Genomic DNA, 57,671 nt, shown 5'->3' on the forward strand with positions numbered 1-57,671 from the left:
TTTGTATTAATGTATTTAACAGGCGTAAAGTTGTTTCTTTTAAAAGTATGGAAGCAATATCAAAAATTTGAATGTCATTCTGTATTGTTTGTTCCGCCTTTAGTCATTTTTAAACAAATGCCGTCTTTAATTGTGCATGCGATACCAGAGCGAACCGTCGTTATTTTCTTTTTCGGTTTTATCGTAGTTGGTATGTCTGGTGTTTTAATCAACACTTATATTGGTGCATAGTATAGCTAACAAGGCAATTATAAATGGGACGCCTAACGCTTGGCTGGCGCTCATTCTTCGCTAATTTTAGCCAAGCATTTATACGCCCCATATTGCAGTGTTAGCCGCCATTGCATTCTGCAGGTTTTAAATGAAAGTTGATTTAAGAAAGTCTCCGTTACAAATGTTTAGCCGCCAGTTAGTGAGGTTAAAGTACATACAGCATATTCAAAATGATTTGAACATCGAAACAACACGCAAGTTTGACAGCAAAATTAGATATCTAAACCAAACTTACGTGTTTCATTTGGTTGCGTATTGGCAAGATTTTGTTGAGTCTCTCGTGCGTCGAAAATTTACGGACATAAAGTCCTATAGCGGGCCTTATCCTTTAGACGATTTACTTGCTCAGAATGTTGAAAATAAACTGAAAAGGTTTAACACTCCCAATACAAAAAATATTGACCAATTACTTAAAGATACTTTCGGATTAACGAAAGTTACGACTTGTTGGGATACTGAAGATTTTTCACGTGTTCAAGCAAAGGAAAGGCTTGATGGAATCTTATTATCTCGGCATCAAATTGCGCATAGAGGACTTACTTCAAGAGAATTAAGCTATGAATCGAACTTTGAAGACATGGAGTTCATTTTTGAGTTAGCTACTCTTCTTCAAAAAGCAGTTGATGATCATGCAGTTTAATAGTGTCGACTAACAAATAGCTTGAAAGCGGATAAAATTGGAAACAATACAGACACCCAAAGTTATCTATTCACCATAGTTACGGCAGTTTCGACTTAGAATTACAAAAAAGTGTTCATCACTCATATCAAAAGTGTTTCTAAAATAAGCGAGTTATTAGCGTTTACGTATTTCTCGACGTCAAAATCAGCTTATCGCGCACGGCAAGGGGGAGGCTACGGCTAGCGCAGCTTGAGGCGTTATTGCTAAAGCCTTTATTTGGTCTAGCCAGCAAACGTTCACAATTTGCTAGGTTTGTGCGCCGTCGTTTTTTGAGTGTTTTAAAATAAGTGGTCAGCACTCGCTCTCGGCCATTCTTCAATAAATTTCTAAGTTACCCAGTTGCTTTTAAACAGCTTGTGCCAGCGTATCACAATGGCTTTATCAGATATGCGCTTAGCCTTTTTATCATCAACATGCAAAAACCAACTTGATAGATAAACAGGCTCTTGTGCTAAATAGCCTAAAGCTAAGTAAATTTTACGCAAATTATACGGCAACGGAATTTCGACAAGGATAGAATAAAGACATAGCGCAAGTTGGAGTCACTATGTTTTCCGAGAATGGATTTATTGCCAAGAACGAGTATCTCGTTAGTTTTCTGGTTTTGCTGTTAACCAGCGCCTTTGCTGTTGCCTTAGACTCGCTGTTGCATTCGGCGATCAGTGTACTGTTGGTATTACAGTTGGGCGTTGTTGTTGTTTCTCTCATCGCAAAACGTTGGATGGCACTGGGGGTGGCGATTGTTAGCAGTCTAGTGTTCAACTTTTTTATCACAGAGCCCAGATACACGCTTCATATGAATAACACCGAAGACGTGGTCAATTTAGTGGTATTTATCGCGGTGGCATTAGCTACCAGCTATTTATCGAGCTATATCAAAGAGCAAAAGCAGCAGCTTTTAGTTGCGAATGTGCGCTCCAATATCTTGTTGTCGGTTTCTCATGATCTACGCACACCGCTCGCTGCGGTGATAGGAGCGCTCGAAACGCTAGAAACTTATCGTGATAAGTTAGACCAAGACGAGCAAAATGAGCTGTTGGGGTCCGCACGATCAGAAAGCCACCGTTTGTTTCGCTATATCGAAAATATTTTGCAAGCCACAAAGTTACAGCATCAAGGGGATGAGCTTTCGCTGTTGAAGCAACCTACGTCTATTGATGTCTTGATTGATAACGTGATTTTGCGGCTAGGCGCGCCATGTGTCTCGAGAATGCCACAGAATATGAGTCCAATTCTCACGATACAAGCTGCACTCATTGAACAAGCCCTGTTTAACTTAATTGAAAATGCAGTCACTTTTAGTCCCGATGGAGAGCGGGTTGAGATTTCCTTTGGAGAAACGCAGCAAGCGTTGTTGATATTTATTCAGGATAATGGTCCCGGGATCCCCGTTGCTCGGCAAAAAGAAGTCTTTAGCGCCTTTAGCTCGTTTCGGCAAAGCGCCAGTAAAGACGGTGGCAGTGGCTTAGGGTTGAGTGTGGCGAGAGGTATTATTCGTGCGCACGGCGGTGATATTCGCATTTTGCCGACGACGCAAGGCTGCACAATGGAAGTTAGTTTGCCAAAAGAGGAGGCGCATTGATGACTCACACCATTTTATTGATTGACGATGAAGAAGAGATCCGTCGTTTTATCCGCTTAGCATTAAAAGCTGAAGGGCTGAATTATATGGAAGCCAGCACTGGAAAGGAAGCCATGTCGGTGTTAAAAGGTGAGCTGCCAGACTTAGTTATCTTAGATCTCGGGCTACCAGATTTTGATGGATATAGCATTTTGAAGAAGATCCGAGAAACCAGCAAGTTACCTGTATTGATCTTAACTGCGCGAGATCAAGAGGCTGAGAAGATTAAACTGCTGGAGGGCGGCGCAAACGACTACCTGACGAAGCCTTTTAGCATCAAAGAGCTAATAGTGCGCGTCAAAGTGCTATTACGAGATTTAGTACCGAACAAACGCTTGCTCGCCATTGACTACGGCAAGTTGATGATAGATCTACAAAAGCATCAAGTCATTATGGATAACGCACCATTAGCACTGTCGAAAAAGGAATTTTCACTACTTAGTATGCTTGCACAAAGAGCACAAGAATTAGTCAGTCAGCAAACCTTATTAAAGCAAATTTGGGGCGAAAGCCATGTGGAAGATAGTCACTATTTACGGATTGTGGTCAGCCAGTTACGTAAGAAACTCAGTGACGATGCTGCTACACCAAAAATCATAGAAACTGAGCCCGGGGTTGGTTATCGGTTTTTACTTTTACCGCTCAATAAGCATTTCTCATAACGGGGTATATAGAGGTTGTTATGGCACAATTTGTAGTTATTGGTTTAGGTCGATTTGGTTTTGCGGCTTGTTTGGAATTAAAGCGGCTTGGAAACAAAGTGATAGGGGTAGATAGTCGCGAACGTGTGGTGAACCAAGTTGTTGAGCATATTGATTATGCCACCTCTTTAGACGCGACCGATGAAACGGCATTACGCCAACTAGATATTACGAGAAGCAAAGCGGTATTGGTCGCCATAGGTGAAAACCTAGAATCGAGCATTTTATGTGTACTGTCGTTAAAGAACTTAGGCGTTGAGCAAATTTGGGTTAAGGCCAGCTCAGAAGCGCATCATACAATTTTATCTCGTTTAGGCGTAACACGCGTGATCCGCCCTGAAGAAGAAATGGGGATCAGGGTCGCACAAACACTGAATTACCCCATGGTCAATCAATATATGCAATTGGGGCATGGTTTTTATATGGTGGAAGTCATCGTGAATAAATTAAGCTGCGGGCAGTCTTTGGCGACGCTATTAAAGCGTGCAAAGGGCGAAATCAAGGCTGTGTTAGTACAGCGCGGCAAAGCGTGTTATAGCAATCCGGCAGAGTCATTTTTGATCAACGAAGATGATAAAGTGATCCTCAGCGGTCAGTTAAAAGCGTTAAATTCTATCGCGCTAAAACTGGGGGCGTAATGAAAACATGGAGTCCCCATTATTATCCCTATCCAAGTAGCCAGCCCAAAGCCCGCAAAAAGCCCTTGAGGTTAAGCCCCCCAGCAGTTCTGTTTATTGGGTTTTGTGGGCTGATAGCTTTAGGTACTATTTTGTTGTTGCTACCGATAGCACATACCCAAGACATCAAAGTGATGCAAGCGTTATTTACTGCAACTTCCGCGGTAACGGTGACAGGACTTGCCGTATTGAGTACGCCAAATGATTTTACGACCTTTGGCCATCTTGTTATTGCTAGTCTTATTCAAATCGGTGGACTTGGTTTTATGACCATTACGGTTGTGGTGCTGCGGGGGATGGGGCAGCAAATGGACATTAGTAAACAACTTATCGCAAAAGAAAGCTTTGGCATAGCTCGATTTGATCAGTTGGTTGATACAGCCAAATGCGTGTTAGTTTATGCACTGATCATCGAATCTATAGGGTTTACCATTTTGCTTGCCCATTGGTATCAAACGCTACCGCTTGGTGATGCGATAATGCAAAGCTTCTTCTACACTATTTCGGCTTTTAACAATGCGGGATTTGCATTGCATGAGGACAGCCTAACCAGTTTTCGTGGTGATTGGGTCGTTAATTTTGTGATATCGGGATTATTTGTGATTGGCGGACTTGGATTTGTGGTGTTGATGGATATAGTAAAAAGACGCCGTTGGAGCCGGTTTGGATCTGCCACTAAGTTAGTCTTGATAGCAACAGCGGTGTTAAATGTGCTGGCATTTAGCTTATTTTGGCTTTTTGAAGCAAATAACCCAGAGACCCTTGGAAATTTGCCGGTGTCTGAGCAAGTGATCACCGCCTGGATGCAAGCTGTGACGCCACGGACAGCGGGCTTTAACAGTATCGACTTTGCGCTGGTGAATGACGAAAGTACCGTGTTGACCATTTGGTTAATGATAATAGGAGGCGGCTCTATGAGTACGGCCAGTGGTCTTAAAATAACCACGGTTGTGGTGCTATTAATGGCAACTTACGCTTATCTAAGACGCAGAGATCAAGTCGCTATCGGACACAGACAGATCTCGCCTGAAACGGTATTTAAGGCGCTTAGTCTCACCGTGGTTTACTTTTTTACCGTGATGCTCGCAACCCTTATTTTAACGATCACCGAGAAGGCAAATTTAACGGATATCACGTTTGAAGCAGTGTCGGCATTAGGCACGGTTGGCTTGTCTCGAGGGATCACCGGCTCATTGTCTGAACCCGGTGAAGCGGTAATCATCTTTTTAATGCTGATTGGACGCTTGGGGCCGTTAACCTTTCTATACTTGATCGCTCGCCCGAAACGGGAGAATTTAAAGTATGCAAAAGCGGAAATTCAGGTAGGATAAGCAAAAAAATAACGGAAATCATGATGAAGTATCCCAATCCGTTGAAAGCGGGCAGTAAAATTGCGATCACGGCATTCTCAGCGGGCGTACCTGCTGCTATGCACGCGAGACTAGACAGCGCTTTGGATTATCTAACGCAACAAGGTTTTGAACTCGTGGTTGGTGAATGCCTGCGCGATAACCACAACTACGTTAGCGCGGATGTCAAAACCCGTGCTAATGAGCTTATGGGATACTTACTCGACGACACAATAGACGCGATTATGCCGCCATGGGGCGGTGCAATTGCAATGGATTTACTGACATTACTTAATTGGGAAAAGTTGGCGCATGCTCCGCCAAAATGGCTCATCGGTTTCTCTGATGTCAGCACTTTGCTGAGCGCAGTGACTTGCAAACTAGGCTGGGCAAGCGTGCATGCAACTAACCTTATGCAATTAAATGCCCATCAACAAGACCCTTTAACGGTTGGACTTTTTAACCATTTGAGGCGCGCGCCTAAGGACTCTTTTACGCAGTTTCCCTCGACACATTTTGAAGCTGAGCCACTCAATTTTGTTGATTTTCCCGATGCTGGATTTAACTTGTCCGCGAGCACTCAATGGCGTATTTTGGCCAATGGCAATCACCGGCAGCAGTTTGCTGGTCGATTATTAGGCGGCTGTTTGGATATTCACATGTTATTGGCTGGTACGGAATATTTTGATCTGGACGCTTTTTCACAGGCGCACCCTGATGAGTCGATTATCTTATATTTTGAAAATGGCGAAATGCCGCCAGCGGCGTACTATCGTGCACTGCAAAGTATTAAATTACGGGGCTGGTTTTCGAAAGTCGCTGGAGCTTTGATTGGTCGAAATCCAGAGCCGCTAGCAAAAGATAGCGACTGGACGCACCTAGATGCATTGAAAAAAGTCTTTACTGGTTGCGATTTCCCTGTGCTATACGATGTGGATATAGGCCATCAAGCGCCGAATTTAACGCTGATTAACGGCGCTTATGCCGAAGTGACTGTTGGCGATACCTTTTCAATTACACAGACATTAATATGAATCTAGAATATAAAGTCGGCTCGATAGATGACCTCCTTGCGATAGAAAACCAAATTCCTGAATTTGCCACGCCAAGAAAGGGTGAGGAAGTCGTAGACAAACTGCGAGATAAACAACATTTATTGCTGGTGGCGTACGCTCAAGGTATGCCTGTTGGATATAAGCTGGGCCACGAACTGCCAAATAACGAGTTTTATAGCTGGTTAGGCGCGGTCATCCCCGAATATCGTGGCAAAGGTATTGCCAAGCAGTTGTTGGTGATGCAAGAAACTTGGTGCAAAGCGCAAGGCTATAGCGCCATTAGAGTAAAGTCGAGAAACCTATTCAAAAACATGCTATTGATGTTAATAAGCCGCGATTACCAGATTGTAAAATGTGAACAAATCAACGGCTCATCGGATTGCAAAATTCACTTTTATAAGCAATTACAAAAAGCCTAACCTTTGATATTAGGCTTTATTGTTATCAGATGAGCTGGTGGCGCTTCGTCTCCATATTCCTGCTAATATTGAGCCGCTGACATTATGCCAAACAGAAAATAGGGTACCTGCTACGGCCGCTGTAGGAGTAAAGAACTTCATGGCAAGCGCAACAGCAAGCCCCGAGTTTTGCATGCCCACCTCAAAGGCCATGGTGCGACATACCTTCTCGTCAAAACCGAGCCGTTTCGGAATGAAATAGCCCAAAAGTAGCCCTGTAGTATTGTGCAGGATCACGGCAACCAGCATAACGAGCCCGATGCTTTCAAGTTTAGGTTGATTAAGAGCAACGATCACTGCAATGATAAAAACGATTGAAAGCATTGAAAGTAAAGGCAGTATCGGAGTTGTTTTGATAACAGAGTGCGCCAGTGGCTTGTCAAGCAATGTATTGAAAGTAACGCCCACAGCTACAGGAAATAGCACAATTTTTAGCAGGCTCGTCAACATATCAGAAAACTGAATATCAACCACCTGGCCAATCATCAATGTGGTAATTAGTGGCGTTAAGAACACGCCGAGTAAAGTACTAATCGCGGTCATAGAAATCGATAACGCGACATCTCCTTTGGCGAGATAACACAAAACGTTACTAGCCGTGCCGCCAGCAACCGTGCCCACTAAAATCATACCAATTAATAAGTCAGTTTCTACGCTCATTGTGGTTGCAATCAAGTAGGCAACACTCGGCATTACGGTAAATTGAAGCAGTACACTAACGCAAATGGCTTTTTTGTTGTCAAGCACGCGTAAAAAGTCTTTTGTAGTGAGGGTTAAACCCATTGTGAGCATGATCAACATTAATAACGGAATAATACCGCCTTTAAATGCGCTAAATAGAGTTGGAAAAAGATAGGCAACTATTGAGCAAATAACGGCCCAGATTGGAAAGAGCTGTACTATTTTACTCATTTTTCGCCTTTAGTTCCGAGTTTGCTGTACAGAAGGGCTGCAAAAATAATAGCACTACCAATACCAAGGCGAACGAGGTCAGCTTCTCGGTTCCAAATCAGCAAATTGACAATGATCCCAGCTGGGATCAGCACATTGTTCATTACCGCGAGTTCACCCACCGAGACGCGGGTCAGTCCTAAGTTCCAGACGTAATATCCTACGCCTGAAGCAATCAAGCCTAAATAAATGAGTATTCCCCATTGTAGATTAGTACTTGGGAGTTGCTGGGGATTACCGAATAATATAAATCCAATGGCGAGCACGAGGGACGCACCAATAAAGAAAAAGCCGAAGCTTTGGTGGTGTACCAGCTGGTAATGGTTACTTAAGCGTTTGTAACTTACTTGGCCTATCGCAAAGCAAAGGTTTGCGCCTTGCACTAGTAGCAAGCCAAAAAGGTAATCGCTAGTAAGCTCTGTAAATCTAATGGTGATTGCACCAATGATAGCTATGAGTGCAGACAGCAAAAAGGTGGCATTGAACGAGCGGTTTAGTAAGTCATTGAGTGCAGTAATATAGATGGGTGTCATCACAGTGAATAGCAACACTTCAGGTACGCTTAGGTATAAAAAAGAATGATAGTAAAAGCCATACATCAGACCAATCTGCACTGCACCGATTGCCATCAGCTTGATTATCAACTCTTTATTCACTGAGTTCAATTTCAAAAATGGAATAAACACAATTGCAGCAAGCAAGGTTCTAGATAAAGCGCTAAACCAAGCATCGACTTGGCCTGCCAAATAGACACCAATTAAAGAAAACGAGAACGCCCAAAGTAAAGTAACAGTCCAAAGTAATGGCATGGTTAATTAGTTGTAATTTTTAATCCCGCAATTGTATCACGAGTGTCGTAGAAAATTGACTGTTCGAAAAAAGCGATGATAACAATCTTTATAATGTGATTTTAATTTATGGTTATTCGCATAGAATGGCCTGTGTATTCACACTTACATCCCTTCATTGTTTTACCCATGATGTGTTTGGCCGCCGCTGCGGCCTTTTTTTTTAGTCTATTATTTCGATAATCTCTACAGCTGACTCTCAGCGTTTAAATCCCTTGCCATTAAGTCGAATGAACATGGCCTTCTGAACTTGTTGTGAATTTTATGTTTTTATTGGGTTAAAATAATTGAATTTTTTATTTTTATTGTGTAGTTTATTTTTTAACCAAGGTTTCTTGGTTGTTAACATAATAAATATAAGGAGAGCAAGATGAAACAAAAAATAACTAAGATACTTGCAGCTATTGCACTAGTTGGTACCTGCAGCGTTGGCGCAACAGAGTTGAATTGCGACCTACAAGTGAAAAGAGGTGGCAACGTCATCGGTAACGGACAAACCTGCTTTGGTATGGACTTCTCATTTGGCAACTCAACTACAGGTAAGTTCTACTTAACGAATATCAGCAAACCGATTAATAAAGTGATTTGGAATGGTGATGCTAGCTGTTCTGGTGGTGTTGAATGTGCACTTACTGTTTATGCGTATCAAACACATACAGCAACGGCGACTATTTTATACAAAGATGGCACATACGAAGAAACGAATGTATCACGTATCTCGTATGAAACTGGTCACTAACTGGTCACTAAAAGTTACTTAACTTATTCTTAATTAAAGGAAATAATAATGAAATCAACATTAATTGCTTCAGTATTGGTTGTACTAGGTGGTCTGTCTTTTAGTTCACAAGCGGCAGATTTAAAATGCTCTTTGAACGTGAAATCAGGCGGTAATGTGTGGGGTAATAATACTAGCTATTGTTCTGGAATTGATTTTTCTTTCGGTAATTCAACTTCTGGTAAGTTCTATATCGCAAATGCCACTAAAGCGATTAGTAAAGTAATTTGGAATGGTGATGCGAACTGCAGCGGTGGTACGACGTGTAACATGACCATTCGTGCTTATCGTCAGTACAATGCGACTGCAACTATTCTTTATACTGATGGTACATACGAGACGACAAACTCTGCTCATATTGACTATGAAACAGGGTTCTAAGTCTCGACTTTTATAATAAAACAGCGGGAAAGCCTTTTCCCGCTTTAGGTATTAACCTAACAAAGCCTCAGGGTTGAAGGAAGAAAACCGTTCAGACACATCTATAAGCGTTGGCATAAAGGGCATGACACCTTTGTGTTCACAAGTAAACGCACCACATTTCACAGCAAAGCTAAGTGCCTTTTTTACGGTTGGGAAGTTTTGCACTAGTGTATCTTTTGAGATCCCATGTTGGCTGAGTTGAAATAGAAACCCTGCCATTAAGCTATCCCCAGCTCCGGTTGTATCAACCGCATCAATAGTAGGAGAGGCGACGGAATAAAAGTCTTTAGCTGTTAATACACTGCAAGGGTTTGGCCCATCGCTTGAGATCACCACTTGTACGCCGACACTAAGTAACCAATCTAAATAGCTAGCCTCTCTCATGTTCTTTTCTTCAGCAAGATATCTCAGCTCATCTTTACTCACTTTTAATATGTCGACATAGGGGTAGCAAGCCTCTATACGTTCGGATAAGCAAGATAAGTCCTGCCATAGATTCAAGCGCAGGTTAACATCAAATGAAATTAATTGATTATGAGCCGCAGCAGACTTTAATAACGCCATGGTGGTACTTGTCACTTCTGCATCGGTAAGCGTGTTGGAGCAAAAATGAAATATCCCGTGATCTGGCCATTGCAAATGCTCAAAGTCTTTTGGGCGGATTGCGATATCAGCGGTATTGTCGCGGTAAAACGAAAAGCTTCGTTCTCCTTGAGCGTCTAAGTGGACGATGGCCAAGGCGGTTTGCGCTCCCTTTATGGATACACAATATTCGGTTCCAACAGCATATAGCGCCAAGGTTGATTTTAATTGCAGCGAAAAGGGATCTTCAGCAAAACCTCCCACAAACCGAGCACTGCCACCAAGTTTAGCAAAGCCCACCGCTACATTCGCTGGAGCGCCGCCAGCAATAGGTTTAAAGCTACCGTCGCCGGTAGGTAACAAATCGATAAGCATCTCGCCAAAACATGTTAATTGCATAACTACTACCCCTAATTAGAAACGGTATTTTAAAGTGACAGACGTAGTTCTGCCGTTAATACTGCGAGCGCGAATAATATTGTTAGTTGGAATTACACCTTCCTCGGCTTCTGTTAATCCAGTGGTATCAAAGAGATTGTTTACGTTTAACGCGATATTGAAGCGTTCAGTCAGATCATAACTTGCAAACGCGTTGACCTGAGTGTAACCGTCAAATTTTAACTCGTTGTTGTCTTGTGCGTACGCGTCAGTGGTGCCGATTAGGCTTAAACCGATAGCACCTTGATCGAAGTTATATTTACCCAATAAGGAATAAACAAAGTCAGCTTGCCGTCTTGGCGTGTTACCCTCGACTTCGGGAGTGAGTGCATCTTTTGCGATTTCAGCATCGGTCCAAGTTAAGCTACCTCGTAAGTCGAATGAGCCAATAAAATAGACACCTTCAAGTTCAATACCTTGTGCTTCGTATTGCCTGTCAAAGAACTTTTGGCTGGTTGCCTCAAAGTTTTGCTCTTCTGTTTCGGCGTAAAATAAAGTTGCAAATAGACGACCTTGTTCAAACTTTTGTTTGATACCAAATTCATATTGTGTCACTTCATCCACAGCGTCTTCATCAGCAACACTGCCATCAATATTCACTTTACCGAACAATAGTCTGTCTGCATTTGCACGACCGCCCTCACTAAATCTGCCGAATATGGCGCTGCTTGAGGTCATTTGGTAGTTTGCGCCGACAGAGTAACTTGTGTAGCTCCAATCGTAATTAACCACATTGGGGTTAGCGAGATCGATGGCTGCAACTTGCTCCTCTGGCTTCGAAATAGTGCCATCACGGTTGATATCTACACGAGATGTTACAGCACCTGCAAATGTACCTGTCGCTTTACCTGAATCATGACGCACACTCGCATCAACTGAAATATCGCCGAGCTTTGTTGAAAAGGCGATATATGGGGCACGAGTATCGTATTCAGTGTCGTAGTTGCGCTGGCAGCAATTTCCCCAATAGGGCGTACCGTAGGCATATAATCCGTTTTCAGAATATGCAGTGCCATCCGCAGCGGCCACGTTGACAAGCGCTGCGTTATCTCCTTTAACCTCGAGCAAGTATGAATTCCATAACCAAGACATATTGATATTTTGCGATGACATGAAGTAGCCGAAGGTGAGTGACGTGTCAGTACCAAATGACTTGGTGAGCTTTAGGTCATTCATTATGTTGTCGAAATCATTCATTTCCACTTCGAAGGTATGAACGCGCATTAGTAGTGCTTGATTGAACGCTTGATCTGCTTTTGGTCCGTTGGCAAAGGTGAGTGTTGCACCGGTATCGGCTATGCTCTCGGCAATTGCTTGGCTATTAGCGACCTCAGCAGGGAAAGGCGACATAAATGTGCCTGAGATACTCGACTTTCTGGACCTGTTTTCGATTTGCCAACCATTACCTAGTTTGAAATTTGCTTCAAAGCCGATACTATCAACAACAGGGTGCATTCCGTCTCGCATATCCCCTTGACGAATTTGATTGTTACCACCTAAGCCTTGCGTGGCGGTGAAATAAACAGAGTGAGGTGTATCTGACAGTACATCAAAGCCGCTGATGGAGTCGCCATTAGAATACATTGGCATAGGAAGGTAGCCTGCTGTTTTATCATCAAGGTGTTTTACATATAAACGAACGTAGCCACTTTCAAATTCCTTGGTGATATTGGCTTTGAGTTGGCCGCCTTTATTTGCGGTATAGCCGGTGTCACGTGGGCCTTCACCTTGACGCACAAAGCCACCAATATGAAATTTTATGTCGTCACTTAAATAACTCCCATACTCAAAATCAGTTCTAAACTCGTCATAATCTACACCAAACGTGGTGACAACACTGCCTGACTCATTTTCACCCGTTTTTGAAATCAAGTTGATAATGCCTCCGGGAGCGTCGCTGGCGGCAGTCGAAGCCGAGCCACCACGAATAGACTCGATTGACTCCACGGTATTATCAAGGCGCATAAAAATATCGGCGTTACCAAAAGCAATGTCACCAAACTGCAAAATAGGCAAGCCATCTTCTTGTAACTGCAAAAATTTAGCGCCACCGGATGCGACAGGAAGACCACGTACAGCGATATTTGCATTACCTTCACCACCGGTTGATTCAGACCTTACACCAGGAATTAGTTTGAATGCTTCAGCGGTAGTTCTGGGGGTTGCAACAGAGATTTGTTCCAGTCCTATGCTGCTAACAGAAACACTCGATGCCATAATGGTTGTTCGCTTTGGTACACCCGTTACGACTATTTTCTCGAAGCCATCGGCAGGCGTAGTGTGTGCTTTTTCTTCAGCGGCCGCCGAGTGAGAGATTGCAAGCGTGAGTGCGCTGAGTGTAAATAGGGTGGTTTTGATTGTTGTCATCATTTGCCTCTTGTTATCGTTGTCAAACTCGTGCGGTCTATTAAAAATAAACTTAATCGATTAAGTTTATTTTTAGCACAATTTAATTTGGTTGCAATTAAAAATTAATCAATAATTCAAACAAAATTTTAATGCTTTGGTTTTTATGAATTTTAACCCGCGAAAAATTTGTGGTTGGAGGGGTTACACTCGCTGCAACTTAGCGTTTTTGCTCAATAGTAAGCGGGCAGGGTCCTTTAACCAGTTGTACAGCATGGCCGCAAAGAGTAAAAATGCAAACCCGGTCGCAAGTACAAAGCCATAGCTAACATGGCCAAAGTAATCGCTCACCATACCCATCAGAAGTGGTGCTAGCGCAGCAGAAAGTGCGGTGAAGAACAACATCACACCAGCAACAGAGCCATGCTGAGTTTTGTCAAAACAGGAGATCCCTTTTGAGTTTAATGTTGGGTAAATCATAGACATAAATAAACCACTTAGCGGGAGCGTATAGATAGCGGCATTAACACCATAAAGATAAGTTAAAAAATAGCATACAAATATAGCAAAGCTCAGCGCTAGCATTACGCTTTGCCAACGGTACTTAGCGAGTAACCATACAGCCATAAAGCGACCTACTGCACGTAAAATAAAAAAGATGGTGAGGGCATAAGTTGCAAGCCAAGTTAAATCACCTTGGTAATCCTGTAATAAAGTGGGCATCCAGACATAAATTGCGACTTCAGTTGCAACGTAGAGTGCTATGGCGAGGGAAAAGCCAAGTGCATATTTGTTCTTGAGCATCGCTGCTGTGTGTGAGAGGCCCGCATTGTTTTGTGCATGAGCGGTATTAAACTTGGGAAACTCAGTGCTTAAAGTCACGATACTGAGTATTAAGCACAGCCCACCAGCAAGCACATAAAGATAGGTCCAACTCACCCCCTGTATCAATAGATAACTGACAATTGCAGGGCCAATTATCGCGCCGATGGCAAAGAAGCCTTCGACTTTATTCATGGTTTGAGTATGTTCTTGTGCGCCGTCAGAAATGTCGCCTAGAAGAGCGAGGGCCCCTGTTTTAAATAGGCCAATGGCTAATCCAATCACACATAAAAGCATTAAAAACATGGTGAAAGTTTCACCCAGTGCGAACAGAAAACATGCGGATGAAAATAGCATGAGGCCAATTAACACCGTGAGCTTACGACCTATTTTATCTGCCAGAAATCCTAAACATAAGCCGCTAAAGGCAATTAAAATCATTGGCGCATAGTGAAAGGCGCTGGCTTGGGTCATGCTAAGTTGATATTCGCTGATCAGTGTTGGAATGATCACGCCAACGGCGTCTGATGTCATCGCAAACATCAAAAACATCATATAAGTTAACCAGCGCAATGTGTTGAGCTGAGTGTGATTCGACTTGCTGCTCATTGTTCACCTCTTGAAGGGCTTTGTTATGTAGCTGGTCTACTTCTTTACATAAGACTGAGTGTAATACTAATCTGCATTAAGCGAATTATTTTTAGTAGAACGCTACGATAAAACTTGATTATTGTTTGTTCATGATTAAAGATATAACTTAATCGATTAAGTCTCAACTTTTTTAATGAGTAAATTATGAAAAACCAAGTTCAGTTGATCACGTATGCTGACCGCCTGTCTGGCGGCGGCCTTGCACAATTAAATACGTTACTAACGGGCCCGTTAGCTGGACTATTTGGTGGTGTCCACATTTTGCCTTTTTACTATCCAATTGATGGTAGTGACGCAGGTTTCGACCCGATTGACCATGCCAAAGTCGACGAACGATTGGGCGATTGGCAACATATTAAGTTGATTGCCGAGCACTATGAGGTAATGGCAGATCTTATCGTTAACCATGTGTCAGGAGAGTCAGCAGAATTTGCAGATGTGTTGGCTCATGGCCAAGAGTCACAGTTTTGGTCGATGTTTTTAAAAGAAGAAGATGTCTTTCCTGATGGCATCACGCAAGCACATGCGCAAGCAATTTATCGTCCGAGGCCGGGAAGTTGCTTTTCTAAAAAGGCGTTAGCGAGTGGCGAAGTTGTGGATTTTTGGACCACTTTTACTGATAACCAAATTGATATTAATGTTGAATCAGAAGCGGGGCGTGCTTATTTAGAAAAAGTCTTAACATTGTTTGCAGACAGTGGAGTGAAAATTATTCGACTAGATGCCGCAGGATATGCAATCAAACGCGCAAATACCAGCTGTTTTATGACTGATGAGGCCTTTGCTTTTATCAATCAATTATCCAAGCGCGCCAATGAGCTTGGTATGGAAACCATTGCCGAAATTCACAGTTATTACAAAACTCAAGTAGAGGTTGCCAGCAAAGTCGACCGTGTTTATGACTTTGCGCTCCCTCCGCTTATTTTACACAGTTTATTCAATAAAGATTTCTCGGCTTTAGCCAAGTGGTTGGACATTGCGCCGCGTAATTGTCTAACCGTGCTGGATACTCATGACGGAATCGGCATTATTGACGCGGGGCCTGAAGGGGATAAACCAGGGTTACTCGATGCCAATCAAATTGATGCTTTGGTTGAGCAGATCCATAGCAACAGTAAAGGCCAAAGTCGCAAGGCAACCGGCGCTGCAGCGAGCAATGTCGACTTGTATCAAGTCAATTGCAGTTATTATGAAGCCTTAGGGAAGCATGATTTTTATTATTTGGTAGCAAGAGCAATTCAGTTCTTTTGCCCTGGAGTACCACAAGTTTATTACGGTGGTCTATTGGCGATGGAAAATGACATAGCACTCCTAGAAAAAAGTAATGTTGGACGCGATATCAACCGCCCTTATTTGGATGTCGCGATGGTGGAAGCCGCACTCGATAAACCTGTGGTGAAGGGTCTGCAAACTCTAATTAAACTGCGTAATACTTGCTGCGCATTTGATGGCAATTTTGCATTAACATGCCAAGGCTCAAATCTGGTTATAACTTGGGAGGGCAATAATGCCAAAGCGGAGTTGCGAGTTGATCTCGCAAAAGATGAAGCCATGATTAAAACTTCTGAAAACGCAACAGAGCAGAGCTATAACATTCAATCGCTGCTTTTCTAACCATAGCGAGGAGCCAAAGTTGCGCGTAGAAAGCTGGCTTTAAGTTCCTCAACATCGATTATCCTTGGTAGCGGCTCGCAATCTTAGTTGAGCTGCTATGTATAGATAAATATCAACAAAGCGTAATTGACATAGCGGATTATCTATATAACAATAAAGTTATATAATTAATTTATTATGCAATGATGAAGATACTTTTTCTTTGTTCTGGAAACTCAACGCGGTCAATTTTAGCGCAGGCGCTAGCTAACTTTCATGGTGGTTCGGATGTTCATGCTTATAGTGCAGGCACTAAGCCGAGCACTGTGAATGCGACTACGCTGTCAATGCTACGCCGTTTAGGGATTAATACGGACAATCTGTACAGTAAACACCTCAATGAGTATAAGGACGAACACTTTGATGTGGTGGTAACCTTATGCTCTGAAGTCCAATCTGAATGCGAAGGTAAACTGCAAGGAGAGCATGTCCTTGCGTGGGATATTGCGAGTCCAGCTGAGCGAAGTCGCAATAATGCTTATGAGCAAACCTTGTTCGACATCAATGAACAAGTTATTTCCCTACTACGCGAAGGTAAGCCACAACATACGCTACTTACACCCTTGCAATTTTATAAATCCTTAGCGGATGAGATCCGCTTAAAAACGCTTGCCATGTTGATGGTGGAAGGTGAGCTATGTGTTTGCGAGCTAATGGCTGCGCTTGAACAAGATAGCCAACCCAAGGTGTCACGGCATTTGGCGCAGCTAAAGAAGGCTGGAATTCTATGTGATCGCAAGCAAAAACAATGGGTATTTTATTCTATAAACCCAACGCTACCGCTATGGATGAAGGCGGTGATAAACGCAACGGTTATGCATCAACCAGATTATATAAAAGCTGAGTTAGTGAGGCTAAATGCGATGGGCGAACGGCCAACACGCATGGCAACTTGCTGTAACTAATAATTAGATTTTGGAGTTCTTATGACAATTAAAGTAGGGATCAATGGTTTTGGTCGAATGGGGCGTTTGGCGCTTCGCGCTAGCTTTGACTGGCCTGAAATCGAGTTTGTACAAATTAACGATCCTGCGGGCAATGCAGAAACCCTAGCACACTTGCTAGAGTTTGATTCTGTCCATGGTAAATGGCATCACAGTGTGTCTTTTCAAGATGAACAGATCCAAATAGGTGAAACAGTGTTGTCGGTGACTCAAAACAAAGAGATTGCGCAAACCGACTGGTCTCAATGTGACGTCGTGATCGAAGCATCCGGCAAAATGAAAACCAAAGCTTTGCTGCAACAGTATTTAGATCAAGGCGTTAAGCGTGTTGTTGTTACGGCACCGGTAAAAGAAGAAGGAGTATTGAATATTGTGATGGGAGTGAATGACCATCTATATGACGATATGCCCCACCAAATCGTTACAGCCGCTTCTTGTACCACAAACTGCTTAGCGCCCGTGGTAAAAGTCCTGCAACAAAATATCGGCATAAAGCACGGTTCGATGACGACTATTCATGACATCACCAACACGCAAACCATTTTGGATGCGCCACATAAGGATTTACGCCGCGCGCGGGCCTGTGGCATGAGTTTAATTCCGACAACAACGGGTTCAGCGACTGCTATTACCCATATCTTTCCTGAATTAAAAGGTAAGTTAAATGGTCACGCCGTTCGTATTCCGTTGGCGAATGCTTCACTAACAGACTGCGTTTTCGAGGTTGAGCGGCCAACTACAGTGGAAGAGATTAACCTCTGGATGGCGCAAGCTGCTGCTACTGAGCTTAACGGAATTTTAGGCTATGAATCAAGACCATTAGTTTCTATTGACTATAAAACGGATCCTCGCTCTAGTATCGTCGATGCGTTATCTACAATGGTAGTTAATGGTACTCAGGTTAAGTTGTACGTGTGGTATGACAACGAGTGGGGCTATGCAAATCGTACCGCGGAATTAGTACGTAAAGTCGGATTGTCGTTAGGCGAATAAAGCATTATGCAGCTGCGCAATATACCTCAAAATATCAAGCAATATCTCATTGTGACAGGCAACTATTGGGCGTTTACCTTAACGGATGGTGCGCTCAGAATGTTGGTGGTGCTTTACTTTCATCAATTGGGTTATAACCCGCTTGAAATTGCCATGCTATTTCTCTTTTATGAAATGTTTGGTGTTGTCACCAATTTAATTGGAGGATGGCTTGGCGCACGCATTGGCTTAAACCGCACCATGAATATTGGGTTAGGCATACAAATAGTGGCATTATTGATGTTGGTAGTACCAACGCACTGGCTCACCGTGCCTTATGTTATGGCAGCACAGGCGCTCTCAGGTATTGCCAAAGATCTCAATAAAATGAGTGCCAAAAGTGCGATAAAGGCCATCGTAAAATCGGGTGAAGAAGGGACCTTGTTTAAGTGGGTAGCAATACTTACCGGCTCTAAAAATGCGCTAAAAGGCGTTGGTTTTTTTCTTGGCGGGCTGCTGCTTACCTTACTTGGCTTTACCGGCGCGATGTGGTTAATGGCAATCATGTTGCTATTAGTGTGGTTGTTTAGCCTTATCAGCTTAAAAAGCGATTTAGGCAAGGCTAAAAGCAAACCCAAATTTAGCGATGTATTTTCAAAAAGCCGAGCAATTAATATGCTGTCTGCCGCGCGATTGTTTTTATTTGCCGCACGGGATGTTTGGTTTGTGGTTGCGCTTCCAGTCTTTTTATCGCAGAAGTTCGGTTGGGATCATTGGTGGGTTGGTGGCTTTATGGCTACTTGGGTTATCGGTTATGGCATCGTGCAATCAACAACTCCTAGGTTTATTAGTCGTGATGAGTTTGCATCAACACCAAGTAAAGTCAGTGGATGGGCGTTGTATTTAGCGGCTATTCCGCTGTTGATTGCTATCTCACTTCAAGCGCAGCTCTGGACAAGCTTAGCTGTAGTAGGTGGGCTTTTACTCTTTGGTATTGTGTTTGCTATCAATTCATCTCTTCATAGCTACCTTATTGTGAGTTTGGCCGATAGTGATGGAGTGTCACTCGATGTGGGCTTCTATTATATGGCGAACGCCATCGGGCGGTTACTCGGTACAGTATTGTCAGGGTGGATCTTTTTGGAGTATGGCTTAGCGGCTTGTTTAGTAATATCTTGCATATTCTTAATCACAGCAGGACTGATTTCAAACAAAATTGTTAGGTAAATGTGTTTGCTTGTGAATATTCTTGTTCCTTATATGGTTTCATGCTTTACTAATCTGGATTTATTCAGCTGACTATATATTAAGGAGAATATAAGTGAATAAATACCTGTTAGTGTCAAGTTCGGTGGTAGCGGCTGTACTAACCTTAACTAAGGTTGCTACAGCTGAAGCTTCAACCAGAAAAATGTATGATTTGGAACTATGTTATACATGCGATGCAAGTAACGCTGAAAGCTTTGCTAAAAAGTATCTGCCAGCACTGACGTGTCACGAAAATGAAGGAGTATTCGATAGGGATTACATTCAAGAATGTTACTCTGATACTAGAGAAGTCCTAATTATCAACGCAAACTCAAAACAGAAGTGGCTTTATAAGTTATGGCATGCTAATCAAGGAGGGGTTAGTGCGGAAATGGAGCTTAGTAGTCAAATTTTACCTGTACCAAATCATGCAAATGCATTAGCGGACGAGTTAATCAAGTCTTATGATGCTTGGGGCCGGGCAACAACGAAAGTTTCCCAAGAGTATAATTCATCAAGTATGCAATCTACACTGGGTATCAATACTAGCACTAGCCGCCAGCAAGCGTTATCTGAAAATAACTGTGAAAATGAAGCTATTACCCGAGCTGCAATACTCGCTTTCGACGAAAGGACAAGAACGACTCTACGAAGACGTGCGGAAAATGCATTAATTGAAGAGTATGGTAGCTTAAGGGCGGCATTTGAGACTACTCGTGTTACTCAGTTTGGTTACACGGTAGGTGTGGGAGGTGTTGGATTTACAGGTCAAGTAGAGTATGTACCGCGCACAAGAATGATAGATATAAAATTTTATGATGCAATTAATGGCAACCATAGAGTGGTATATAATTTAGAGTTTAGTAATGATATTCGCATGGATTTAAATAAAGACATGACGACATTCGCTGGAGTATCTGTGCGCTATTTACGAGAGAATCCTGCAAGCCTAAATCAAGTATCGAATTGTGTTCTTGAAACACTTAATATATATAGAAAAGCGAGTGTGAAAAGTAGTGATACTTCAGATGGTGCTATTGATTTACCGCCAGCTACTGGGCGATATCCAAGTCGCAATTCTGGTGGAGGTCTAGGTGGAGAGTTTTGTACATGGACTTTCTATGATCTTTGGGGAGAGGTGCTTTTCGAAATGGAAGGCATGTGTCCGTAAGGAACTTCTCGTATTTGAGTCTTTAGCTTGGGGCAATTAACAGCTTTGCCCCATTTTTAAGGTATAGCCAAGCATTACTTTATCATCGCTTTTATTTAAGAAGAGTTTGGCTGCTTCTCGGCCTTTTTCTTCACTATTTTGATGAATGGTAGTTAAGCTGGGACTAAAGCGTAGCGCTTCATCAACGCCATCAAAACCAACGACTTTAAGATCCTGCGGTATCTTTACACCAAGTTTTTTGGCTTCTCTTAACAGCGGTAGTGCAATTAAGTCACTCATACACAGCACGGTATTAGGCCTTGGTGAGAGGTTAAGTAGTTCTTTTGCGGCGATATTTGCAAACCTTTCGCTGCTTTCAGGAATATTCCACACTCTGTCTTCGCCAAGTGTTAACCCACGCTCTTCAATGGCTTTGAGATATCCGCTATAACGCTGATGCGCAATAGAGGTCTCTATGTCTGTTAGGTTCTGCTCGTATACGCGGCATAGCAAATCAGTGTCTAATAATCTCAAACCAAAAATAGCAACATCACTATTGTCGTTTAATGCTTTACTCGCTACATCAAAGGCGGCTTGTTGGTTGTCGATATTAATACTGGCATGTGCGGGCAAATCAAAGTCAACCGTCACAACCTGTTTGCTAACATTCGCAAGATGCTCAATTAACTTGGGATTACGCGGGCGGCCATAACAAATTAAACCGTCGACGAAATCGACAATGTCTCCGACATTATCTGCGGTGCCTGAGAACAAGAGTAGGTTAATATGCTGAGCTTCTAAAACGCTTGCAACTCCTCGCATAAAGCTACTTGCAACGGGATCTGATACCATATATTCAACGCTATCGGGTAGTACCAGCGCGACAATGTTAAACGAGCCCTTACGCAGCGATTGGGCTGCCTTGTTAGGTCCAAAATAACCCAATTCTTTACAGGCTTTTAGGATTTCTTCTCGTTTGGATTTAGAGAGTTGATCTGGTCTGTTAAAAGCATTCGATACAGTTGCATTTGACACACCTAATTCCGCCGCAATGCTTTTGAGCGTCCATTTTTTTTTGTCGTTATTCATTGGCAGGACCCCTTAATACAGTCAGGCATATGGCAATGGTTTGGTTCATCTTAACTAGTAAACACCTTAAATAACAAGCAATAATAGATTATTGTCGCAATCTAGTTTAAAGAAAATAGTCAATGAGGTATGATGCGCCATACTTTTATTGCAAATTGTTCTCATAATCAATGACATTAGATAAACTTTCCAAAAATAGCGCAGCGACCATCACTTCTCTTACCCATCCAGATACTGCGTTACTGAGTCGAATAATGGCACTTGGAATTATTCCTGGTGAGCAAATAGAAGTCATTAACGTCGCCCCACTTGGATGCCCGATGCAAGTGAAAATTGGTGACACCTTTGTGAGTGTGCGTAAGGCCGACGCACAGTTCGTTGAAATTGAAGTTTTATAAGTTATTAAGGGCTCACGTATGAAAATTGCGTTAGTGGGCAACCCGAACTGCGGGAAAACCACATTATTTAACCGCCTGACCGGCTCTAAACAAAAAGTAGGGAATTGGCCAGGGGTAACTGTCGAGAAAAAATTCGGCTATTTTGCTTTAGAAAACACAAACGTAGAATTGGTAGATTTGCCCGGCTTATATAGCATGGAGCAAATTGAGCCAAGCCAAGATGAGCAAATCGCGTGTGACTTCCTAAAGCAAAATGAAGCTGACGTCATCATTAACATCGTGGATGCCGCTAACTTACAGCGAAATCTAGTATTAACTTCTCAGCTGAAAGAATTAGGCAAGCCTATTCTCGTTGTTGCAAATATGGTTGATGTCGCAACACAGCGTGGGAGAACGTTAGATTTAAAAAGACTCTCTGAACAGCTAGGGTTACCTGTAGTACCATTCCACGGTGCTAAAGGTACAGGGCAAGAAGCGTTGTTGGCACAACTCGCACAGATCACGCGTTTTCCAAAAGCACCTGAGATGGCAAACACCGAGAGTGCCAGCAGCGATCCCCTCGAAAAAGCGGTTGCTCGTCACCAAGCAGTGAAAAAATTGGCTGATGGCGTAAGTATCATTACGCCAAAACGTGCAGATACGACAGAAACGCTTGATAAAATTGTGCTCAACCGCTGGCTTGGCGTGCCTATTTTCTTAGCCATGATGTATTTAATGTTTACCATTGCGGTTAATGTTGGTGCTGTATTTATCGACTTTTTTGACATCGCCGTGGGCGCCTTACTCATCGATGGTGTAAAAATCTTGCTAGCAGATATTGGCGCACCTCAATGGCTGGGTGTGTTATTGGCTGATGGTTTTGGTGCGGGTATTCAATTAGTAGCGACCTTCATCCCTGTTATTGCGGTGCTATATCTGTGCTTATCCATTTTGGAAGATAGTGGTTATCTTTCTCGGGCCGCGTTTGTTATTGACCGTTTGATGTCATCCATTGGTCTACCGGGCAATGCTTTTGTACCTTTGATCGTTGGATTCGGCTGTAATGTGCCTGCGGTTATGGCGTCAAGAACGATGGGTCGAGAGTCAGATAGATTACTGACGATTATTATGGCGCCATTTATGTCCTGCGGTGCACGTTTGACGGTATATGCGTTATTTGCAGCGGCGTTCTTTCCAACGAACGGAGCCAATGTTGTTTTTGGTCTGTATTTGCTTGGCATATTGGTTGCGGTAGGTTCTGGCTTTTTATTTAGAAAGCAAGTATTCAAAACGCAAAAATTACCCTCATTTACCGAGATGCCAGCGTATCATATGCCAATTTGGCGCAATATATTCATTACCACTTGGCAGCGTCTGAGCGGCTTTATCAAACGTGCTGGCAAAACAATTGTCATGGTAGTTATTTTACTCAGTGCATTAAACTCGATTGGTACCGACGGTTCGTTTGGCAATGAGAATACAGATAAGTCACTTTTGGCGAAGGCTGCACAAGTTGTCACGCCAATCTTTGAGCCAATTGGGTTAAAAGAGGAAAACTGGCCTGCTACGGTTGGTGTTGTGACTGGTATGTTTGCCAAAGAAGCCATCGTCGGTACTTTAGATGCGCTTTATACCGGTGCCGAAGAAGAAGGTGGAGAGTTTTCATTGTTGGCTTCGTTAAAAGAAGCGTTGATGACCATAGTAGACAATAGTAAAGATCTTATCGCAAACCTTGGTGATCCATTAGGACTTAACGAATTAGAATCAGGTGCTGAAAGTGGCACTGTGCTACTCACCGCAATGGCCGCGAAATTTAATGGTCAAATCGGTGCATTTAGTTATCTTGTCTTTATCTTACTTTATACGCCTTGTGTAGCGGTATTAGGTGCAATTAAACGAGAATCTGGCGGTAAGTGGATGTGGCTTGTGATTGGCTGGACGACCTCAATTGCTTATATCATGGCGACTTTAGTTTACCAAGCTAGTCAGTTAAGCACCTCGCCAACGAGTGCTTCGCTTTGGATTATAGCGATGTTGTTGTTTGGATTTGCATGGTGGAAAGGGTTATCCAGACTGGGTAATAAACTTAACCAACCACCAACCTATCAGATAAATTTAGGTTAGTTATTCAAAAGTTTGGTTAATTACGGCGCTTAGAGCGCCGTTTTTTATGTTTTGGTATCAAGCAAAAAAAAGCAGTGTTAACTGAGTCAACACTGCCAACAACTCTAAATCAATCAAGGGGAGTCTTCGTGAAGGAGATTACGCCGCTTTATTGACGGAAGGGTGACGCAATAATGAAAGATTTATGACTGTGAAAATTTCACTTTGCTTCTTGCTAAAAATCGCTTAATTTTTAGCTCTATTCTTGCCGTTAACTGGGACAATAATGATAACCACTGATACTCCTCTTATTTTACGCCACCTTGATACTATCCATGCACTGATCTCTAATTCTTATTGGGCAAAACAAATGCCTAAAGCATTGTTAGAAAAAGCCATTCAAAATAGCCTGAGTTTCATGTTTTTGGATGACAAAGGCGAGTTTCAGGGTTTTTGTCGCGTGATAACTGACTATGCCACCTTTGCCTATCTTGCCGACGTGATAGTTGAGGATAGTGCCAGAGGTAAAGGGGTAGGCAAAGCGATTGTTCAAGCCGTGGTCGAACATCGAGAGCTACAAGGCTTAAGGCGTTTTATGCTGGCAACTTTTGATGCGCATACTCTATATGAAAAATTCGGCTTTGCAGCGGTGCCAGATCCAAGTATTTTGATGCAGATCTGCCATCCTACAATATATTCGGATTTACAAAATTAATTGCTGGATTTTAGTCACTTATATTTTGTTTTTTAGAACGAAGACTGGATAAATGCACTTACCCTGAACATAATAAAGACGATAACAACAACAGGTGTCTTTATTATGTTACTGCTCGCGACTATCTATTTGGCTGCTGCGATATTGGCGGTGCCAATCGCTAAACGGTTAGGGCTTGGCTCTGTGCTTGGATATTTATTGGCAGGGATCTTAATTGGTCCTCATCTTCTTCATCTTGTGGGAGAGCAAACTGACGTCATGCACTTTGCCGAGTTTGGCGTGGTGATGATGCTATTCTTAGTCGGGCTTGAGTTACAACCCAAAAGGCTCTGGACGATGCGCCGTTCTATAGTTGGTCTCGGTGGCTTACAAGTAGTTATAACAACGGCTGTACTCTATTTCGCGATTGATTTAGCGCTTGGCTTTTTGTGGCAGCAATCATTAGCTATTGCGTTAATGTTGGCACTGTCTTCTACCGCCATTGCACTGCAAACCTTAAATGAAAAAGGCTTGATTAAACAATCTGGCGGTCAAAATGCGTTTTCGGTGTTGTTATTTCAAGATATAGCCGTGATCCCCATTCTCGCGATTATGCCGTTGTTAGCATTTAGTGATTTGGCTGTGAGTGATGGACACGGCAATTTGTTACATGCTTTTCCGACTTACCTCCAAGTGGCTATTTCTGTTTTTGTGATTTTGGCTATTATCGCTGCTGGGCATTATGTTGCCGCGCCATTATTTAGGTATATTGCCAGCACTCGAATGCGCGAACTATTTACCGTGGTGGCGCTATTTATCGTTATCGCAACCGCGTTATTGATGCAAAGCATTGGTTTATCCCCAGCGCTTGGAACATTTCTCGCGGGTGTTGTTCTCGCGGAAAGTGAATTTCGCCATGAATTAGAAGCCGATATTGAACCGTTTAAAGGGTTACTACTTGGCCTCTTTTTCATGACAGTAGGCGCATCAATCGACTTTTCCTTATTGGCACAAAAATGGTTATTTATTTTAGCGTCAGTGGTGCTACTAATGGGGTTAAAGGCGGTTATTTTATATATGTTGGCAACGGCGTTTTCACTGCATAAGCGAGCGACATGGTTATTTACCGCAGCCCTGTGTCAAGGCGGTGAGTTCGCGTTTGTACTCCTTTCGGTTACTGGCAGTTTAGCAATCTTAACTCCAGATCAAGTCGCGTTAGTTACACTGGTTGTTGCGGTATCTATGCTCGGATCGCCCCTCATTTTTATTCTTTATGACAAAATAGTTGAACGCCAGGCCAATACTCCTCAAGAACAAGATAGCTTAGAGACGATGGAAGCGACACAAAACGTTATTGTGGTCGGCTACGGGCGTTTTGGCCAAGTGATAGGGCGTTTGCTTCATGCACAGGGTTATCATTTATCGATTTTGGATCACAGCCCAAGCCAAATTGAATTACTCCGTCGCTTTGGCAATCAAGTGTTTTATGGCGATGGTGCTCGATTAGATTTACTCGAAGCCGCAGGGGCTCACGAAGCGCAAATGCTGGTCGTGGCGATTGATGAGCCAGATAAAACCCTCGAAATCGTCAGGTTGGCGCAGCAACATTTCCCTAACCTAAAACTTGTAGTTCGTGCGACCGACCGTCGCCATGCCTACCAACTGATAAAATTGGGTGTCACTGCGTTTGAGCGAGAAACCTTTGTCTCTGCTGTGAAGTTAGGTGAACAGGCGCTCAAGTTATTGGGCCATAGTGAAGAAGATGTCGCACGAGCGGGTTACCTCTTTACCAAACACGATGTTGAATCTATGCATATGCTCGCCGATGTGTGGGGAGACGATGAAAGCTATGGTATTGCGATCCGTCAGCGTATGGCTGACCTCAAACAGGTGTTGCAGGCGGACGAAAAAGCGCAAGAAGATCTTAATACCTGCCATGGTGAAGATTGTGAAAATAAACCATCAACCATTGAACAATAACGCATAAATATTAGGTTAAATCAGTATGTTGAGAGTGACATTAGAACAGTGGCGAATGTTTAGAGCCGTTGTTGAATATGGTGGTTTTAATCAAGCTGCCAAAGAAGTGCATAAAAGCCAGTCAAGTATCCACACTGCGGTCCATAAAATTGAGGAATGCCTTGGTGTTAAGCTTTTTAGAGTCGAAGGGCGAAGAACCCTGTTAACCGAAGCGGGTGAAATGATGCTGCGCCGTGCCAATTATCTCTTGGAAGAAGCGGCAAAAGTGGAAGCGGTAGGGCAGACGCTGGGCGAGGGAGTTGAGAGTCAATTGCGCATTGCGGTCGATGAAATTTTCCCACAGCAGGTACTCTATAAGGTGCTAGAAAATACATCTGCACAATACCCTTTATTGCGTGTCGAGTTGGTCGAGTCAGTATTAACAGGCGCATCAGAACTTTTACAAAATACCGACGTAGATATCGCCATTTCTCCAGTTACTTTACAAGATGGGTTCAGTGAAGAGTTGTGCCAAATCGAGTTTGTTGCAGTGGCAAATCCCAATCACGCATTACATCAATTTGGTCGCGCGCTTACATTCGAAGACTTAAAATCCCATCGTCAAATCGTAGTGAGAGATTCTGCAATCTCGCGTAAAAAAGATGAAGGATGGTTGGGGGCGCATCAACGTTGGACGGTGAGCCATATGACAACCTCGATAGATATGATAGCGCAAGGCTTAGGATTTGCTTGGTTACCTATTCCGGCTATTAAAACGCAACTAGACTCTGGCGTCTTGAAACCACTACCACTATCGCAACATAGTCAGCGTAAAGCACAGCTTCATCTTATTTTTAAAGATGGTGACAGGCTTGGGCCCGCCGCGCGCGCTTTTATTGGTGAGTTAAGATATCAGTGCATGCAGCTAGAAGATTCTGTTGAGTAGAATGGTTGATGTTAAATTATCAAATTTTATTCGTTTCAAACAGGCAATAGACTAAGGTCATCAACATGCGTTTGGAGCGAAACATGCGATATATTCGAAAAGCACAAGATAGAGGTAAAGCAGATTTTGGCTGGTTGCAAAGCCAACATAGTTTCTCATTTGGTCGATATTATGATCCCGCCCACATGGGATTTGGTAATCTTAGGGTGATCAATGATGACACAGTACTTGGTGGTCATGGCTTTGATACTCATGGTCACCGAGATATGGAAATTATTTCCTATGTCATTGACGGTGAATTAGCACATCAAGATAGTATGGGTAATCAGTTTACTGTGGCGGCAGGTGAAGTTCAGAGAATGAGCGCCGGTAGTGGCATTCTTCATTCAGAATATAATGCTTCAAAGACAGCGCCTGCCCATTTTTTACAAATTTGGATAGAGCCAAAGCTTAAAGGCATAACGCCGAGTTATGAACAAATTCAAATCAAACAAAGTAGCGCACTTACGCCGATTGTTACGCCTACAGGCGCACAGGGCACTCTGAGTATCAATGCAGAAGCTGAAATACACCGCTTGCAGCTACATCAAGGTCAACAGATTGAGCTGAATGCGCACGCGCAAAAAGCCTATTTGCACATTGTTGGCGGCGAAGCGACGCTCGATGGTGAGGCATTTCAGCAAGGAGATGGCATCGGTCTGATTGCTGATGACAACATGCAGGTTACGGCATTAACAGATGTTGAAGCGCTGTGGTTTTTATTACTTAACTAAGCAAATTGGTATTAAATTCAGCGCCTAAAATTAAAGGAATTGAAGAATGACAGAACCAATTCAACTTGCAGTAATTGCCCTTGTCGTTCTGCTAAGTGGTATTTCAAAGTCTGGCTTTGCAGGCGCGTTAGGGGCGTTTTCTGTTCCAATTTTGATGATGGTGTTGAATCCAAGGGACGCCATTGCGTTGATGCTTCCGCTACTTATCGTTGCGGATGTTTTTAGCCTGAAGAGCTATTGGCGCTTATGGAATGTGCCAGAATTAAAGCGGTTATTGCCAGGCACACTAGTCGGGATAGCTTTAGCAACGCTTTTTCTTCAAGGCGTCAGTGAATTTTGGCTGACGGTTGTGATTGCAGCGATGAGCATAGTATTTGCGCTTAAAAGCTTACTGATTAAAAATACACCTGAAAGTGTTGAGCACTTAAGGTTATTGGCCGCGAGCACCTCTACCGCAGCTGGTATCTCCACGACCTTAATTCATGCTGGCGGCCCACCACTCATGGTGTATTTTAACGCTCGAAAATTGGAGCCAACGGCTTATATCGCGACGGTTGCGGTACTATTTGCACTGATGAATGTGATTAAGTTGGCGACCTTCTCTGCAACTGGGTTGTTACAGTGGCAACATGTGCTGCTTGCTATCTGTTTTACACCTTTAGCGTTGCTCGGTAATAGACTCGGTGTGCACCTAGCGAAACGCTTACCTAAAAAGCAATTTTTGCTGGTGATGAATGGACTACTGCTCATGCTTGGACTGGTATTAATTGGTAAATTGTTGTGACTGTGTAGGCTTACCAACATGCAGCAAAGTAAATGCCCACAACATGTTGTGGGCATAGAAAACTATAACTGTTCTTCCATCTCTTTTTGATACTCATCTGCAAGTTGCGACTTTTCACTTTTATCAAGTACTTTACCCGCTCGCTGGAAAAACGCTTGCTCTTCGTCAGCCAAGTGATGCTCAACTTTGTCTTTGAGGTTTTTCAATTTAGTTAGCCAACTAGGGTCGGAAAACTCCGTATTATCCAGTGCCTCAATTAACTCATCAATCTCATGATGCTCGGCGATACCGTGGCGAGAGTCTTCGATCGTCATGTCGCTTTCCATTAACGGGGCGTAAAAGTACCTTTCTTCTGCGATGGCATGTGCCTCTAACGCGTCTTTCAACTCTTTATAGTACTTTTCGCGGACCTTTGAATCACCAGACGTTTCTGCCAACATGTTCAATAGGGCGCGTTGATGATCATGATCTTGCTTTATTGCATTAAAAATTTCCATGTAGATTACCTCTTTCTAGCTTAAAACGTCTGCTTTGGTGCTGTTTTTAAAAAACGACATGAGTTTGCTGCGATGCGCCTCATTATTCGTTTTAATGATAAGCAGCCACTTGCCCTCTGCGATTTTATTCATCACCGCCTGGTTAAACGCATCTTTGTCTGGACGCAAAGAAATAAGGCCTGAAGCAAATAGCCCTAAAAATAAGCCGGGGCTTAATAAAGCGATAAACGTTAAGTAAGGATTAGCTTGTGTGAAAGCCGGTCCATAACTTACCAATAGCCCCGCGATTAGAAAGCCTAATATCACCCCCATGCTGCCAAGGTACAAATGCCAATTAAGCATGTTTTTGGCAAGGCGACTTTCGCTTTTAGGCTCAAGTTTTTTGTCGGCATCTTTGTCATACGGATTAACCAGTTCTAGATGCTCATGTTGAACAAGGTGGCTGTTTAACAATTCATTTTGCAATCTTTCTGCGGCTGCTTTCCCTGTTAGAACGGCCCCAACTCTATGATCTGTGTAGGATAATATTTCAAAAGTATCCATTACTCCTCCTAATTTCGTTGCAGCTTGTAATTATTCAAACTGCAAGTGTTATACCGGGAGAGTAAGATATCTAAGGTATTGAATTTTATTAATAATTTTAGATTTCAGATGTTGTGGGGTTGAACAAATGAAGCACAAGGCAGAAAGAATTACCGAGTAGTTACTACATGTTTTGATACAACATAATGATTATAAAGTTAGTTTAGGGAAGAAACTGGCATATTTACTCATATTGTATCAAAAAATTTACAAAGGTATGTTTTGTTACTTAATTCAAGATATTAAGTGTGGGTCTATTTTTTAAACAAATGCATGAAAGCATTGCATAAATATTTAAAGTAAATTAAATATTATTAAAATGTTAACTTTGGGGTTTATTTATTTGAATTGCTGCCTAGTCTAATAAGGCGTGGCGAGTGCTAATGGGCTTGCCATGTCTTCTGCAGTTGAAGGAGAAAACAGTCACATTTCATCTAATGTTTTTTGTTAAGCAGTGATGAAAAGGACAATAAAACAACAATACTAGGAGTGTAATTCGTGAAATTATCTACAGTAACTATGGCTACGGCGTGTGCGATTGCGTTTACTTCGCTCAGTGCTCAAGCTGCAACAAAACAATACCTAAACCAGCAAGCTGACATGAATACTATGCTTAAATCAGCTTCTCAAACTGTGTTGAGTACACAACCAGAAGTGCTGATTGGTTTGGAAAGCGCGAGCCAACTAAAGGAGCTTAAAAGCTTCAATAGTAAAAAAGGTGAAGTAACTAAGCGTTTTCAACAAATGTACCAAGGATTACCAGTGATTGGCGATTCGGTCATTTTAACGTTTGACGATGCCGGTGCGCTTAAAAAGGCTCACGGTGCAGCGGTTTATAACATCGCGGCTGACATCGGTTCGGTAAAACCCAAGCTAAATGCCAAAATGGCATTGAATCAGTTTGAAAAGCAATCGCTTAGTGCAGACAAAAAGCTTAAAAAACATAATGAAAAATCTCGCCTAGCGATCTGGCTTGATGGCAATTCAACGGCACGTTTAGTCTATGAAGTCACTTTTGTTACTTATGGTGATGAGCCTAAACGCCCATATTTGATCATTGATGCAAACACAGGCGAAGTGTTAGAAAGCTTCAATAACTTGCAGCATGCAGATGCGATAGGCCCTGGTGGTAACCAAAAGACTGGTCGTTACCAATATGGTACTGATTATGGTCATCTAGACGTTGCACAGTCAGGCAATACTTGTACCATGACTAATGCGAACGTTAAGACAATTAACTTAAATCACGGTAGCAGCGGCTCGACTGCACATAGCTTTACGTGCCCAGAAAATACAGTTAAAGAAATTAACGGTGCATACTCACCGCTGAACGACGCCCATTATTTTGGCAATGTAGTATTTAATATGTACAACGATTGGCTCGGCACTGCGCCATTGTCGTTCCAGCTTAAAATGCGCGTTCATTATAGCAGTAATTATGAAAACGCGTTCTGGGATGGCAGCGCGATGACTTTTGGCGATGGTGCGAATACATTCTATCCGTTGGTAAGCCTTGATGTATCTGCTCACGAAGTGAGTCATGGTTTCACAGAGCAAAACTCAGGTCTAGTATACCGTTATAAATCAGGTGGCTTGAACGAAGCGTTTTCTGATATGGCTGGTGAGGCTGCTGAATTTTATATGAAAGGCAGCAATGACTGGTTAGTTGGCCAAGACATCTTCAAAGGCAGTGGCGCATTGCGTTATATGAATGACCCAACGCAAGACGGCCGCTCAATCGATCACCAGTCTAACTATACGTCTAGCATGGACGTTCACCACACTTCAGGGGTGTTCAACAAAGCCTTCTACAATCTGGCAACTACAGCGGGTTGGGATACGAAAAAAGCCTTTATCGTAATGGCAAAAGCTAACCAAATGTATTGGACTGCGAACACCGATTGGGATACTGCAGGTAACGGTGTAATGGATGCGGCATGTGACCTAGGTTATGAACCTGGTGATGTACAAGCTGCGTTAGCAGCGGTTGGCGTCAACTCAAACTTAAGCTCAGGTAGTAGCTGTGATACTAATCCTCCACCACCTCCAGGTGGCGACGAAGAGTTAACGAACGGTCAGCCTCGTACTGGGATAAGTGGCGCGGCAAAAGAGCAAATGTTTTTTACCCTTGATGTGCCAGCTGATGCGACTAGCCTAAACTTCACCACTTCTGGTGGTAGCGGTGATGCGGACCTTTATGTCAAGTATGGTTCTCGTCCGACGTTAAACACTTATGATTGTAATAGCACAACGTCTACAAGTAACGAAAGCTGCGACATTAATAACATTCAAGCAGGTAAGTACTACGTGATGGTTGAAGCATGGAATCAGATTTCGGGCGTGACTTTGACTGGTACATACAGCTCAACAGGTGGAACTCAACCAATTGATCGCACTGAGTCTAATATCAGTGTTGCATCTGGCAGTTGGGCACGTTTCACACAAGATCTAAATGCTAGCTACAGCAATCTTGAAGTGAGTATTTCTGGTGGTTCAGGTGACGCGGATCTATACGTAAACTTTGGTTCTCAATCAACAACGTCGAGCTATCAGTGTCGCCCTTATAAAAACGGTAACAATGAGACTTGTACGATTGCAAACCCGCAGCAAGGTACTTGGTATATTGATTTACGTGGCTATAGTGCAGCAAGCGGTGTAACACTGAATATCAAAGCGAACTAAGTAAAAGTTTAAAGGGAGCGCAAGCTCCCTTTTTATTAGGCCCCAAAAAAATCATAAATTTACCTCATTTGAATAATCCTTTTATTTTGCTCAGCGCTTAAATCATGTTGTTATTCAAATGAGTTGAGGATACAACAATGAAATTAACTACACCTATGCTACTGAGCATTGCCTGTTTGAGTGGCTTTTCTGAAGCGTCAGAAGAGGTTTGGGTGACGATGGATGCGAAGTCTAGTCAGCATTTCCAAGTCCATAATTCTATTCGCGGTACTCACTTTGAGCAGCTTTCTTTACCGAACAGTGAAGTCAAAGCGTTAAAAGTACCTGCAAACTTACATTCACACCTGAGTGCATTTATGCACGAAGAATATCACCGCTGTGGTGGCTTTGTCGCCCATGACTCCTTAGAGCAGGCGCAAAGCTATCTTGCACAGTTAGAAAGCGTAAACCCAAGTGCGACGCTGGTTAACTACAGCATTGATAACCCCGCGCGGGTTAACAGCTTAATCTCAAAAGTCAGTACGGTGAACTTAGACAGCAGTGTCAATTCGCTAACCAGTTTTTATAACCGCTATTATACCTCGCAAACGGGTGTTGATGCCGCTGCATGGGTCAAGCAAACATGGAGCGATATTGCAGCAAGTCGCTCAGATATTAGTGTTGAATATTTTAGCCACTCTTGGGCTCAGTCTTCAGTGATTGTCACCATTCCAGGTAGCGAACTGAGCGATGAAATCGTTATTATCAGCGGGCACCTTGATTCAATTAACCAATCTAACTCGAGTGGGCTTGCGCCGGGTGCGGATGATAATGCCTCTGGGATCGCTGTGCTTACTGAAGCGCTAAGCGCTATTGTTGAAGATGGTTATCAGCCTCAGCGGACAATCCAAATCATGGGCTTTGCGGCAGAGGAAGTTGGGCTTCGAGGTTCTAAAGCTATCGCGCAGTCTTACAGCTCTCAGGGAAAAAACGTAGTCGGTATGACACAATTTGATATGACTGGCCGCAATGGCAGTAGTGCGGATATTGTGATGATGACAGACTATACAAACAGCGCACAGAATCAGTTCTTAGGCCAATTAATTGAAACTTATTTGCCAAACCTTAGCTATGCCTATGACCAATGTGGCTATGGCTGCTCCGACCATGCATCTTGGTATCAGCAAGGGTTCCCAGCTTCTATGCCATTTGAATCAAGAATGTCTGAGATCAACAGAAAAATTCATACCACCAACGATACTGAATTTGATTCAACACATGCACAAAAATTTGCAAAACTCGCGCTGGCGTTTGTTGCTGAGCTTGGTAAAAATGCGGGTGATACACCTCCGCCACAACCAAACAATAAGCTTGAAAATGGTGTGGCTAAAACGGGGATTTCTGGCGCTTCTAAAAGCCAGCAGTTTTTCACCATGGAAGTACCACAAGGTGCAACTAATTTAAGTTTTACCACCTCAGGTGGCACTGGTGACGCCGATCTCTACGTTCGCTATGGCTCCAAACCTACTTTGGATACTCATGACTGCAAGAGCACTAACTCGTCTAGTAACGAGCAATGCAATATTTCCGCTGTGCAAACTGGTACGTATTACGTGATGGTAGAGGCATGGAACGCGATTTCGGGGGTCAGTTTGGTAGGACAGTACGATACCTCAAGTGGCAATACGCCTATTGACGAAACTATCAATAATATTTCTGTCGCCAGCGGACAGTGGCAGTATTTTAGTCAAGCACTAACCGCGGGATACCAAACCCTGACAATTACGACGTCGGGAGGCACGGGAGATGCGGATCTTTATGTTAATTTTGGCACGCAACCAAATACCAGCACCTACCAATGTCGGCCATACAAAAATGGCAATAATGAGGTATGTACCATCTCCAATCCTCAGGCTGGCACTTGGCATATCGGCCTGCAAGGCTACCAAGCAGCGAGCAATGTAACGCTAAGTATTAGCGCGAATTAATACGCGTTTAAAATTAAGACCAGAGATAAAACCTTGTTTATCTCTGGTCTTAGCGCTTAGTGATACATTGATTTAAAGAGATTTGATTTAATTGATATTCTGCTTCTGATAGACTCAATGAGTTCAATTAGGAGTTGCGTGTGTCACATAAGTTCTCAGTTAAGATATTAATTTATCTTTTATTATTATTTTGTGGGCTGTGGGCAAGTTATTTGTTCAATGTGGCACAGGATGAGGAAAATGTCCTTGGTCAGACTAAAACCAACCTAGAAAAGTTCAATAGTTATATCCAGACTGAATTTACTCGTTATCAAGCTATCCAAACGCAATTGAGCCTAAGCAATTTGGTGCAATCAGGCTTACAGCAAGCAACCGCTATTAACTCCAATGAACTGGACAGATACCTTCAGGACATTCAAATATCCAGTGGTGCGTCAGACGTTTACCTGCTAGACCTCAGTGGAACTGTGATTGCGAGCAGCAACTGGTATTTACCGCATAGCTATAAAGGCAGCAATTTTGCCTTTCGCCCCTATTTTTACGAAACAATCAAGGGCAATGAGCATGTCACTTTTGCGCTCGGTTTACGTTCCAAAACCCGTGGTTTCTATTTTGCTAAGTCTGTCTATAAAGACGGCTCGCTTGTGGGCGTGGTGGTGATGAAGGTTAACGCCAGTAAATTTGAATCAGATAAAGCCCAGCTTGATACGGGAACTGATAGCCATTTCTTAATTGTGGATGACAATCATATTGTACTGGCATCTGATGTTGAGCAGTGGCGGTTAGCATCATTAGGGGAACTGTCCCCAGCAAAGCGCAAAGAAATTGAATCCTCAAGGCAGTTTGAAAACGAATCTCTGTTTCCGATTGATTGGCGCGTGCTTTCACCAACCAGAGTGAAAACTTCATCTCATGGCAGCGACGCGCTGATGCAAAAGAGGCCGCTTAACAAGCAATACACTCTTTATTTGCTACATGAAGTTGCGCCTATCAAAGCGGCACAGTGGCCGCGGCTTGGGGTAACTGCACTGGTATTGATTTTACTCTTTGTTGTTGTCGAGTACACGTTGAGTAAATTGACAGGATACCGACAACTGCTTTTCAGCCAGCGGAGTTTAGAGGCTGAGGTTGCCAGCCGCAAGCAAGCGCTCGAGCAGGCGCAAGATGCACTGATTCGCGCTGCCAAGTTGGCAACCATAGGGCAGCTCAGCGCCAGCATTAACCATGAAATCAATCAACCACTTAGTGCCATGAGTGCGTATGTCGCCAGCGCCAAACGGTTGGCTCAAAAGGGAGACGTAAGCAAAGTAGTCGAAAATATGGTCCTGATCCAATCTTTGATCACTCGAGTGCATAAAATCGTGGCTCAGCTAAAATCATTTAGTCAGCATCATGATAATAAGATGCTGGTGGCCAACCTTAAACACTCTGTAGATAACGCCTTAGTTATAGTTGGGCCTGAACTCAAACGCTACGGTGTAGCAATTCAAAGTGAGGGGCTTGCGTGCAATATCTGGGTTGACCCATTTAAGTTTGAGCAAGTACTGGTGAATATTATTAGCAATGCGTGCCAAGCCATTGTTGAGCAAGATGATAAATGTATTTATATTCGCGCCGTGGAGCATGAAGGTAAGATCCAGCTGTCTATTATTGACTCGGGCGAAGGGATAAAACAGCACGCTTTATCTAACATATTTGAACCGTTTTACACCACTAAATCAGGTAATGGCTTGGGCTTAGGGTTATCCATTTCAAAGCAAATCATTGAATCGTTTCATGGTAAACTCAGCGCCCATAACCATCCGCAAGGTGGTGCTGAGTTTTTAATTAGTTTACACACAAAGAATCCGCAACATGACTGAAGAGAAAACCCTGTTAATCATCGATGATGAACATAGTATACGAGATGCACTAAAGCAACTATTTGAAATAGAAGGGTACTCAGTGCAGTGTTTTTCCAGTGCAACGCCTGCATTAAAAAAACTTTCTCGTCAGTTTAGCGGTGTTGTGCTTTGCGATATCAATATGCCCGAGGTCAATGGTATTCAATTTTTAGAGCAGGTGATGCAGTTTGATTCTGAGTTACCTGTGGTATTTCTAACCGGCTTTGCGGATGTTGAAGTGGCGGTAAAAGCCATCCAAAAAGGGGCTTACGACTTTTTTGAAAAGCCTGTGTCAGAGCCGCTACTTGACTGCATAGAAAGGGCGCTTGATAAACGCCGGTTGGTGATGGAAAACCGAGAGCTAAAAGCGCAAGTCAAGAAAAAGTCTGCGCCGGGGGTGCGGATCTTAGGTGAGACAAAACAAATGCAGCAAATGCTGCACTTGCTTGATGCTGTGATTGATACCCCAGCTGACGTATTGATTGAAGGTGAAACCGGTACAGGAAAGGAATTGGTGGCGCGATACTTACACGACCATAGCGAGCGCTCAAACCATAACTTCGTCGCCATCAATTGCGGTGCGATTCCAGAAGAGCTGATTGAAAGTGAATTATTTGGTGCCAAAAGCGGAGCATTTACGGGTGCTAAAGAGTCTCGCGAGGGAAAATTTTCTTTTGCCCAAGGTGGCACGGTTTTTTTGGATGAAATCGAAGCCATGTCTGCGGCTTTACAAGTGAAGCTGCTGCGCGTTTTAGAAGAGAGAAGTGTGACGCCAGTTGGTAGCAACACTGCGATAGCACTGGAAATTAGAGTGGTTGCGGCGACGAAAGTGGATTTACAAACCTTAGTCGCACAGGGTAAATTTCGCTCGGATTTATTTTATCGACTTAACCTCGTCAAAGTGATGATCCCGTCACTTCGTTCCAGAAAAGCTGATATTCCGCTGCTATATAAACACTTTAGCTCCATTGCCGCTACTCGCTTTCATAAACCTATGCAACCAATTAGCCCTGAATTAGAGGCGCAGCTACTGGCACAAGACTGGCCTGGGAACGTGCGAGAGCTGAGAAACCACGCCGAGCGCCATATTTTACTCGGTGGTGCGATGACTACGAGTAACATGCAAAGCAATTTGTCTGACGAAACGTTGAGTTTGGCTGAGAAGGTGAGCTACTACGAGCAATCGCTAATTGAAGAAGCGCTGGCACAAAGCCAAGGCAGCATAAAAGATGCGATGAATTTGCTAAAAGTGCCGAGAAAAACCTTGTACGACAAGATGATCAAGTATGGTTTAAATCGCACTATGTTCACCAATGATGATGGGTGAATTTAGTGACACATTATAGATTTAAGTGTGTGGAAATCCGCACATTTTAGCTGGTGTTAATCTTAGATTTTTATTTATCCATCTGATTTATATTAAAAAATAAACTCTGGTCTCAGAATTGCGTTGTCTTAAGCGACAATAATCAAAAAATGAGACAAGTTATGACAGCAAGTAAATCTTTAGTGGCGTTGGCAGTTGCCAGTGCAACGCTATCAGCCTCTGCGTTAGCCGCAGACTACAGCATTTATGGTAAAGCAGAAGTTCAAATTGCCAACACAGACAAAGGTGTGATGCGCTATACCAAAGAGGGCACACAAATTGACGCACCATTTTCAAGAATTGGTGTAAAAGGCACTCACGGCTTATCAAGCGATCTAAAACTCGTCTACAAATATGAAGTACAAGTTAAAGGTTTTGAACACGACGATACCACTGAGCCATTTTCAGCAAGAAACACCTATGTTGGCCTTGAAGGTAAATTTGGTACGGTTTTAGTGGGCAGAAACGACACGCGTTTTAAGTTTAGTGAAGGGAAAATCGATCAATTTAACGAAACCCAAAGTGATATTGCCCAAGTGCTAGCAGGCCAAGACAGAGTTGGTGATTCAATTACCTATTCTTCACCTAAATGGAACGACTTTTCTTTTTCTCTGACCTACACACCTAAAGACGACGCGAGCAACGACGAAACCGGGTTTGCAGCTACCGCAATTTATGGTGACCGAGCATTAAAAAATAAAGATTACTATGTTGCTCTGAGTCATACCGACAGTATTGGTAATTTGGTAGCTACGCGTATCGCGTTGGCTTACAAATGGCAAAAGCTACAACTTGGTGCCATCATCCAAGACAGCGAAAATCTAGCGAAAGACAAATCAGGTAATGGCTATGTGCTAAGCGCAAGTTACCAACTCGACGATAATTGGCGTCCGAAGCTACAGTTTGCCAAAGACTCAAGCGGATTACGCCACAATGAAGATGCGACTCAGTGGACGCTAGGTACAGACTATATTTTTGATAAACAAACTAACTTGTATGTGATGGCAACACAGCTCGACCTTGAAACACAAGACGATACTAGCATCGCTGTTGGCTTAAAATATAAGTTTTAAAGGTTCAAGATAATGACAGAAGAGAATAAAAAAACGATAAAAACGCAGCTGTTTCTGTGGCTTGGTCCCTTGGTAATGTTACTGATTTGTTTGGTTGAACCACCATCGGGCATGTCGGTTGAGGCTTGGAGAACCGCAGGCTTAGCGTTTTGGCTAGCTTCTTGGTGGATAACCGAAGCTGTGCCTATTCCGGCAGCTTCGTTATTACCCTTGGTTATTTCGCCTTTAGTCGGGATTGCATCTATTAAAGCAGTCGCTGCACCGTTTGCGCATCCTTTGATTTATCTATTTCTGGGTGGATTTTTGCTCTCAATCGCCATGGAAAGGTGGGGGCTGCATAAACGCATCGCGCTGAATACCATGTTGTTCGCAGGCACTAAACCGAGTATACAGATCTTAGCGATGATGGGCGTGACAGCATTTTTATCTATGTGGATGTCAAACACGGCAACGGCAGTAATGATGTTACCGATTGCACTTTCGGTTATTCACTTGGTAAAAGAGCAGGGTGGAGATAGCCAAAGCTTTGCTAAAGCGCTATTACTTTCTATCGCTTATGGTGCCAGTATTGGAGGTATTGCAACTTTAATTGGTACGCCACCAAATGCGTTAATGGCTGCATATTTATCCGACAGTTATCAAATAGAGATTGGTTTTGCCACTTGGATGATGATTGGTGTGCCTTTGTCTTTGGTGATGCTGGCATTTGCTTGGTTCTGGTTGACCAAAGTGACTTACAAGGTTGATAAAGAAGAAATCAATGTTGATACTAAGTCGTTATTTACTTCCCAATTAAAAGCACTCGGTGAAATGTCTCGTGCGGAGAAAGGGGTTTTTGCGGTATTTATTTTAGCGGCAGTATGTTGGATCTTTAGACCGCTAATTGGTGATGTTACGGGTCTTAAATTGTCAGATACTGGCATTGCAATTGCCGCTGCACTGTTACTATTTGTTCTTCCTGCTAAGTCGGGAAGTGACGAACGTATTTTAGATTGGGAAAGCGCTGCTAAGGTGCCTTGGGGGATTTTGCTATTATTTGGCGGTGGTTTATCGCTCGCGGCACAGATCAAATCTTCAGGACTTGCCGATTACATCGCTAACTTACTTGCGGGCGCGGATGCCATGGGCTTAGTGCTTGGCGTGCTAGTTGTTGCAGCGCTTATTACGTTCTTAACGGAAATTACCAGCAATACCGCAACGGCTGCAGGCTTTTTACCTTTACTTGGACCTGTCGCTGAATCAATCACGGGCTCTCCTTTAGCTTGGGTTATCCCTGCAGCAATCGCGGCCAGTTGCGCCTTTATGATGCCTGTCGCAACACCACCAAATGCTATCGTATTTGGCTCGGGCGAGATTAAAATTAAAGACATGATAAGAGCTGGATTTGTTTTAAACTTGGTCGCGATAGGGCTAATTACAATTGTTACCTTGACTTTGGCAAGGAGCATACTAGGGTTTTAAAGTTGCCATTCTCCACAGGCTGTGTCCATCGAAGGGCAACTCGGTCATACGCAGCCTGTCTCTATAGTAATACCTAGTTTTTTGAAGATAGACCCGTTGTTTTTTCCTTGCTATATTCGAATTAGACATTAGCAGGACCTGATAATGATTGAAGATAATACCAGCACCCTAATCGCTACATTTACTCAGTTAAAAAGTCGCTTTAACCAAGAACCTTATCCCGCGCTTGAAAAGCGTTTACGTCTATTAACCGAAATAAAATCACGCATGTTGCAGAGGCAAGATCAATTAGTCGAGGCGGCAGATCAGGATTTTGGTACTCGGAGTCGATTCGATACCGTGATTGCAGACATCATGCCTTGCATCAATTCGATTGATTATATCGCGAAGCACCTGCGCAAATGGAGCAAAGTGCAGCATCGTTCACCCGGTGCGCAGTGGCTACCATCTAAGGCGAAAATTGAGATTGTGCCAAAAGGAGTCGTGGGCGTGATAGCCCCGTGGAATTATCCAATTCAGTTGGCGATTGTCCCCGTGATTACCGCCCTCGCCGCTGGAAACAAAGTCATGCTCAAGTTGAGCGAGTTCACTCCCAATGTGAATGCGGTGATAAGAGCCATTTTTAAAGGATTGGATAATGAAGTGTGCGTCATTGAAGGTGGACCTGATATTGCCACGACTTTTACTGAGCAGCCATTTGATCACTTGCTATTTACAGGTTCAACAGCAGTTGGCAAAAAGGTGATGGCGGCGGCGGCTAAAAATCTCACGCCGGTCACCCTAGAGTTAGGGGGGAAATCACCTGTTATTGTGCTTGATGACGCTGATATCAGCGCCGCTGCGATGAGCGTGTTAATGGGTAAGCTCTCTAATTCAGGTCAAATCTGTGTTGCACCAGATTATGTGTTAGTGCACGAAGAAAAATACGACGCATTTATTGCTGAGCTGGAACAGCACTACGAAAAAACATATAAAACAAAAGTAGGTGTAAAAAACCAAACTTCAATTATTAACGACAGGCAACTTCAGCGCTTAAACGACATTATTATTGATGCCAAAAGTAAAGGCGCAAATGTATGGCAAGCTGAGCCGGCATGCGACAACCGTCAGCTCCCTCTGCATATCATTACCCATGTCAACAAAAGCATGAGGGTGATGCAAGAGGAGTTATTTGGAACGATTTTGCCGATACTAAAAATATCCGACTTAAATGATGCGATTAGCTATATTAGGGAGGACACCACACCACTTGCGAGTTATTTATTTACACAGTCTCAGGTTGCCATGAATAAAGTGTCAAAGGAGCTCGCAACGGGGACTCTAGCGATCAACGAAACCATAGTGCACGTGGTTGTTGAGTCTTTACCCTTTGGTGGCCTAGGTCACTCTGGTATGGGTCAATATCATGGCGAAGAAGGCTTTTATACCTTTAGCCATAAAAAGCCCATTCTCCAATCCAATAATACTAAATGGCGCAACAAGATGTTGCTTAGCCATTCGAAGCTGCTTACAAAGCCTTTAGAGTGGCTATTTTTGAGGAGAAAGTAGCGTTAATGTGTTGAGCGAAGCGCCATTACATATTGTGTTTGAAATCATTGGACGTTCATGCTTCAGGAGCGAACAATTAGTGGTCTGACTTGCAAGTTATTTGAGATAAAAATCAAGCTGGTATTTAACCTTATTGTATATTTTTTACCTAATTTAAAGTTTGAAATGGGGTTTAATAGATGTTAAATTAATTGTAAATATGTTTAATCTGCGGCGTTTGTGCTTGTAATAAATGTGCTAGGGAAGTAGAGAGAAAATGAAAAGTCAATTTAGTAGTTTGTGGATTATAGTCAGTTTAGTTTTCATTATTCAGCTATTTGTTATATCGTCCATTTTTCTAATTTTTGATAGTTTCCCTGATAGAGGTGCTTTCGGTGATATGTTCGGTGCAACAAATTCTATCTTTAGCGGTTTGGCATTTGCAGGTGTTGTATATACTCTTTTACTCCAATCTAGACAAATTACAATACAAAAAGAAGAATTAGAAATGACAAGAAAGGAGCATTCGAGATCTGCTGTAGCACAAGAGAATTCACATGACGCGTTAGTAAAAACAATGATCGCTGATCATGATAGAAGAAAAAAACACGCTACCGTAGAATATTTAAAATCAGTTAGACCTATTTGGAGCAGTCTGAGAAGAGAGTTAAATGACCATTTTGGAACTGGGCCACTAACGGAGAGTAATTTACTGGAAATTGATAAAGATAAGGAGTTACAAAGGCTTATCAGAGAGCTTCTTGGAGGAATGGAGCACTTAGCAGTTGGAGCGAATTGTGATGTGTTTGACAGGGATTTGATTTATAGAATGTCTGCGTCTTCCTTTATAAGAATTTGTAAACGGATGGATCTATATATAGAACGAGCTCAACAAAAGAACCCTTATTCATATATAGAGTTTAGGGAGCTTGTTCATGAGTTTGAAGAACAAAGGCGGATGCGGCCAGACCCAAGAGGTACAATTGCTGCATATATACCCAACCCATAAACTTAAGGTAAGATTAAGTGAACGAAGTAGATATATTAATAAAAGCTAGCTCAGAGCTGGAAGCGAAAAGAATTTTACTGAGTCTGACTCAAGCCCCGGATCTCAGTATTGTCAAAGTTGAAGAAACTTCTGCTACAGCTAGTTCAGAATGCTCTTTTAAGTTTCTTATATCAGATAGCTACGAGGTGGACGAAGAAGAATGATACAAAAATAGCATGAAGTTGGAATAACTTTGATATAGCAGGAAATCTATGTGTTGGATTAAGTAAAGTCGGACACTATTTTAGGCGGTCTCATTATCACTCAATTAGAGGTGTCCCATGGCAAGAAACGTCGAACATTTAGTAAAGAATTCAAACTTTAAGCAGCTTTTTTAGTTTAAAATGAAGGCTACAGCTCTCTTAATGTCTGAAGAAATGTACAATCGTCAATTGATCAATTAAATGAAGACGAGCCGGTAACGCCTTTGATATTGCTCGCACGATTTTTTATGGCTATAAAGGAAGCTGTCTTAGGTATGACAGTTGAAGATGTATATCGCAAACACGGTATTAGTAATGGTACGTTTTACAACTGGAAGTCGAAGTATGGTGGTATGGAAGCTTCTGATGCTAAAAAACTTAAAGAGCTTGAAGAAGAAAATCTTAAGCTCAAAAAATGTATGCTGAAGTTAGCTTAGAGAATAATGCGATTAAGGTGCTGTTTGCAAAAAGGTTGGTGACAGCAGACAAGCGTAGTTGGGCAAGTATTTTGGTCGGAGCTGACCTGAGTATTGTAAATTCATGCTCATTTGTAGGGATCAGCCGCTCAATCTATTACCGCTCAGAGCGAGACTGGCGTTATGCGGTCGCTGCTGCCATTGATGCGATTAAAGAGGTACTTGAAAATTCACCACAAGCTGGCTTACGGAAATGTGTGCAAAATCAAATTAAAAAGTATCCTTTTAACCATGAGCGTATTTACCAGGATAAATTGGAAAACTCCAGTTTAGAGGGGTAGTGGACACTTCATTCTTATTTTTTCTTTGTTTTTATTAACTTTAGTTACGTTCTTAAGGGCTAAAAGCTAACATGGCTTTAAAGCTGGGTTCGTGATTAGCAGCGACACCCGTTCAACCTTCGGTGTGCAACTACTTTACAGATTAAAAAAGAAAGCTTTGATGAAGAAATGTAGGCCGAGCTGGCACAAAACTGGGGCTATTAATGCTCGTTGTTTTCGCTATCTAATTCCTCACTTTCTTGCTGTTGGGCTGCGATTTTCTCACGCTCAGCTTTTGAAATATAACGAGGTTTGTTGCTTTTGTGGAGTTTAGCATTAGCACGCTTGTCTTTTTTCTTTAAGGTTTCGTAAATTTTCTTTTTGCGGTTCATTTTCACAGCTCATTATGAATGAAGTGCTAGTTTACCTTAGTGTTAGCGGGTTCAACAATGTAAAAAGATTGCCGCAGTTAACAATGAGCATGACTTTTACCTAGGTGTGATGGTACTAGCTCAATCTCTTAGTAAGGAAAATAATAAGGGCCTCACATGAGACCTTTATTATTTACCACTTTACTTACTTTGTACGTGTTTCAGCTACGTATTTACCGGCTTGAATTCGCTCGTAAATACTATTAGCGAGCTCTTTCGCTTGCTCGATTTGTGAAGGGGAAAGCTGTTTTTCGTCGAGTACTCGGCTCTTTGTGGCTTCAGCATAACCATTAAATTCGGCTAACGTGTTCCATACGTACGAGCGTTCAATATTTTTCTCGACTCCTAAGCCCTGAAAATACATGAGTGCTAAATTAAACATGGCTAAGGTGTAGTTGTTTGCGGCGGCTTTTTCATACCAGTTAAGTGCGTGGCGGTAACTTTGTGGTACACCGTCACCGTTTGCATACATTAGCGCTACGTTAAATTGCGCGGCTGGCATGTTTTTGTTTGCCGCTCTGGTCATTAGCTCAACGTATTTTGAGCGGTCCTTTTTAACGCCGCGACCTTCGTCATACATGACTGCTAGCGCAAACATTGCGTCGGCTTCACCAAGTTTTACGGCCTGTTGAAATAACTCTGCAGCTTTGCGTTGATTTTTAACGACACCATAGCCGCCTTCATACATTACACCGAGTTGATAAATGCCTGGGGCGTAGTTCATTTCAGCTAAATAATTGAATTCTTGTAGTGCTTCTTCGAACCTGCCAGCATTGAGTGCATCTATGCCTTCTTCCAATCCAGCTGTTGCCAAAGGTGCTTGGCTTAAAAGTGCAATGGCGATACATGCTTTTGAAATCCTGCCTAACATCATAGACCTCCTTAAGGTAGCTATGCTAACTATGTTGTTAGTTATTCTAATGCCAGAAACACAGATTTACAAAATACAAATCTAAAATGGCAGATACTGCGTTAATATAAGGTAATAAAAACAAAAATTGAGGCTATGGGATGAAGAAATTAATAGCACTGGCGCTATGTTTACTGTGTTTGGCTGGATGTAGTCAAAGATTGGCCTATAACAACTTAGGATGGTTAGCGAGTTATTATATTTCCGATTATGTTGAGCTGACGGATGAGCAAGAGGAAAAGCTGGAGGCTGATGTAGAATCTTTGGTTGCGTGGCATCGACAGTCAGAGCTACCAAAATACAAATCTCATATCCAATCACTGTTGAAGCACTGGCAAACCATGACAGAGAGTGACATGGTGCATATGGTGTATACCACAAGGAACTATTGGTATTCCGTCGTTGAAGCCGTATATCCCAAGTTAGAAACACACCTAAATTCGCTTAACCGTGAACAGCGAGAAATGCTGATAGCCAACATAGAAAAAGAAATGTTGGACGATGACTGGGAGGAAGGAGACCAATTTAACCGCTACGAGCGTTGGCTTGGTGATTTGAGTGATAAACAAAAGGAGCTTATTAACGAATATTACGAGCAAGGCGAGTTTGCGCGTCAGGTTTGGCGTGCACATGAACAAAGACGATTTAGCCAGTTTAAACAAGCCATGATACTGAGCGGAGTCGAGCAGGTTTCACCTGAGCTGTTGCAGCAAGCGATAGTTACTACACCCACAGCGCTGCCTGAGCGCATCCTAGATATTCAAGCAAGGCGAATAAAAGAGTATGCAAATCTCGCTGTGAAACTAAAAGGCACCATGAGCGACAAACAGAAGAAGCACTTTAAGGAAGAGCTCGAAGAATTACTTGAGCTCTTGGAATCATTGTAGAGATACCTAGCCAAGTAATTTAATTCTGGTTGGCTTGTTTGGTTTAGCATACTCCAAGCGATTAATACGCTTGGTACTGTGATAGCCGTCTAAACTGGAAATCGCGACACAGTCGAGCGCCTCTATATCGATATAGCCGTCCTCGAGTAGAGCGTTTTCTTCAATGTGAAGAGACTCAATTTCGCCTATTACCAGCTCGGTATCGTTGAGCTTGATGATTTGGTGCTCTTTGAGGCTAAGCCCGTATTTTAATCTGCTTTCCTTGACGAACGGAGCTGGAAAAGTATTTAAATACTCGGAGGTTAAACCCGTTTCCTCAAATTCAGATTGATTCTTTTCATATCTGGCTGAGGTTTGATGGGCTGCCGTATAAATTTGAACATTAACTTGATTGATGGTGTATTTTTCAGTCGCTAAGATATTTTCCAATGTGTGCCTAGGTACACTATGAGGCCTAAAAATCACACCCACGAGCGCCGGGCTGGCACCGAGGTGGAAAACGGAGCTGACGATAGACAAGTTTTCTTGACCTGTCTCATCAACCGTTCCAATTAAGTTAGCGCTTTTGAAGCCTGATAGTGAATTTATCATCAATGCGCGATAACGCTCGTCTAAGGTTTTAATATCGTTACTTGAGAAGTGTTTCATGCTGTGTTCACCATCCAATTAATTTATTTTGCCAGTCAACATAGCTCACCGTACCATCAGGATGACTGTTTGCGATGATGCCACTAAGTTGATGTGCTACAAATTCCGGCGTAAAGAGGTTTTCGTCCGGGACATTGGCTTGAAAAGGTTTTGAAAGTGGCGTGTCGGTAGTACCTGGATGGAACAAAATGAGCTTAATGTTTTTTGCTCGACGCGCAAGCTCGACTGCTGCGGTTTTAAACATCATATTAAGCGCAGCCTTTGAGCTGCGGTAGCTGTACCAGCCGCCCATCCGGTTGTCACTGATACTTCCAACACGGGCAGAGAGTGCCGTAACTACGCATGGCTGCTTACCTTTTAAGGCTGGCAGTAAAGCTTGCAACCAAAGCATGGGGATCATGGTATTGATATTAAACAGCGCCATGCTGTATTCGAGATCAATGTCCTCAAGCTTTTTCTCTGGGAATTTATCAAACTCGTCATGGAGTAAGCCATTAAAAATAGTGACGCTTTTAATCGTTAACTCTTGCTCGAGAATACGGCTCGCAACTTGTTGAATTTGTGTTTTAGAGTAATCACACTGAAAATGCAGGTTATTGGCATGTAGAGCCGTTTTAGCTTGCCTAGACACCGTGATGATTTTTACGTCAGGATGTTGTTCGGTTTGCGCTTTTATAAAGGCATCAGCGATCGCTGAACTTGCACCAATCACTATGATGGCGAAGTTAGTCACGATTGCAATCTCCACTATTTTGTATACTGCATTGATTTGGGGCCAGAAGTTTAGAAATTTTCATTCTGTGCTTTGCAAAAAACAAGTAAACGCCGTCTGCAATCGTTCGGATTATGGGTAATCTTAATAATTTGATCCAGCGATGTTTGCCAACTCGACCCCAAGCCGCTGCGGTAACATCTAGTCCTACAATGAGCTTGCCTTGGCTATCATAACCGTGGAGTTTAGCCATAGCCGCTTCATGCGCTATCTCAGGAAACTCGGTAGAGAAGCGATTATCGTGAATGTTCACTAAATCAATTTTATTGTGTTGATCGAAACGTTTAAGTTTATTCATTTCCCCTACACACAGCGGACAGTTACCATCGTAAAATACAATCATTCGCTCACTCGAATAATACTTATCTTTGTCATGTTATTACGTTAACGTCTTGAAAATAGATCGTTCGCAAATCAATTTATTCTCGGTATAGTGGAGTTCGAGTATCTTTTCATCAAGGAGATTGTATGACTGAGCAATACGCAAGCCTACGTAGTAATGTGAGCCTTTTGGGGCAGATGTTAGGGCAAATTATTCAACAAGCGCAGGGTCAAGAGACGCTAGACAAAGTTGAAGAAATTAGGCACCTAGCAAAATCCTCGCGGAGCGGTAATGATTCAGATAGGCAAGCGCTGATTGACACCTTACGTAGCCTAAGCGATGAAGCGCTACTTCCCGTTGCTCGCTCATTTAATCATTTCTTAAACCTTGCGAATGTCGCAGAACAATTCCACACCATTTCAAAGTCAGGCTCTCCAGACGGCGTGATGATCGAAGTAGATAAGGCGCTTGATGAATTGCAAAGTAAAGTCGATGCTGGCGCGCTGACACTCAATGAAGTAGCAGATGTAATAAGCAAACTAAAAATCGATTTGGTGCTAACCGCTCACCCAACGGAAGTAACACGCAGAACCATCATCAATAAACACGTTGAGCTGAGCGAATGTTTAAAAGTGCTTGAGGTGACCTCAGGTGAGGATCCTGTTTACGATGAGGTCATTGACCGCATTGAGCAGTTGATCTCACAAGCGTGGCACACAAGCGATATTAGAGAAAAGCGACCTACGCCACTGGATGAAGCAAAGTGGGGGTTCGCGGTTATCGAAAATAGTCTTTGGGAAGCCGTGCCTAAGTTTGTTCGGTATTTCAATGCCCAAGTGAAAACGCGATTAAACTTACAACTACCCGCCAACTTTAGTCCTATCCAGCTGACTTCTTGGATGGGTGGCGACAGAGACGGCAACCCGTTTGTTACTTCCCATGTGACGCAATCTGTGCTTGATCACGGCCGCTGGATGGCGCTTGACTTATATCGTCGCGATCTAGAAATCTTAGGCGCAGAACTTTCTATGAGTAATGCATCCGCAAGCTTTATAGCGCGAGCGGACGGCAGTAATGAACCTTATCGTCATGTGCTAAAGCAAGTACGCGCTGAGGTAGAAGAAACCATTGCAGCATTGGAATATAAAATCAAAGGCACGCCTTCTCATTATCAGGACAAGATTAAACAGGTCTCACAGATAAGAGAGCCACTAGAGGCGTGTTATCGCTCGTTGGTTGATTGTCGCATGGCTAATATTGCCGATGGTTTATTGTTGGATGTATTAAGACGAATTGACTGCTTTGGCGTGTCTTTATGTAAGTTAGATATTCGTCAAGATTCCGCCAGACATACCGAAGTGTTTTCTGAATTAACACGCTATTTGGGTCTTGGCGATTATGCCCAGTGGCAAGAAGCAGACAAGCAAGCTTTCTTATTAACCGAACTAAGCTCGAGACGACCGTTACTGCCGCGTCATTGGCAACCTTCTTCCAATGTTCAAGAGGTGCTAGAGACATTTACAACGATTGCGGATCAAGACCAAAATGCACTTGGCATTTACATTATCTCAATGGCGCAAAGTGCCTCAGATATTCTCGCCGTACATTTATTACTCCAAGAAAGCGGATGTAAATTCAACTTACCGGTAGCCCCGCTATTTGAAACGCTGGATGATTTAAATAACGCACAATCAGTGATCAGCGGGTTATTTGAGAACACTTGGTATAAAGGCACGATTGGTGCCAAGCAATATGTCATGATCGGCTATTCCGACTCTGCAAAAGACGCAGGGATGATGGCGGCAGGATGGGCGCAGTATGATGCAATGGAAAAGCTGGTTAACCTTGCTGATGCGAAGGGCGTTGAGCTGGTCCTTTTCCATGGCCGTGGAGGTACGATTGGTCGAGGGGGGGCGCCTGCTGCACAAGCGCTGAGATCTCAGCCTCCTGGTTCGCTAAAAAGTGGCTTGCGAGTGACCGAGCAAGGCGAAATGATCCGCTTTAAATTTGGTTTACCTAAAGTCGCGATGCAAAGTCTATCTATTTATACCAGTGCGATTTTACAAAGTAATTTGTTGCCGCCCCCTCGACCCGAACCTAAATGGGTAGAGGTTATGGAGACGATTAGTGAAGCTTCCTGCAAAAAGTATCGCAGTATTGTTCGAGAGAACCCTGAGTTTGTGCCTTACTTTAGAATGGCAACGCCAGAACAAGAGCTGTCTAAATTACCGCTAGGCTCGAGGCCTTCTAAACGAAATCCAAATGGCGGAGTAGAGAGTTTGAGGGCTATTCCATGGATTTTCGCATGGAGTCAAAACCGCTTGATGTTGCCTGCTTGGCTAGGGGCGAAAGAAGGTCTTGAAGCTGCCGTAGAAACGTTTGGTAAAGACATGCTGCAAGAAATGAGCGCAAAGTGGCCATTTTTTAGAACCCGTTTAGAAATGCTCGAAATGGTATTCTGTAAAGCCGACCTTTGGCTCAGCGAGATGTATGATGCAAGTTTAGTTAGTGACGAGTATATAGGCCTAGGGGATGAGTTAAGAGACAACTTACAACAGGCCATCGAGCTTATTCGCGGCCTTGCGCCAGAGTCGTCGCTGTTGTCACAGCAACCTTGGATCAAAGAATCGATCGGGCTGAGAAATCCGTATACTGATCCTCTAAACTTGTTACAAATAGAACTGTTAAAGCGTGTGCGTGAAGAAACCAATCACGATTTGGAACTGGCACTTATGATCACGATGACAGGGATTGCGGCGGGGATGCGCAATACGGGTTAGTGCAACAATTTGAATAATCTATTTTTTTAAAATTTTACATTTATAAGCATAATAGCTACAAAACCAATCCCAATGGATTGGTTTTTTTATTTTGATTGGTTTTTTATTAGTATATTTATTGACAGTAATTCTCATTGATTTAAAATGCGCGGCTGGTTTTACCAGTCGTTTTATTTGTTTTATTCAAGAATTGTCGGTTGATAGGTCTACGATACATGCACAAAATATCTACTAGCGTCACATTTGATGAGTGTAATGATCTGATTATGATGAAGATCAGAGGAATTGCGAATGCAAACGATGTGGTCTCGGCATACGAGAAAGCCAATCTATACGCAAAAAAGCATAATAGTAGCAAAGTATTAGTAGATGTGAGTGAACTTGAACACCGCTTCGCCGCAATTGATATTGTGAACATAATGCCAAAAGTTGCGCACAATATTGGCAATTTACATATTGCACGCGTCGTTGGTTTTGAAGGTTATATGCATGATCTTTTTCTACAGAAAATTAAGCGTTTTAATATCAGCGCTGAAAACTTTGAGTGTTTTAAATCTGCAAGAGAATGGTTGAGTCGGCTGTAACTCTTGCGTAAACTATCCTGCCATAGATAAACATGACAACAATATGGCAAAGATAGAACCATCAATAAAAAGTGCGTTAACGCAATACGCCATCGCCCATCGTGGAATATTTAGTTATTCCCAATTAGTACAATATCAAAACCGCTTTCACTTATCTCGATCTGAGCTTGAGGCAGCATTACTTGAAGTTGCAGCTGAGTTTGCTACGCCTCCTATTTCACAATTTTATGTTGGTGCCATTGCTTGGGATGATAAATCGCAACAAGCGTTTTTAGGCGCGAATTTAGAATTCTCGCATCAGGCGCTTTCTTTGGTTGTTCATGCCGAGCAAGCGGCAATTAACAATGCGTGGTTAAATGGCGCAACGGAAATCTCTAAAATGACGATTAATGCCGCGCCTTGCGGATTTTGTCGTCAATTTATGAATGAGCTAAGCACGGCAAAGGAGCTTGAAATTTTATTGCCGACAGGCAAAACTTCGTTGTGTGACTTGCTGCCGACTTCGTTTGGTCCGGACGATCTGGGCAACAGTGAAAAGCTCTTTTCTCAAGCGCAACATCTTGCTGCGAATGAAACATCGCCTGCATCAATCAGTGCGGCGCTTTATCGGCATTATCTGCGCGCTTATTGCCCCTACACACACAACCAAAGTGCGGTGGAAATTAAACTAGACACTGGTGAGTGCTTTTATGGGCGTTATGCTGAAAATGCGGCTTATAACCCAAGCTTATCGCCATTACAAAGTGCACTAAGTCAATTAGCTATGTCGGGTAAAGTATTATCTGAGGTAAATGTCGTAGAGATCACTTTGCTAGAAAAGCAGGGCAGTGCTAATCAGTTGCAAGTAAGCTTAGCGGTTTTAAAGGCATACAATGCCGAGCATTTGCTTACACATATAGAGATTGAGTAACCACTCAATCTCTACGTTTACTGCTACTACTTCGAAAGTAACAGTTCAGCTGCTTTTAAAACTGCAGTGACAGCTTTCTTTTCAACAGCTTGATGGTCGACATTAGGAATTTCTTGGCGTGTTCTGTTTACCAATACGCCTGCAAGACAAGCTGCCTTCAATCCAAGTGCTGCACACATGGTAAATAACGTCGCAGATTCCATCTCATAGTTCATCACATTAAGCTTTTGCCATTCTGCACACGAACCTTGATACGCTTTTCTGACGTAGCCTGAGTATGTGTCGTAACGTTCTTGCCCTGGGTAGAAAGTATCGCTAGACGCAGTGATCCCAACATGGTAAGTAATGCCCAACGATTCACAGGCTTGTACCATTGCTGAAGTGGTATGAAAATCAGACACAGCAGGAAACTCGATAGGCGCAAAATGCTGGCTAGCGCCATCTAAACGCACTGATGCCGTGCTCACCAAAATATCACCTTCATCGATATGTGGTTGAATGGCACCAGTCGTACCTATGCGTAAAAAGGTAGTGATACCAAGCTGTGCTAATTCTTCAACGGCGATTGACGTAGATGGGCCGCCTATACCAGTTGAGCAAATTACCACAGGACTTTCATTTAAAAAGCCAAGGTAAATATGAAATTCGCGAGTTTGTGCTAAGCAGACTGGAGAGTCGAGATATTCAGAAATGCGTTTTGAGCGCTCGGGATCACCCGGAACAATTGCTAGTGAAGCGCCTTGTAGGTCGGCTTTCGTAAGACCTAAGTGAAATACCTTTTCCATAGTAAACCTTAGTTATAATTAAAGCGTAATGTTTATAGTTAACGCCTATCAAGTACAGGACAGATGTCCTATTTAAGTGTGGCGTGTTTAAATTATACCAATCGTATTAAGTAAATGAGCTATTTTGAAGCGGGAAATAATATTAGTAGCACCGCTCTCGCGTCCTGCTACCGCTTTGGCAACTAAATCCATATAGGCAAGGCAAAAATTTTGCTATTTAGTTGTTCTAAATAAGAAATTTTGAACGAAGCTTGTATGATATTTTACCCGTTAAATTGGTTAGAGAATTAACGCAGTTGGTATTATAGCTCAGGATAGCTTGCGGGATTGTCGATGTTCCACTAAACCTTAACATGAGAGCAACAATGAGGAATGGTTATGCCTGCTACACATTCTATAAATAAAGATAACGAATTTGCGCGTTGCTTTGAATGCAACAAAGTTCCAACCTTGGCACCGTTTCACTGGCTTGCATTAGCATTTAAAGATATTGCGAATGCACCATTACTTAGCCTAGTGTATGGACTTATTTTTACCCTAATACCTGCTTTTATCATGTGGTTAGTGTACCAATCGGGTACCCACTTGGTAATTCTGCCTGCCGCTGTCGCCTTTGCGCTTATTGGACCTGCTTTCGCAGCTGGCTTGTATGATGTTGCGTGGGAGTTGGAAAAGGGCCATAAACCAACGTTAACGCATAGTCTTAAATCAATGTTTCGTAATCCCGCTGGCGAGTGGGGGTTTGCGGTGTTACTGATGGTCATTATGATTGTTTGGATGCGCTTAGCGGCGCTTATCCATGCATTATATCCAAATGTTCCGAATCCTACGTTTGAACAGCTTTCGGCATTTTTAGCACTCGGCTCGATAGTGGGAGGCATTTTATTGGTGTGTGTATTTGCAATCTCAGCGTTTACGCCACAAATAATGATGGAGCGCCGAGTGGATATTATGACTGCGGTAATAAGCTCAATGCATGCTGTGAAAGAAAATGTCGGCGCTATGGTGGTATGGTGTGGGATCTTAGTGTTCTTGGTGATGCTTGGGTTTGCAACTGGAACGGCTGGGTTTATCGTTATTATGCCGCTGCTAGCGTACGCAAGTTGGCATGGCTATATCGCTGTAATTAAAACAAAAGTGCCACGCCACTACGAATAACTAAACACCCTCTATGAATAAACAACCGTAGCATCAATGAGCATTGTTGGTACTGCGGTTGACTTCTTATTTGAACCTGTTATATGTGCTGCAACAACGACCTAATGAACAGTCAATGTCTTTCGAAAACGAAGTTAGAGATCAAGCAAGTCTTTTGATTTATAAGGATTTTTATTTTTAATTTGTCGTTTTTACTCATTTTAAGCCAATCGTATTTTGAGTGTTTCGCAATATATAAAGCGCAATAGGGAAGATTTTTCTGGGTCGCATGATTATGCATATAAGAGGGGATAGCGATGTCTGAGAGCAAAAAACAATTCCATAAAAAACTTGAGCACTGTTTATGCCCACCGGGAGATGGTGTGTTTACAGTAAACACAGCGAAAGAAAGAAAAGACGCGCTAAGACAAAAGCTATATGGACAAACAGAAGGAGTCGATACTTTATGGAAAGCGTCACTGGAGAAATTGGGCGAAAGTGAACATAAAGCGGCAATTCTTGGGATCAGTTCAGATTGTGGCGGTGGTATTTTACGCGGCGCCAACTGGGGCCCGTTATTTTTGCGTTCGACATTAATTGAGCAACAGCCGCAAACGAGCGCGTTTGACCTTGGCGATGTGCGTGTTATTCCACATTTACTGCACGACAAATATTTAAACGAGAGCACGATCAGTAATTGTCAAAAGGCACTTTATGCTGACCCAGAGAGTGAGTATTACGTCTCACCATTATCTATTACAGAAGATGTGTGTGATGGCTTTTACGAAAATTACCCAGATAAAGGCGTGTTTGGCATTGGTGGCGACCACTCAATCAGCTACCCGTTAACAAAAGCGTATCTTAAAGCAAAGCGTGCTCGTGGTGTAAAAACAGCGATTATCCATTTTGATGCTCACACGGATTTACTTGTTGAGCGCTTAGGTATCGATTTATGCTTCGGCTCTTGGTGTACGCATATCCTAGAGTTTTTGCCTGCACCCCATCATTTAGTACAATTTGGGATCCGCTCGAGTGGCAAACCTAAGTCTCATTGGGAGTCTACATTCGGTGTTAAGCAGCATTGGGCTCATGAGATCAGAGAGCGTGGTGCACAAGCGATTGTAGATGAAGTTATTGCACAGCTAAAGGCTGACGGTGTTGAAGAGCTTTATGTTAGCTTTGACATTGACGCACTTGATGAAGAGTTTGCTTCTGCAACGGGTACTCCAGAGGCAGGGGGTATGACTCCAGACGAAGCGATGTTAATTCTACAAGCGCTGCGTGGTGAGTTTAAAATCACAGGTGCAGACATGATGGAAATAGCCCCATTTACCGACAGCTCTCTTGTTGGACAAACGAGCTCAGAAACCACGCTTAAAGAAGGCGCTAAGCTGAGTGCGTTTTTAATTGATGCTATCAACAATAGCTAAAGCAACTAAATAACTAAACAGCACTGTGATAGGCGAAGGCATCTTTGTCTATCACTCATTCACTTCAATAAGTTACTCATAACCCGCATTCACAAGCAGCTATTCTATCTCTTTAAAAATTGCTCAACCTTTAAGTTAAGACTATATTATTCAAGTAGCTATGGGGAGAGTTTCATGAAGGGTGCATACTCTTTTGGTCTTTGTATTTTACTGACGAGTTTCAGTGCGCTTGCCTATACGCTAAATATTGTCACTGAGAACTTTCCTGACTTCCAATACCTTAATGAAAAAGGGGAGCTAATTGGGCGTTCAGCGGATAAAGTTAGGGCAGTGCTTGATGACTCTGGCGTTGATTACACCATCAACGTACTTTCATGGCCTGCAGCCTATAATGCCGCATTAAGAAAAGAAGATACCTGTGTGTTTTCAACAGCCAGAAATACCATTCGCGAAAATGAGTTTAATTGGGTATTTCCAATTGATACGTTTACCACCTCTTTTTATGCACTACGTGAAAGCAAAATCAAGCTGAATAAATTAGAAGATGCTCAAGCTTATCGAACTGCGGTGATCCGAGATAATTTTAGCCACCAATTTTTAATGGAGCATGGTTTTCAAGAAGGGAAACAGCTTATCCTGATTAATTCTTTTGATAAGGTTTTTGAGCTACTCAAGACGCGCAAAGACTTTGTTGATTTGGTGATATTAAGCGATGCCCAGTTTAGGTTTCGAAGTGCAAAAGAGCAAACGGCTCAATTACTTGAGCCGGTATATACGTTAGATCAGTTTAATACGTCTCTTTATCTAGCCTGTAATAAAAATGTTCCCAAGCATATTCTTGATAAGCTTCAGGAGACTTACAACGTGCTTTATGTAGCCAAATAAACTTAGAGAAAACGGGTTATTTTTTTATATCTGGCCACTGAAAGCCGTGGAAGGTATCTAGATACAGTTGCTCCACTTTGGTTCTTGCCCAAGGTGTGCGACGCAAAAACTTGAGACTAGATTTAACGCTTGGATTATCTTTGAAGCAGTTGATATCTACGGCGGCTGCCATTTCTTTCCAGCCTAGTTGCTGTTCAAGTTTTACAATAATTTCTTCTAACTTGATACCGTGAAGGGGGTTATTTGCTTGGGTTGTCATCTTCTACTTCTATATAACTTTAGATATTACGCCTAGTTTACCCTAATTTTATCCGAAATTTCAGGTCTAATTGGTGCCCCAGACGCGTCAGCCTTTACCCACACAAGTTTGCCATTGTCTTCGTTGTACTTTTTCGTTGCACAGACAAACAGCATGTCAAACTGTAGCAATAGTGCGCCTTCGCTATATGACTTTCCTTCATACCAACAGACTTGCTTTGGTATTTCTCCATATAACCTCAAATCAGCGGGCGTTGTAGCCAAAACAGGCAGTGAGATCAAATTAACAGTGATTAAACAAATTAAAAACTTCATCAAATTTGGTTTTTTGAACTAGAGTGTTAAATGACTATAGAAGAATAAGGAAAAATGACAATGGCATTAGACCAAAAATTGTTGGATGAGTTGACCTTACTAGCTAGATTTCCAAGACATAGTTTGCATCAGGGGATAAAAATTCATAGCAGCGCGCCTGAAGGTATACAAGGTGCCGCGATGCGGCTATTTGAAAAAGGGGTCATTGACAGCCCCGATGGGGGTTATTTGACTGATCTTGGTCA

54 protein-coding genes and 3 pseudogenes (1 of these 57 running past the window's edge) are annotated in these 57,671 nt (G+C 42.8%); 40 read left to right on the forward strand and 17 right to left on the reverse strand.

Going from position 1 to position 57,671, the window contains the following annotated elements:
- Together MHN32_RS04895 and MHN32_RS04900 are read left to right on the forward strand one after the other, a co-directional pair.
- A pseudogene (locus MHN32_RS04895) lies at positions 1-231 on the forward strand (hypothetical protein); the annotation flags it as partial.
- A 130-nt stretch (positions 232-361) separates the two neighbouring features.
- Positions 362-913, forward strand: a complete 552-nt coding sequence (locus tag MHN32_RS04900; RefSeq protein ID WP_239421084.1) for a HEPN domain-containing protein — start codon at positions 362-364, stop codon at positions 911-913.
- Between the two features lie 371 nt (positions 914-1,284).
- On the opposite strand, the pseudogene MHN32_RS04905 reads toward MHN32_RS04900, so the two are convergent.
- A pseudogene (locus MHN32_RS04905) lies at positions 1,285-1,374 on the reverse strand (transposase); the annotation flags it as partial.
- A gap of 128 nt (positions 1,375-1,502) precedes the next feature.
- Here MHN32_RS04905 and MHN32_RS04910 point away from each other — a divergent pair.
- From MHN32_RS04910 to MHN32_RS04935, 6 genes are read left to right on the forward strand one after another with little or no spacing between them, the layout of a single operon-like run.
- On the forward strand, positions 1,503-2,537 hold the full coding sequence (locus MHN32_RS04910) for a DUF4118 domain-containing protein (protein WP_239421085.1): 1,035 nt from the start codon (positions 1,503-1,505) through the stop codon (positions 2,535-2,537).
- A complete protein-coding gene (locus MHN32_RS04915) occupies positions 2,537-3,238 on the forward strand; it encodes a response regulator transcription factor (RefSeq protein ID WP_239421086.1) in 702 nt (233 codons plus the stop codon). The genes MHN32_RS04910 and MHN32_RS04915 overlap by 1 nt, the downstream gene beginning before the upstream one ends.
- A 20-nt stretch (positions 3,239-3,258) precedes the next feature.
- On the forward strand, positions 3,259-3,915 hold the full coding sequence (locus MHN32_RS04920) for a TrkA family potassium uptake protein (protein ID WP_174169323.1): 657 nt from the start codon (positions 3,259-3,261) through the stop codon (positions 3,913-3,915).
- Positions 3,915-5,285: a TrkH family potassium uptake protein gene (locus MHN32_RS04925; RefSeq protein WP_239421087.1), complete on the forward strand. Its 1,371-nt coding sequence runs from the start codon at positions 3,915-3,917 to the stop codon at positions 5,283-5,285. Before MHN32_RS04920 ends, MHN32_RS04925 begins: the two co-directional genes overlap by 1 nt.
- 20 nt (positions 5,286-5,305) lie before the next feature.
- On the forward strand, positions 5,306-6,337 hold the full coding sequence (locus MHN32_RS04930; protein ID WP_233525280.1) for a S66 peptidase family protein: 1,032 nt from the start codon (positions 5,306-5,308) through the stop codon (positions 6,335-6,337).
- Positions 6,334-6,777 (forward strand): GNAT family N-acetyltransferase, encoded by a 444-nt coding sequence (locus MHN32_RS04935; RefSeq protein WP_239421088.1) that lies wholly within the window; start codon positions 6,334-6,336, stop codon positions 6,775-6,777. The genes MHN32_RS04930 and MHN32_RS04935 overlap by 4 nt, the downstream gene beginning before the upstream one ends.
- A 9-nt stretch (positions 6,778-6,786) precedes the next feature.
- On the opposite strand, the gene MHN32_RS04940 is transcribed toward MHN32_RS04935, so the two are convergent.
- On the reverse strand, positions 6,787-7,728 hold the full coding sequence (locus MHN32_RS04940) for a bile acid:sodium symporter family protein (RefSeq protein WP_239421089.1): 942 nt from the start codon (positions 7,726-7,728) through the stop codon (positions 6,787-6,789).
- A complete protein-coding gene (locus MHN32_RS04945) occupies positions 7,725-8,576 on the reverse strand; it encodes an EamA family transporter (RefSeq protein ID WP_239421090.1) in 852 nt (283 codons plus the stop codon). The genes MHN32_RS04940 and MHN32_RS04945 overlap by 4 nt, the downstream gene beginning before the upstream one ends.
- A gap of 409 nt (positions 8,577-8,985) precedes the next feature.
- Between MHN32_RS04945 and MHN32_RS04950 the strand changes: the two genes are divergently transcribed.
- Together MHN32_RS04950 and MHN32_RS04955 are read left to right on the forward strand one after the other, a co-directional pair.
- Positions 8,986-9,354: a hypothetical protein gene (locus MHN32_RS04950; protein WP_010605293.1), complete on the forward strand. Its 369-nt coding sequence runs from the start codon at positions 8,986-8,988 to the stop codon at positions 9,352-9,354.
- Between the two features lie 48 nt (positions 9,355-9,402).
- On the forward strand, positions 9,403-9,774 hold the full coding sequence (locus tag MHN32_RS04955) for a hypothetical protein (RefSeq protein WP_174169317.1): 372 nt from the start codon (positions 9,403-9,405) through the stop codon (positions 9,772-9,774).
- Between the two features lie 51 nt (positions 9,775-9,825).
- Here the strand turns inward: MHN32_RS04955 and MHN32_RS04960 are convergent, their stop codons facing one another.
- The 3 genes from MHN32_RS04960 to MHN32_RS04970 form a co-directional block, all read right to left on the reverse strand.
- Entirely contained in the window at positions 9,826-10,797 is a 972-nt protein-coding gene (locus MHN32_RS04960) for a carbohydrate kinase (protein ID WP_239421091.1), read from the reverse strand.
- 15 nt (positions 10,798-10,812) lie between these two features.
- Positions 10,813-13,203 carry a TonB-dependent receptor gene (locus MHN32_RS04965; RefSeq protein WP_239421132.1) on the reverse strand — a complete coding sequence of 797 codons (2,391 nt, stop codon included), beginning with the start codon at positions 13,201-13,203 and terminating at the stop codon, positions 10,813-10,815.
- A 183-nt stretch (positions 13,204-13,386) separates the two neighbouring features.
- Positions 13,387-14,613 carry an MFS transporter gene (locus tag MHN32_RS04970; protein ID WP_102057966.1) on the reverse strand — a complete coding sequence of 409 codons (1,227 nt, stop codon included), beginning with the start codon at positions 14,611-14,613 and terminating at the stop codon, positions 13,387-13,389.
- A gap of 186 nt (positions 14,614-14,799) precedes the next feature.
- Between MHN32_RS04970 and gtfA the strand changes: the two genes are divergently transcribed.
- The 5 genes from gtfA to MHN32_RS04995 all read left to right on the forward strand — a co-directional run bounded on the left by gtfA (position 14,800) and on the right by MHN32_RS04995 (position 20,643).
- Positions 14,800-16,269: a sucrose phosphorylase gene (gene gtfA / locus MHN32_RS04975; RefSeq protein WP_239421092.1), complete on the forward strand. Its 1,470-nt coding sequence runs from the start codon at positions 14,800-14,802 to the stop codon at positions 16,267-16,269.
- A gap of 182 nt (positions 16,270-16,451) precedes the next feature.
- A complete protein-coding gene (locus MHN32_RS04980) occupies positions 16,452-17,213 on the forward strand; it encodes a metalloregulator ArsR/SmtB family transcription factor (RefSeq protein WP_223193521.1) in 762 nt (253 codons plus the stop codon).
- A 21-nt stretch (positions 17,214-17,234) separates the two neighbouring features.
- Positions 17,235-18,245, forward strand: a complete 1,011-nt coding sequence (locus tag MHN32_RS04985; protein ID WP_239421093.1) for an ArsJ-associated glyceraldehyde-3-phosphate dehydrogenase — start codon at positions 17,235-17,237, stop codon at positions 18,243-18,245.
- 6 nt (positions 18,246-18,251) lie between these two features.
- Positions 18,252-19,451 carry an organoarsenical effux MFS transporter ArsJ gene (gene arsJ, locus MHN32_RS04990; protein ID WP_239421094.1) on the forward strand — a complete coding sequence of 400 codons (1,200 nt, stop codon included), beginning with the start codon at positions 18,252-18,254 and terminating at the stop codon, positions 19,449-19,451.
- 94 nt (positions 19,452-19,545) lie between these two features.
- Entirely contained in the window at positions 19,546-20,643 is a 1,098-nt protein-coding gene (locus tag MHN32_RS04995) for a hypothetical protein (RefSeq protein ID WP_239421095.1), read from the forward strand.
- A 36-nt stretch (positions 20,644-20,679) separates the two neighbouring features.
- On the opposite strand, the gene MHN32_RS05000 is transcribed toward MHN32_RS04995, so the two are convergent.
- Entirely contained in the window at positions 20,680-21,711 is a 1,032-nt protein-coding gene (locus MHN32_RS05000) for a LacI family DNA-binding transcriptional regulator (protein WP_239421096.1), read from the reverse strand.
- Between the two features lie 170 nt (positions 21,712-21,881).
- On the opposite strand from MHN32_RS05000, the gene MHN32_RS05005 reads away from it, so the two are divergent.
- From MHN32_RS05005 to MHN32_RS05035, 7 genes are all read left to right on the forward strand, one after another.
- On the forward strand, positions 21,882-22,109 hold the full coding sequence (locus MHN32_RS05005; RefSeq protein ID WP_010605304.1) for a FeoA family protein: 228 nt from the start codon (positions 21,882-21,884) through the stop codon (positions 22,107-22,109).
- A gap of 18 nt (positions 22,110-22,127) precedes the next feature.
- Entirely contained in the window at positions 22,128-24,212 is a 2,085-nt protein-coding gene (gene feoB / locus MHN32_RS05010) for a ferrous iron transport protein B (protein ID WP_239421097.1), read from the forward strand.
- A gap of 265 nt (positions 24,213-24,477) precedes the next feature.
- Positions 24,478-24,906: a GNAT family N-acetyltransferase gene (locus MHN32_RS05015; protein ID WP_239421098.1), complete on the forward strand. Its 429-nt coding sequence runs from the start codon at positions 24,478-24,480 to the stop codon at positions 24,904-24,906.
- Positions 24,907-25,011: 105 nt separating this feature from the next.
- Positions 25,012-26,865: a monovalent cation:proton antiporter-2 (CPA2) family protein gene (locus tag MHN32_RS05020; protein ID WP_239421099.1), complete on the forward strand. Its 1,854-nt coding sequence runs from the start codon at positions 25,012-25,014 to the stop codon at positions 26,863-26,865.
- Between the two features lie 25 nt (positions 26,866-26,890).
- Entirely contained in the window at positions 26,891-27,790 is a 900-nt protein-coding gene (locus MHN32_RS05025) for a LysR family transcriptional regulator (protein ID WP_237116341.1), read from the forward strand.
- Positions 27,791-27,873: 83 nt separating this feature from the next.
- On the forward strand, positions 27,874-28,563 hold the full coding sequence (locus MHN32_RS05030) for a pirin family protein (RefSeq protein WP_239421100.1): 690 nt from the start codon (positions 27,874-27,876) through the stop codon (positions 28,561-28,563).
- A 46-nt stretch (positions 28,564-28,609) separates the two neighbouring features.
- Complete coding sequence (locus MHN32_RS05035; RefSeq protein WP_239421101.1) at positions 28,610-29,347, forward strand: sulfite exporter TauE/SafE family protein; 738 nt, start codon at positions 28,610-28,612, stop codon at positions 29,345-29,347.
- A 62-nt stretch (positions 29,348-29,409) separates the two neighbouring features.
- Here the strand turns inward: MHN32_RS05035 and MHN32_RS05040 are convergent, their stop codons facing one another.
- The gene (locus tag MHN32_RS05040; RefSeq protein ID WP_102057979.1) at positions 29,410-29,844 is read right to left on the reverse strand and encodes a hemerythrin domain-containing protein; all 435 of its coding nucleotides are present in this window, start codon (positions 29,842-29,844) and stop codon (positions 29,410-29,412) included.
- A 15-nt stretch (positions 29,845-29,859) separates the two neighbouring features.
- Complete coding sequence (locus MHN32_RS05045) at positions 29,860-30,387, reverse strand: hypothetical protein (RefSeq protein ID WP_239421102.1); 528 nt, start codon at positions 30,385-30,387, stop codon at positions 29,860-29,862.
- A gap of 537 nt (positions 30,388-30,924) precedes the next feature.
- Here MHN32_RS05045 and MHN32_RS05050 point away from each other — a divergent pair.
- From MHN32_RS05050 to MHN32_RS05095, 10 genes and pseudogenes are all read left to right on the forward strand, one after another.
- Positions 30,925-33,108 (forward strand): pre-peptidase C-terminal domain-containing protein, encoded by a 2,184-nt coding sequence (locus MHN32_RS05050; protein WP_239421103.1) that lies wholly within the window; start codon positions 30,925-30,927, stop codon positions 33,106-33,108.
- A gap of 137 nt (positions 33,109-33,245) precedes the next feature.
- The gene (locus MHN32_RS05055; protein WP_239421104.1) at positions 33,246-35,075 is read left to right on the forward strand and encodes a M28 family metallopeptidase; all 1,830 of its coding nucleotides are present in this window, start codon (positions 33,246-33,248) and stop codon (positions 35,073-35,075) included.
- 140 nt (positions 35,076-35,215) lie between these two features.
- Entirely contained in the window at positions 35,216-36,937 is a 1,722-nt protein-coding gene (locus MHN32_RS05060; RefSeq protein ID WP_239421105.1) for an ATP-binding protein, read from the forward strand.
- Positions 36,930-38,285 carry a sigma-54 dependent transcriptional regulator gene (locus tag MHN32_RS05065; RefSeq protein WP_239421106.1) on the forward strand — a complete coding sequence of 452 codons (1,356 nt, stop codon included), beginning with the start codon at positions 36,930-36,932 and terminating at the stop codon, positions 38,283-38,285. The genes MHN32_RS05060 and MHN32_RS05065 overlap by 8 nt, the downstream gene beginning before the upstream one ends.
- Before the next feature lie 161 nt (positions 38,286-38,446).
- A complete protein-coding gene (locus MHN32_RS05070; RefSeq protein ID WP_237116334.1) occupies positions 38,447-39,397 on the forward strand; it encodes a porin in 951 nt (316 codons plus the stop codon).
- A 12-nt stretch (positions 39,398-39,409) separates the two neighbouring features.
- Complete coding sequence (locus MHN32_RS05075) at positions 39,410-40,858, forward strand: SLC13 family permease (protein WP_010605318.1); 1,449 nt, start codon at positions 39,410-39,412, stop codon at positions 40,856-40,858.
- A 144-nt stretch (positions 40,859-41,002) separates the two neighbouring features.
- A complete protein-coding gene (locus tag MHN32_RS05080; protein ID WP_239421107.1) occupies positions 41,003-42,406 on the forward strand; it encodes a coniferyl aldehyde dehydrogenase in 1,404 nt (467 codons plus the stop codon).
- Between the two features lie 256 nt (positions 42,407-42,662).
- A complete protein-coding gene (locus MHN32_RS05085; RefSeq protein ID WP_239421108.1) occupies positions 42,663-43,394 on the forward strand; it encodes a DUF4760 domain-containing protein in 732 nt (243 codons plus the stop codon).
- A 17-nt stretch (positions 43,395-43,411) separates the two neighbouring features.
- Positions 43,412-43,597: a hypothetical protein gene (locus MHN32_RS05090; RefSeq protein ID WP_239421109.1), complete on the forward strand. Its 186-nt coding sequence runs from the start codon at positions 43,412-43,414 to the stop codon at positions 43,595-43,597.
- A gap of 320 nt (positions 43,598-43,917) precedes the next feature.
- Positions 43,918-44,129: pseudogene (locus MHN32_RS05095) on the forward strand (transposase); the annotation flags it as partial.
- Positions 44,130-44,593: 464 nt separating this feature from the next.
- Here the strand turns inward: MHN32_RS05095 and MHN32_RS05100 are convergent.
- Both MHN32_RS05100 and MHN32_RS05105 read right to left on the reverse strand, forming a co-directional pair.
- Positions 44,594-44,764, reverse strand: coding sequence for a DUF2986 domain-containing protein (locus tag MHN32_RS05100; RefSeq protein WP_010605321.1), 171 nt, complete (start codon positions 44,762-44,764; stop codon positions 44,594-44,596).
- 184 nt (positions 44,765-44,948) lie between these two features.
- Positions 44,949-45,674: a tetratricopeptide repeat protein gene (locus MHN32_RS05105; protein ID WP_010605322.1), complete on the reverse strand. Its 726-nt coding sequence runs from the start codon at positions 45,672-45,674 to the stop codon at positions 44,949-44,951.
- 140 nt (positions 45,675-45,814) lie between these two features.
- Here MHN32_RS05105 and MHN32_RS05110 point away from each other — a divergent pair, with 140 nt between their 5' ends.
- A complete protein-coding gene (locus MHN32_RS05110) occupies positions 45,815-46,600 on the forward strand; it encodes a DUF6279 family lipoprotein (protein ID WP_174169281.1) in 786 nt (261 codons plus the stop codon).
- A gap of 6 nt (positions 46,601-46,606) precedes the next feature.
- Here MHN32_RS05110 and MHN32_RS05115 read toward each other — a convergent pair whose 3' ends face one another.
- From MHN32_RS05115 to MHN32_RS05125, 3 genes are read right to left on the reverse strand one after another with little or no spacing between them, the layout of a single operon-like run.
- Positions 46,607-47,248, reverse strand: coding sequence for a flavin reductase (locus MHN32_RS05115; protein ID WP_239421110.1), 642 nt, complete (start codon positions 47,246-47,248; stop codon positions 46,607-46,609).
- Between the two features lie 7 nt (positions 47,249-47,255).
- A complete protein-coding gene (locus MHN32_RS05120; RefSeq protein ID WP_239421111.1) occupies positions 47,256-47,981 on the reverse strand; it encodes an SDR family NAD(P)-dependent oxidoreductase in 726 nt (241 codons plus the stop codon).
- Entirely contained in the window at positions 47,974-48,363 is a 390-nt protein-coding gene (locus MHN32_RS05125; protein ID WP_275440224.1) for a DUF393 domain-containing protein, read from the reverse strand. The genes MHN32_RS05120 and MHN32_RS05125 overlap by 8 nt, the downstream gene beginning before the upstream one ends.
- 125 nt (positions 48,364-48,488) lie before the next feature.
- Here MHN32_RS05125 and ppc point away from each other — a divergent pair, with 125 nt between their 5' ends.
- The 3 genes from ppc (at position 48,489) to cdd (ending at position 52,616) form a co-directional block, all read left to right on the forward strand.
- Positions 48,489-51,122 (forward strand): phosphoenolpyruvate carboxylase, encoded by a 2,634-nt coding sequence (gene ppc / locus MHN32_RS05130; protein ID WP_239421113.1) that lies wholly within the window; start codon positions 48,489-48,491, stop codon positions 51,120-51,122.
- A 266-nt stretch (positions 51,123-51,388) separates the two neighbouring features.
- Entirely contained in the window at positions 51,389-51,706 is a 318-nt protein-coding gene (locus MHN32_RS05135) for a hypothetical protein (RefSeq protein WP_223192100.1), read from the forward strand.
- A 43-nt stretch (positions 51,707-51,749) separates the two neighbouring features.
- Positions 51,750-52,616, forward strand: coding sequence for a cytidine deaminase (gene cdd, locus MHN32_RS05140; RefSeq protein ID WP_010605329.1), 867 nt, complete (start codon positions 51,750-51,752; stop codon positions 52,614-52,616).
- Positions 52,617-52,642: 26 nt separating this feature from the next.
- Here cdd and udp read toward each other — a convergent pair whose 3' ends face one another.
- On the reverse strand, positions 52,643-53,401 hold the full coding sequence (gene udp / locus MHN32_RS05145) for a uridine phosphorylase (RefSeq protein WP_239421114.1): 759 nt from the start codon (positions 53,399-53,401) through the stop codon (positions 52,643-52,645).
- Between the two features lie 378 nt (positions 53,402-53,779).
- Here udp and MHN32_RS05150 point away from each other — a divergent pair, with 378 nt between their 5' ends.
- The 3 genes from MHN32_RS05150 (at position 53,780) to MHN32_RS05160 (ending at position 56,853) form a co-directional block, all read left to right on the forward strand.
- Complete coding sequence (locus MHN32_RS05150) at positions 53,780-54,559, forward strand: DUF2189 domain-containing protein (protein ID WP_010605331.1); 780 nt, start codon at positions 53,780-53,782, stop codon at positions 54,557-54,559.
- 296 nt (positions 54,560-54,855) lie between these two features.
- Complete coding sequence (locus MHN32_RS05155; RefSeq protein WP_045990324.1) at positions 54,856-55,968, forward strand: arginase family protein; 1,113 nt, start codon at positions 54,856-54,858, stop codon at positions 55,966-55,968.
- A 174-nt stretch (positions 55,969-56,142) separates the two neighbouring features.
- A complete protein-coding gene (locus tag MHN32_RS05160; RefSeq protein WP_239421115.1) occupies positions 56,143-56,853 on the forward strand; it encodes a transporter substrate-binding domain-containing protein in 711 nt (236 codons plus the stop codon).
- Positions 56,854-56,869: 16 nt separating this feature from the next.
- Here the strand turns inward: MHN32_RS05160 and MHN32_RS05165 are convergent, their stop codons facing one another.
- Complete coding sequence (locus MHN32_RS05165) at positions 56,870-57,112, reverse strand: VF530 family protein (RefSeq protein WP_017216709.1); 243 nt, start codon at positions 57,110-57,112, stop codon at positions 56,870-56,872.
- Between the two features lie 32 nt (positions 57,113-57,144).
- Positions 57,145-57,426 (reverse strand): DUF1496 domain-containing protein, encoded by a 282-nt coding sequence (locus MHN32_RS05170; RefSeq protein ID WP_010605335.1) that lies wholly within the window; start codon positions 57,424-57,426, stop codon positions 57,145-57,147.
- 60 nt (positions 57,427-57,486) lie between these two features.
- Between MHN32_RS05170 and MHN32_RS05175 the strand changes: the two genes are divergently transcribed.
- Positions 57,487-57,671 carry the 5' portion of a TIGR02647 family protein gene (locus MHN32_RS05175; RefSeq protein ID WP_010373121.1) on the forward strand. Its footprint extends 46 nt past the window's final position, so only the first 185 of its 231 coding nucleotides appear in the window; its start codon is at positions 57,487-57,489; the stop codon falls past the right edge of the window.

The sequence above is a fragment of the Pseudoalteromonas sp. Of11M-6 genome, assembly GCF_022347905.1.
In the GTDB taxonomy this organism is placed as follows: Bacteria; Pseudomonadota; Gammaproteobacteria; order Enterobacterales; family Alteromonadaceae; genus Pseudoalteromonas.

Bases quoted from the DNA above. Each gene is read 5' to 3' on its own strand.
- MHN32_RS04900 (WP_239421084.1), top strand. From the start codon at position 362: ATGAAAGTTGATTTAAGAAAGTCTCCGTTACAAATGTTTAGCCGCCAG.
- MHN32_RS04910 (WP_239421085.1), top strand. From the start codon at position 1,503: ATGTTTTCCGAGAATGGATTTATTGCCAAGAACGAGTATCTCGTTAGT.
- MHN32_RS04915 (WP_239421086.1), top strand. From the start codon at position 2,537: ATGACTCACACCATTTTATTGATTGACGATGAAGAAGAGATCCGTCGT.
- MHN32_RS04920 (WP_174169323.1), top strand. From the start codon at position 3,259: ATGGCACAATTTGTAGTTATTGGTTTAGGTCGATTTGGTTTTGCGGCT.
- MHN32_RS04925 (WP_239421087.1), top strand. From the start codon at position 3,915: ATGAAAACATGGAGTCCCCATTATTATCCCTATCCAAGTAGCCAGCCC.
- MHN32_RS04930 (WP_233525280.1), top strand. From the start codon at position 5,306: ATGATGAAGTATCCCAATCCGTTGAAAGCGGGCAGTAAAATTGCGATC.
- MHN32_RS04935 (WP_239421088.1), top strand. From the start codon at position 6,334: ATGAATCTAGAATATAAAGTCGGCTCGATAGATGACCTCCTTGCGATA.
- MHN32_RS04940 (WP_239421089.1), bottom strand. From the start codon at position 7,728: ATGAGTAAAATAGTACAGCTCTTTCCAATCTGGGCCGTTATTTGCTCA.
- MHN32_RS04945 (WP_239421090.1), bottom strand. From the start codon at position 8,576: ATGCCATTACTTTGGACTGTTACTTTACTTTGGGCGTTCTCGTTTTCT.
- MHN32_RS04950 (WP_010605293.1), top strand. From the start codon at position 8,986: ATGAAACAAAAAATAACTAAGATACTTGCAGCTATTGCACTAGTTGGT.
- MHN32_RS04955 (WP_174169317.1), top strand. From the start codon at position 9,403: ATGAAATCAACATTAATTGCTTCAGTATTGGTTGTACTAGGTGGTCTG.
- MHN32_RS04960 (WP_239421091.1), bottom strand. From the start codon at position 10,797: ATGCAATTAACATGTTTTGGCGAGATGCTTATCGATTTGTTACCTACC.
- MHN32_RS04965 (WP_239421132.1), bottom strand. From the start codon at position 13,203: ATGACAACAATCAAAACCACCCTATTTACACTCAGCGCACTCACGCTT.
- MHN32_RS04970 (WP_102057966.1), bottom strand. From the start codon at position 14,613: ATGAGCAGCAAGTCGAATCACACTCAGCTCAACACATTGCGCTGGTTA.
- gtfA (WP_239421092.1), top strand. From the start codon at position 14,800: ATGAAAAACCAAGTTCAGTTGATCACGTATGCTGACCGCCTGTCTGGC.
- MHN32_RS04980 (WP_223193521.1), top strand. From the start codon at position 16,452: ATGATGAAGATACTTTTTCTTTGTTCTGGAAACTCAACGCGGTCAATT.
- MHN32_RS04985 (WP_239421093.1), top strand. From the start codon at position 17,235: ATGACAATTAAAGTAGGGATCAATGGTTTTGGTCGAATGGGGCGTTTG.
- arsJ (WP_239421094.1), top strand. From the start codon at position 18,252: ATGCAGCTGCGCAATATACCTCAAAATATCAAGCAATATCTCATTGTG.
- MHN32_RS05000 (WP_239421096.1), bottom strand. From the start codon at position 21,711: ATGAATAACGACAAAAAAAAATGGACGCTCAAAAGCATTGCGGCGGAA.
- MHN32_RS05005 (WP_010605304.1), top strand. From the start codon at position 21,882: ATGACATTAGATAAACTTTCCAAAAATAGCGCAGCGACCATCACTTCT.
- feoB (WP_239421097.1), top strand. From the start codon at position 22,128: ATGAAAATTGCGTTAGTGGGCAACCCGAACTGCGGGAAAACCACATTA.
- MHN32_RS05015 (WP_239421098.1), top strand. From the start codon at position 24,478: ATGATAACCACTGATACTCCTCTTATTTTACGCCACCTTGATACTATC.
- MHN32_RS05020 (WP_239421099.1), top strand. From the start codon at position 25,012: ATGTTACTGCTCGCGACTATCTATTTGGCTGCTGCGATATTGGCGGTG.
- MHN32_RS05025 (WP_237116341.1), top strand. From the start codon at position 26,891: ATGTTGAGAGTGACATTAGAACAGTGGCGAATGTTTAGAGCCGTTGTT.
- MHN32_RS05030 (WP_239421100.1), top strand. From the start codon at position 27,874: ATGCGATATATTCGAAAAGCACAAGATAGAGGTAAAGCAGATTTTGGC.
- MHN32_RS05035 (WP_239421101.1), top strand. From the start codon at position 28,610: ATGACAGAACCAATTCAACTTGCAGTAATTGCCCTTGTCGTTCTGCTA.
- MHN32_RS05040 (WP_102057979.1), bottom strand. From the start codon at position 29,844: ATGGAAATTTTTAATGCAATAAAGCAAGATCATGATCATCAACGCGCC.
- MHN32_RS05045 (WP_239421102.1), bottom strand. From the start codon at position 30,387: ATGGATACTTTTGAAATATTATCCTACACAGATCATAGAGTTGGGGCC.
- MHN32_RS05055 (WP_239421104.1), top strand. From the start codon at position 33,246: ATGAAATTAACTACACCTATGCTACTGAGCATTGCCTGTTTGAGTGGC.
- MHN32_RS05065 (WP_239421106.1), top strand. From the start codon at position 36,930: ATGACTGAAGAGAAAACCCTGTTAATCATCGATGATGAACATAGTATA.
- MHN32_RS05070 (WP_237116334.1), top strand. From the start codon at position 38,447: ATGACAGCAAGTAAATCTTTAGTGGCGTTGGCAGTTGCCAGTGCAACG.
- MHN32_RS05075 (WP_010605318.1), top strand. From the start codon at position 39,410: ATGACAGAAGAGAATAAAAAAACGATAAAAACGCAGCTGTTTCTGTGG.
- MHN32_RS05080 (WP_239421107.1), top strand. From the start codon at position 41,003: ATGATTGAAGATAATACCAGCACCCTAATCGCTACATTTACTCAGTTA.
- MHN32_RS05085 (WP_239421108.1), top strand. From the start codon at position 42,663: ATGAAAAGTCAATTTAGTAGTTTGTGGATTATAGTCAGTTTAGTTTTC.
- MHN32_RS05100 (WP_010605321.1), bottom strand. From the start codon at position 44,764: ATGAACCGCAAAAAGAAAATTTACGAAACCTTAAAGAAAAAAGACAAG.
- MHN32_RS05105 (WP_010605322.1), bottom strand. From the start codon at position 45,674: ATGTTAGGCAGGATTTCAAAAGCATGTATCGCCATTGCACTTTTAAGC.
- MHN32_RS05110 (WP_174169281.1), top strand. From the start codon at position 45,815: ATGAAGAAATTAATAGCACTGGCGCTATGTTTACTGTGTTTGGCTGGA.
- MHN32_RS05115 (WP_239421110.1), bottom strand. From the start codon at position 47,248: ATGAAACACTTCTCAAGTAACGATATTAAAACCTTAGACGAGCGTTAT.
- MHN32_RS05125 (WP_275440224.1), bottom strand. From the start codon at position 48,363: ATGATTGTATTTTACGATGGTAACTGTCCGCTGTGTGTAGGGGAAATG.
- ppc (WP_239421113.1), top strand. From the start codon at position 48,489: ATGACTGAGCAATACGCAAGCCTACGTAGTAATGTGAGCCTTTTGGGG.
- MHN32_RS05135 (WP_223192100.1), top strand. From the start codon at position 51,389: ATGATGAAGATCAGAGGAATTGCGAATGCAAACGATGTGGTCTCGGCA.
- cdd (WP_010605329.1), top strand. From the start codon at position 51,750: ATGGCAAAGATAGAACCATCAATAAAAAGTGCGTTAACGCAATACGCC.
- udp (WP_239421114.1), bottom strand. From the start codon at position 53,401: ATGGAAAAGGTATTTCACTTAGGTCTTACGAAAGCCGACCTACAAGGC.
- MHN32_RS05150 (WP_010605331.1), top strand. From the start codon at position 53,780: ATGCCTGCTACACATTCTATAAATAAAGATAACGAATTTGCGCGTTGC.
- MHN32_RS05155 (WP_045990324.1), top strand. From the start codon at position 54,856: ATGTCTGAGAGCAAAAAACAATTCCATAAAAAACTTGAGCACTGTTTA.
- MHN32_RS05160 (WP_239421115.1), top strand. From the start codon at position 56,143: ATGAAGGGTGCATACTCTTTTGGTCTTTGTATTTTACTGACGAGTTTC.
- MHN32_RS05165 (WP_017216709.1), bottom strand. From the start codon at position 57,112: ATGACAACCCAAGCAAATAACCCCCTTCACGGTATCAAGTTAGAAGAA.
- MHN32_RS05170 (WP_010605335.1), bottom strand. From the start codon at position 57,426: ATGAAGTTTTTAATTTGTTTAATCACTGTTAATTTGATCTCACTGCCT.